Below are 55276 nucleotides of genomic sequence, written 5' to 3' on the forward strand. Positions count from 1 at the left end.
CGCGCCGAGTTCGACGAGGCGTTCCCGGACGAGATCCCCCCGTCCCAGCGCGGCGAGGGAGCCACCGCCGCCTGATGAGCGAGCCCCTGTACATAGATGTCCCTTGGCTCCTGGACGTCCAGGACGCCGCTCTGGACAACGAGGACGTGTCGGTCACGGACTACTCGGCCCTCGTCGCGGCGGTGGCCCGCCACAAGACCCGCATGCCGACCCTGGCGGCGTCCAACCCCGACAGCGCCTGGCGCGCGGCCGCCCTCCTGCACACCGTGGTACGGCTCGAACCGCTCCCGCACCGCAACAGCCTCTTCGCGGCCTTCGTCACCGGTCAGTACATGGACCAGTCCGGGGAGGGCATCGACCCGCCCTACGGGGCCCTGTCGGACCTGATCAGAAAGGTCCGCGAAACCCGGCTGAGCATCTACGACATCGCCGACGTGCTGCGCTCCTGGCGCATCTGACCGGCCGGGCCGTCACTCCGGGGCCGTCCCGGGGCCGTCACTTCGGGGCCGTCAGATCGCACGCCAGATGTTGTCGAACGCCGCTCCCTCGATGCTGCGGCGCTGCCGGGTGGCGGCCAGTTCCACCACGGCGTCGTGCACCGCGGCGACGACCGTCGCGACCGCGTCGTCCTCGGGATCCGCCACCTCGTCGGCCGACTCGTGCCTGATACCCACCGCGGCCGCCAGACCCACCAGCACCGGATCGCCGCCGGTCCAGCGGTCGCCGGCGCGCCGACGGGCCGACGGATCGGCCGGGGTGGGCCGGTCGGCACCGCGCCGGGCGTTCCACAGCGGGCGCCTGCGGCCACCGTCGTCGGCCCCCGCGTCGGCGAGGTACCGGCCCGCCAGACCGTCGCCCCGGCGCCACAGCCAGTCCGTCACGGGCTCGGCCGGCTCCCGGCCGACCAGCGACGCCGCCTCGTCGAGGAGCCGGTCACCGGACACGCCCGGCGACACCGGTCGCAGGAGGGGGCCGTCCAGCGCGACCGTCCCCGCTTCCAGCAGGTCGATCAGTTCCGCCCCGGCCAGGGCCAGCGACAGGTCGCCGCGCTCGACCGGGTAGTCGGAGGGAACATCGAGGGAGACGATGGTCAGGTCGTGCGCTGTGGTCATGGCGGAACTCCCCATCTGTCACATCTGCTGCGACACGACTGCCGCGACCCGGTTCAGCCTACCCACGGCCGCAGCTTCTCGGGGTTGCGGACCACCCAGATACGGCTGACGCGGCCCTCGGCGACGTCGAAGGCCGCCACGGTCACGACGACGCCGTCGCGCCGGGCCACCAGGCCCGGCGCCCCGTTGACCGAGCGCTCCAGGAGTTCCAGGCCGGGGGCCTTGTCGGCGATGGCGACCATGTACGGGGCGATGCGGCCGCCGCCCTCGATCGGGCGCAGGACGGTGCCGGCCCTGCCGCCGCCGTCGGCGGTCATGACGGCGGCCGGGTCGAGGAGGTCGACCAGGGCGGCGATGTCCTTCCGCTCCCACGCCGCCTTGACCTGTTGCACCACGTCGGCCTGTACGGCGGGGGTCGCCCGGGTCCGCGCGTCGCGCACCCGGCGCCGGCCCGAGGCGGCGAGCTGCTTGCAGGCCGCGGGAGTCCGCCGGAGGATGCCCGCGATCTCGGCGAAGGGGTAACGGAAGACGTCGTGGAGCACGAAGGCCACCCGCTCCGCCGGAGTCATCGACTCCAGGACCACGAGGAAGGCCATCGTCACCGACTCGTCCAGGACCATCTGGTCGGCCGGGTCCGCCGGGTCGGCGCCGTACCCGTCCCGCTCGGCGTGGGCGGGCAGCGGGTCCGGCAGCCACGCGCCGACGTAGCGTTCGCGCCGGGCCCGCGCCGAGCCGAGCACGTCCAGGCAGACGCGGCCGGTCACGGTCGTCAGCCAGGCGCCCGGGGACACCGTCTCCTCCTGTCTGCCGCGCGGCAGCGCGTACCAGCGCGCGTACGCCTCCTGCACGGCGTCCTCGGCCTCGGTCAGTGAACCGAGCAACCGGTAGGCGACATTGATCAGTTGACGCCGGTCACCGACCGTCGCCTCGTGCCCCGTCCCCGCCGTCCCCACGCCCGACCGCCCCCGCCCTGCCTTTCGGCCTTACCTTTCGCCGACCCGTTTCGTCGGGTGGGTGAGACCTTACCGATCTATCGCCCCCGGGGCGGAAAAGAGGACCGCGGCATGGCAACCCAGGTGACGGCGCGGCGCCGGATCTCGTTCCTGCGGATCGCGATCGCCCTGCAGACTCTGACCCTCTTCCTCCAGGCGGCCTCCGCAGGACTGCTGCTGACCGCCTCCTACGGGGAGACGCTGCACAGTGCCGGGGCCCGGGTGATGTACGGGGCGTCGATGCTGTACGTGCTCGCGGCGGTGCTGGCGTGGAAGCCGGGCGGCGGCCCGCGGGGGCCCGTCTTGCACTCCTGCGGCTTCCTGGTCCTCGCCTCGGTCCAGGTCGTGCTCGGCATCGCGCACGTCCCGTCGGTCCATGTTCCCCTGGGCGTCCTGATGTTCGGGCTGAGCGTGCTGGCGCTGGCGCGGCGCTGAGCGGCCCCGCGGTGCGGGATCACGCCCGTTGCCGGGCGTGGCGGAGACAGGAGGCGGCCACCACGAAGGGCCACAGCGACTGGAGCGAGGTCACGACGCGTTCCGCGACGCCGGCGTCGCCGTGCCGCCCCATCTCGATCAGGAACCACACCCCGCCGGCGGCCATCAGGGTCGTCACCGCGATCGAGGGCGCCAGACGCAGTGCCCAGGGAGCGGCCGGACCTCCGTTGACGGCGAGTACCGGCCACACCGCGAGGAGCGTGAACCCGACCACCACCACGGCGCCGTGGCGCAGCGAGCCCCCGCTGCTCGGCGCGGGGAGCGCCACCAGGACCAGTGCGGCCAGACCGCCTCCGCCCAGCGCGACGCGTCCGGGGGTGGCGGCGGTCCGCAGCCCCCAGGCGGTCAGCAGGTGGCAGACGCCCAGGGCCAGGAAGGCCGTCGTCATCACCCAGAACCCGGCGGCCCCGTAGGACCCCAGGACGCTGATCGTCTGCGTGACGGGATCGTAGGAGGACCCTTCGGCGTGCGCGGCGCCGGTCCAGCCTGCGATCAGCAGCACGGGTGCGCATCCCGACGACAGCAGCACCCACCGGGGAACAAATCGCATCAGGCAACCATAAAGCGCCCTCCTGCGGCACCGTGCCCATGGTCCTCACACGGGCGGGTTGAGGGTGCGGAAGTACGTCCAGCTCGTCTCGTTCGGCTCGCTCCACTTCTCCGGCGCCCGCGCGAACCGCGGCTGGTGGTCGGCGATGTAGGCGCGGGTGCGCTCGGGCACCTCGGCGTAGGAGCCGAGCTTGCGGCCCCGGCAGTGGAAGGTGAGGCCGCCGGGCCGCTGCCCTCGGGCCATCCACGGGAGCCACGGGGACATCCGGGTCCACGACATGGTCGCCGGGACGCTGGGGGCCGGGCCGGCCAGGTCCGCGCGGTGGGCGAAGAACTGGAAGAGCTCCAGCGCCCGGTACGTGTCGCCGGCCGAGTGGAGGGGGTACTGGGCCACCGGCAGGGGCGAGGGGTAGGCGAGCGGGATCTCCAGGCTGAAGCAGACCTGGGCGCCGAGGTCGGTCGTCGGGACCGGGAAGGGGCGCCACTTCTGGTTCGCCGGGTCGTTCCAGACGTGGACCACCGGCAGGTCCCGCCAGGTCTCCAGGATCTCGCGGGCGGCGGGGTCCAGGTAGAAGGCGGCCTCCCGGGTGAGCAGCCGGTAGGCGTCCGGGCCGTCCTCGGCGTCCTGGACCAGGCGGGCGACGTTGACCCCTTCGAAGCCGAAGACGTGCTCGTAGGGCTCGTCGGGAGACCACGCGTACACGTTTCCCGACCACCAGTACGTGACTTCTTCGCCGTCGAGTGAGGCCCGGGTGCGGGCGAGGGAGCGGAGCGACTGCACGGGTGTCGTCATGGCAGTACTCTGCGCGACCGCCACCCCTGACGGGCGGCAAACGACACGTCCCGCCCCGGAAACGGCCGGAAGCTTCCGTTCCGGGACGGGACGCGTCCCGGTCAGCCGAGGGCCGGTGACGGCGCCGGAGTGCGGTCTTCGAGCGGGACGACCGCCGGACCCGCGTCCTGGCCGAGGAAGAAGCGGCGCACCACGCGCTCGGCGGCGTGGCCGTCGTCGTACTGGCAAAAGCGCGCCCGGAAGGCCGCGCGCAGGGCGGTGGCCTCGGGGCCGCGCCAACGGCCGCTGCGGAAGGTGTCGACGAGTTCGTCCTCGGTGGTGGCGACCGCCCCCGGGGTGTCGCCGGGCCGGCCGGAGAGGAGATCGAAGGTGACGCCGCGGACCTGCGAGTAGATCTCCCAGTCGTCGGCGTATATGACGATGGGCCGGTCGAGGTTGGCGTAGTCGAAGGTGAGGGACGAGTAGTCGGCGACGAGCGCGTCCGCCGCCAGGCAGAGGTCCTCGACCGAGGGGTGGCGGGACACGTCGAGGACGGCGCCCTGTTCGGCGAGGTCGCTCAACTCGGGGCTCCGGGCGTCGAAGTAGTGGGTGCGGACCAGCAGGACGAAGTCGTCGCCCAGGGCCTTGGCCAGCCGGGCCAGGTCGAAGGACGGTGTCCAGCCCGTCCGGTAGTCGCGGTGGGTCGGCGCGTAGAGCAGGGCGGTCCGGCCCGGGGCGATGCCGAGCCGGGCGCGGACGGCGGCGACCTCCTCGGAACTGGCGCCGTAGTAGCGGTCGTTGCGCGGGTAGCCCGCGTCGAGGGACTCGTAGGAGCCCGGGTAGGCGCGCTCCCACTGCTTGGTGGAGTGCTGGTTGGAGGAGACGCTGAGGTCCCAGCGGTCCACGCGTTCCAGGAGGCGGTCGAAGTCCATGCCTCTGGCGGCCGCCGGGTAGGCCCGCTGGTCCAGGCCCATGCGCTTGAGCGGGGTCCCGTGGTGGGTCTGGAGGTGAAGCTGTCCGGGGCGCTTGACTATGTGGTCGGGGAAGTTGACGTTGTTCACGAAGTACCGTGCGCGCGCCATCACCTCCCAGTAGCGGCGCGAGTCGCGCACCACGTGGTCGATGCCGTCGGGGACCCGGCCGGCCAGTTCCTTGCGCACCACCCAGACGCCGTGCACGTCGGGGGCGAGTTCCCCGGCCTTCTCGAAGACGGCGAGCGGGTTGCAGGACGGCAGCCGGTCCCAGTACGACGTGTAGACGGCGAGGCCGGGGTCCGGGGAGCGTCTGCGCTGCAGGGTGTACAGCCCGGCGTAGGCCCGCTTGCCCGCCCTGGTCCTGGCCCTGACCACCTTGTTCGGTCCCGCCGTCTTGGCGCGCGCGGCGAGTTGGGCGGCCTGGTAGGCGCGGTAGAGCCGTTTGGCCACGGTCCGCATGTACACCCCGGTCGGCCCCTCGGGCATCGTGAAGCCGGCCGGGACGTGGTGCGCGTAGAAGTCCGCGGTGCGCTCGAAGAACTCCTTGCGGTCGGTGACCCGCACCCGCTCGGGGCGCTTGAGCGCGAACAGCATGTGGAACACGGCCCGCTCGAACAGCATGGGCGTGGCCCAGGCCAGCTCGGGCCGCTCCGCGAGGAACGCGAACAGCCCCTCGTACTGCTGGAAGATGTCGAAGTGCTTGCGCCCCGGCGTCTTCGTGATCGCGCCCTGGCGGCGCTGGCGGTACTCGACCCCGACCCGGTTCAGACAGCCGATGCGCTCGGCCGTGACCATCGCCATGTGGGTGACCGGCGCGTCCTCGTACAGGCCGGGGGCGTACTGGAAGCCCTGCCCGACGAAGAACTCGCGGCGGAACGCCTTGTTCCAGGCCACCAGGAACAACTGCACGTACTCGGGCCGGTCCTCGAGGCGGAAGACGTCGGTGCCCGCCCGTTCGATCAGGTCCGCGGCCTGGCTGCGGCCGCCCCTGCCCGACCAGTAGGTGCGCACGTGGTCGAAGACCAGGATGTCCAGGTCCCCGACGGCGTCCAGCCGGGTGGCCAGCGCCTCCAGCAGGCCGGGGGTGTAGGAGTCGTCGCTGTCGAGGAAGAGGACGTAGTCGCCCCGCGCGCGCTGGAGCCCCGCGTTGCGCGCCCTCCCCAGGCCGACGTTCTCCGGGAGGTGCACGGCCTTGACGCGGGTGTCCCGGGCGGCGTACTCGTCGATGATCGCGCCGCAGGAGTCCGGTGAGCAGTCGTCGACGGCGATGACCTCGATGTCCCGGTACGACTGCCCCAGCACCGAGTCCAGACATTCTCGAAGGTATCCCTGCACCTTGAACACGGGGACGACGATGCTGAACCGAGGCATGCGGACAACTCCAGGTGAAGCGTGGGTGAACCGTGATCAGACAGGGAGACACGCGAAGCTTGTGAAACGTTGTACATGTGCTGTGAAGTTCCGGGGAAGTGTGGATCCGGCATTCGCCCCGGCCCGAGCGATGAGTTCGGGCGACACATCGGGTCCACCCTGTATGACTCGGATCATCGCGGACATCTCGATCTCCCTCGACGGCTGTGTCACCGGGCCGGATCCCGGACCGGGCAACGGTCTGGGCACCGGCGGCGAGGCCCTGCACACCTGGGCGTTCTCGGACGACCCCGAGGAACGCCGGATCGTGCGGGAGACCACCGCCCGCTCGGGCGCCGTCGTCCTCGGCCGCCGGCTCTTCGACCTGGTCGACGGGCCGGACGGCTGGGACGACACCGTCGGCTACGGTGCCGCGGAGGTCGGCAGGCCCCCGTTCGTCGTCGTGACGGCTTCTCCCCCGGCCTCGGTCCGGCTCACCGGCCTCGACTGGACGTTCGTCACGACCGGGCTGCCCGACGCCGTCACCGCGGCGCGCGAGCGTGCCGAGGCGGCCGCGGCGGAGCGCGGCGGTGACCTCGACGTCGTCCTCATGGGCGGCGGCACGCTGATCGGCTCGGCGCTCGACGCCGGGCTGGTCGACGTGCTGTCCCTGCACCTGGCCCCCGTCGTGCTGGGCTCCGGAACACCGCTGTTCACCGGCGGGACACCGCGCACCCTGGTCCGGCGGAGCGTGCACCCCACCCCGAACGCCACGCATCTGCTCTACGACGTCCGCTGACGTACGTCCGGGTCCTCCGCCGCACCCCTGGTCGAACGCTCCCCCGAGCCGCGCGGGTTCAGGGACCATGAGGCATGCGACCGAACGGCTGGCACCTCACCGAGGACCTCGACGACTTCCTGACCCGGGCCTGGGACTTCCTGTGCTCGCGCCCCGCCGCACACACCACTCCGCTGACGGCGATCGAGAAGTTGCGCACGCGCGGCGGGGGCGGGGCCCCGACGCAAGCGGGATCCACCGTCTTCGGGTGGCTGGTGGAGGACGGCGCGGTCCGTGCCGTCCTGCTGCGCCCGCCAACCGGCCGCCTGACCCTCACCGCCCTCTCCCCCGGGCAGGCCGACTCCCTCGCCGCCCACCTGGCCGGCTCCGGCCCCCGCCCCTGCGGCGTCCTGTCCGACGACGAGACCGTCACCGCGTTCGCCGGGGCCTGGCGGCGGCACACCGGCGCCGCAGCCGTGCGCAGCTGGGGCGCCCGTCTCCACCGGCTCGGCACCCTCACCCCGCCGCGGAGCCTGCCGCCGGGCCGGGGCCGGGTCGTGGGCGACCGGGAGCACGGGCAACTCATGCGGTGGTGCCGTGAGTTCGCCGCGGACGTCGGCGAGGCGGTGACCATCGACGCCGAGTCCTGGGCCGGCACACGCTTCGCGGAGAAGCGCTACACCTTCTGGGAGACCCCGGACGGCACGCCCGTCTCCATGGCGGGCGCGAACCCGCTGGTCGGCGGGCAGGTCCGGATCGACCCCGTCTACACCCCGGCCGGGCAGCGCGGTCGCGGCTACGCGGCCGCCGTGACGACCGAGGTCACCCGTGCCGCGCTGGCCGCGGGCGCGGCGGAGGTGGTGCTCTTCACCGACCCCGCCAACCGCACCAGCAACGCCGTCTACCGGCGCCTCGGATACGTCCCGCTCGCCGACTTCTGCGCGTACGACTTCACCCACGCCGGCCGGCACCCGCAGGCGTCCGGCCGGCGTGGTGCCGAAGGCGCCCGGTACGGCCATTGACGGCGATGGGCCCTGCCCCTACGGTGCCCTCACCGCGTGACCCGAGATCGGTCCCGAGGGTCCCCGAGGGGATGGTGGCAGGGCGATGAAGGCAGTGGTCCAGGAGCGGTTCGGCCCGCCGGACAGTCTGCGGCTGCGGGACGTGGACCGGCCTCGTGCCGGGGCCGGTCAGGTGCTGGTGCGGGTGCGCGCCGCCGCGGTGAACCCCTACGACTGGCACATGCTGCGCGGAGACCCGTACGCGGCACGGCTGTTGGGCGGCATGGGGCTGACCCGGCCGAAGGCCCGGGTGGCCGGCATCGACGCGGCCGGGGTGGTGGAGAGCGTCGGCGCGGACGTGCGGGGGCTCTCCCCCGGCGACCCGGTGCTGGGGTTCTGCCCGGGTGCCTTCGCCGAGTACGCGTGCGCCTCGGCACCACTGCTGGCGCCGGTGCCCTCGGACCTGACGTTCGAGCAGGCCGCGGCGCTGCCGATGGGCGCGGTGACCGCGCTGCGCGGCATCCGGACCGTCGGCCGGGTGCGGTCCGGGCAGCGGGTGCTGGTCAACGGGGCGGGCGGCGGAGTGGGCACCTTCGCCGTGCAGATCGCGGCGCTCCTGGAGGCGGAGGTCACCGGGGTGTGCAGCGCCGGCAACGCCGACCTGGTGCGTTCCCTGGGCGCGGCCCACGTCCTGGACTACGCCCGGGACGACTTCACCGACGGACGCGAGCGCTACGACGTCGTCCTGGACAACGTGGGCAACCACCCGCTGGGCCGGCTGCGCCGGGCGCTCACCCCGGCGGGCGTCCTGGTGGCCAACGGCGGCGGCTCCCCCGGCCGGGTGTTCGGGGCGATCGGCGCCACGCTGAAGGTGGCGGCGGTCAACGCGGTCACGCGGCAGAGCCTGCGTCCGATCCTCCCCACGACGCCGGACGGGCCGGGCCACGAGGATCTGCTCGCCGTCGCCGCGCTCGTCGAGGCCGGGCAGCTCACGCCCGTGGTCGGCCGGACCTTCGCGCTGGCCGACGCCGCGGCGGCGGTGCGACACGTCGAGGAGGGCCACGCGCGCGGCAAGACGGTGATCACCGTGTCGTGAGCCTCCCGCCAGGGCGGCCGCGGTTCCCGTGTCGTCAGCAAAAGCCGGCGCGCGGGGCCGCGACCTCGACGGTGTCCCGCACCAGGGCCAGCGCCGCGCCCACCGGGCTCGACCGTCCGCCGCTCACGATCACGTCGCCCGCGTCCGGACAGCCGAAGACCACGGCCTTCTCGGGCCCGTTCAGCGCGTGCAGCGGGTCCCCCGGCTCCGTCTCCTCCAGCCGTACGCGCACGATGCCGGGCTCGGCCACCGACGCACCGGCGACCGCCCGCAGCCGCAGGGACCGGGACGCGGCCTCCAGGGCCCGGCCTGCGGTGCTCCCGTCGACCGGCTGCGCCCGCACCCGCACCTCGGCCGGGTCCCAGCCCCAGGCCAGCGCGGCCAGCAGTCGCACCTTGGTGGCGGCGTCCTCGCCCGACAGGTCCGCCGAGGGATCCGCCTCCGCGATGCCCCTCAGCCGCGCGGCACGGATCGCGTCGTCCAGCGTGTCGCCTTCGGCGAGGCGGTCGAGCACGAAGGTGGCGGTGCCGTTGGGGCAGGCCCGGATCGTCCGGCAGTCCAGGCCGCGCAGGGAGGTCCGCGCCAGGTCGCCCGCCGGGAGGGCCGCCCCGGTCGCTCCGGAGATCCTGATCATGCTGCCGCCCGTCCGGGCAGCCGCGTCGAGTTCTCTCCAGTGCGTGAGCAGGTGGCTCTTGGTCGCCGTCACCACGTGGACGCCGCGGCGCAGTGCGGTCACCGCCTCCTGCGCGGCGCGCTCCCGCAGTTCGGGCGAGGACGGGACGGCCTGGACGAACACCCGCGCGCCGGTGCGGTCGAAGGTCTCGTCCAGAGGACGCAGGGGGCCCCACTCCGAGCGTGGCGGCATCGTCCCGTCCGCACCCGGCCGGCCCTGGGCCGTACTGGCCCGGACGGCGGCCACCCGAGGCCGTACGCCGTGCCGGCGCGCGAGCGTGTCCCCGTCCCGGGCCAGCCGGTCGACGAAGGCCCGCCCGACCGGGCCGTACCCGGCGAGGACCACGCCGGTCCGTGGCGCGTCCGTCACGTCCGTCATGTCCGTCGCATGCGTCGCGTGCGTCGCGCCCGTCGCTCGTGTCGCTTCACCCATGGGTTCGGGATCTTCTCACACCACCGACCGTGCCGCCCCCGTGAAGCGCAGGTCCACCGCGGTGGCCGCGAAGACCAGCGGGCCGGGAAGGAGGGGGATCAGTACGGGGATCGACCAGGCGAGCAGCGCGGCCAGGACGACCGCGCCGGCCATCAGGAGGGTGCCGCGGAGGTCGGCGGCACAGCGCAGGACTCCCTCGCGCGGCGACAGTGTGTGCGGTGCCGGCAGCGCGGTGGTACGCAGGGCCAGTACCGCGCTGCCGAGGGCGAGCAGCGCCAGCGCGGGTGCCACGACGTCCGCGCCGGGCAGGGTCGTTCGGGTCAGCGCGGACTCCACCAGCAGGATGCCGACGAGGAGGGGCACGGCCAGACCGCCGACGAGCGAGCCGCGGGTCAGGCGGGCGCGCAGGTGCCCGGCGTACGTCCCGGCCCGGACGGGCACCGTGTCCTCGACCGCCCGGCGCAGGGTGGCCGAGGCGGCGGCGAACGCGGCGGGGACGGTGACGACGGGCAGGCAGGCCACGGCGGTGAGCAGGCCCACCAGCAGCATGTCGGCGAAGAGGGTGAAGCCGGCCGAGAAGACCTCACCGGGTTCCCCGCGGTCGCTCGGCGGAAGTGCGGGCACCTGGGTCATGGGTTCAGCCCTTCAGTCCTGAGGTGGCCATGCCCTGCACCAGATAGCGCTGGAACACGAAGAAGAACAGCACGATCGGCAGGACGGACAGCACCGACATGGCGAACATGGGGCCGTAGGCGGAGGTGCTGGACTGGTCGACGAAGCTGCGCAGGGCCAGGGTGATGGTGAACTTCTCCGGGGCGAACAGGTAGATCATCTGCGTGAAGAAGTCGTTCCAGGTCCAGATGAAGGTGAAGATCGCCGTGGTGATCAGCGACGGCCGGCTCAGCGGCAGGGTGACCGACCAGTACGTGCGGAAGGCTCCGCAGCCGTCGATGCGGGCGGACTCCTCCAGTTCGCGGGGCAGTCCGCGCATGAACTGGACGACGAGGAAGACGAAGAACGCCTCGGTGGCCAGGAACTTGGGCAGGATCAGCGGCCAGTAGGTGTCCACCATGCCGAGCCGGTTGAAGATGATGTACTGCGGGATCAGCACGACGTGGTGCGGCAGCATCAGCGTGGCGACCATGAAGGCGAACATCGCCTTGCGCATCCGGAAGCGCAGCCGGGCGAAGGCGTAGGCGGCCAGGGAGCAGGACAGCACGTTGCCGACGACGGCGCCGCCCGCGATCAGCAGGGAGTTCCACAGCAGCCGGCTCACCGGTACCCCGGAGACCCCGTCCAGGGCGGTCGTGTAGTTGGACCACTCCAGGTGGCTGGGCCACAGGTCCAGGCTGGTCACCACCTCGTCGGCCGGCTTGAGGGAGGTGGCGAGCAGCCAGGCCAGGGGGTACAGCAGGACGAGCAGTCCTGCGAGGGCGGCCGTGTGCGGCAGCCATCGCCTGGTGGTGGGGTTCATCGTCCCTCCTCGTCCGCGTAGAAGACCCAGGACCTGGAGGTCCGGAACAGGATCAGGGTGATGACGCCGATGGCGATCAGCAGGAGCCAGGCCATGGCCGCCGCGTAGCCCATGTGGGAGGCGGTGAAGCCGCGTTCGTAGAGATAGAGCGTGTAGAACAGGGTCGAGTCGGCGGGGCCGCCCTCGCCACCGCTGACCGCGAAGGCCGGGGTGAAGACCTGGAAGGACTGGATCATCTCCAGGACCAGGTTGAAGAAGACGACCGGGGACAGCATCGGCACGGTGACGGACACGAACTGCCGCCAGCGGCCCGCGCCGTCCAGCGCCGCCGCCTCGTACAGTTCGGGCGAGATCTGCTGGAGCCCGGCGAGGAAGATCACCATGGGTGCGCCGAACTGCCAGACCGTCAGCAGGACGACGACGTAGACCGCGAGGTCCGGGTCGCCCACCCAGCTGCCGGTGTGGATGCCGAGGGAGCCGAGGACCTCGGTGACGGTGCCGCCGTCGTTGAACAGCGCACGCCACACCAGGGCGATCGACATGCTCGCCCCGAGCAGCGAGGGCGCGTAGAAGGCGGAGCGGTAGAAGGCCCGGCCGCGGCCGAGGCTCTTGAGGAGCATGGCTGCGCCGAGAGCAAGGCCCAGTTTGAGGGGTACGGCGACGACGACGTACAGCAGGGTGGTGCCGACCGACCGCCAGTAGCGGGGGTCCTCGGTGAGCATCTCCTTGTAGTTGCGCAGGCCCACCCAGTGCGGTGGGTCGAAGAGGTTGTAGTCCGTGAAGGACAGCCACAGCGACACGGCCATGGGCACCAGCGTGAGCACGGCCGCGCCGATCATCCACGGGGTGAGGAACACGTAGGCGGGCCACTGCTGTTCGCGTCGGCGTCGGCGACCGGCCGATGGCCGTGGTTCCGTGGTGCGGTCGGCGCGCGCGGGCGCCGTGGTGGACACCGTGCTCATGACCGCAGCTCCCGGTTGGCCTCGTCGATGAATTCCCGTGCCGCCTCGCGCGGGGAGGTCAGGTCGTACATCACGCGGTGGTAGGCGCGTTTGAAGGCGGTCTGGAGGGCGACGTCGCCCCGGGGTGGAGCGGCGGGCGGGGCGTCCAGGCCGTACTTCTCCATCCTCTGGGCGTACTGGTAGATCTCGCGCTCCGCCCCTTCCAGGGTCTTGGCGACGCGGGCGGCGATCCTCCGGTTGGGGGGTGTGGAGCGGGTGAAGCCGAGGATGTCGCCGGCCCGCTCGTCGTTGAGGAGGAAGTCGACGAGTGCGGTCGCCTCCTCGGGGTGGTCGGTGTGCGCCCCGACGCCGAGGAGCATGGAGGGCTTGAAGTACGCGCCCTGGCGCCCGTCGGTGGTGGGGACCGGGGCGAAGTGGACCTGGTCGCCGAGCAGCGCGGGGTACCCGGGGAAGGGCGCGTCCCAGGTGAAGTCGGCGGCGGCCAGGCCGCGGCCCATGGGCGACATCTCGGTGGTGTTGGCCTGCGCGGTGTCCGGTGCCTCGGCGACGGCGCCTTCCTCGCGCAAGGAGTCGCAGAAGGTCCAGAACTCGGCGAGGTCGTCCTCGGTGAAGCCCAGCTTCGTCTGGCTCGCGTAGAGCTTCCCGCCGCGGCCGCGCAGCCAGTCCTCGAAAATGTCCTCGTTGACACCGTTGTCGTTGGCGCCCACCACGGTGCGTCCGTCGGGGGCCTTCAGTCCCAGGGCGGCTATCTTCCGGTTGGCGTCGGCCCATTCCTCCCAGGTCCAGTCGGGCCGGGGGGTGGGGATGCCGGCCTGTGCGTAGACCTTGGCGTCGTAGGCGTAGCCGGTGATGCCGCGGCCCATCGGTACGGCGTACTGCTCGCCCTCGTAGGTGCCGGTGTGCAGGAACTCCTCGTCCATCTCGGAGGTGCGGATCGTGCCGTGCTCGACGGCTTCGTCGAGCGGCAGGAGCGCGCCGCCGCCGGAGTACTGGGAGATCTGGCGGTAGTCGAGCTGCGCCACGTCCGGGATGCCTCCGCCGGCCGCCTGGGTGGCCAGCTTCTGCATGTAGGAGCCGAAGTCGGCGTTGGAGGTGCGGACGGTGACGCCGGGGTGTTCCTGCTCGAAGAGTGCCACGGCCTTCTTGGTGCGTGCGGCGCGGTCGTCGTTGCCCCACCAGGAGAAGGTGAGGGTGACTCCTTCGGACGACACGTCGCCGGAGGAGGAGCACGCGCTGAGCGATGCCGTCAGCGCGGTGCTCAGACCGACGGCGGCCGCGGCCAGGACGGCCCGGCGGCTGGGAAGTCGGCGCGGACCGCTTCGGGACTCGGGCATGGGGGCCTTCCCGGGGATGGGGGGATGTGTTGGGGAGGTGCGGGGCTCGGTCGGTGCCCGCTGTTCCAGCTGCGGCAGCGCGGGGGGGGCGAGCCGGTGGGGGGCGGGGCTCAGATGCCCGGGTAGACGGCCAGCCTGCCGCACATTCCGAAGCGTCCGCGTGCCGCGGGTCCGGTCGCGGACACCCGGGCGGCGGTCAGGTGGCCGCCGACCCCGCCGCGCAGTGCGTCGAGTTGGGCCCGGGTCGCCTCCGCGGCCGCGTGCGCACCGTCGCGCCAGCGCCGTTCCCAGTCGTCCAGCCGTGGCCGCACCAGCTCGGCGGCGGCCCGCTGGAACGCGGCGAGCGGCTCCGGGTCGCCGTTCTGGGTGGCCGCGCGGAGTTCGAGGAAGCGCCGGGTCGCCGCGTCACGGCGGGCCCGCGCGATCCGCGCCTGCTCGGCCTCGGGCAGGTCGGCGGGGATGCGGATCGCGTCGGCGTACGTGTCGGCGTCGGTGAGGCGGTCCTGGGGCAGGGTGAGGACGGCGTCGCCCGCCTCGGGCAGGCCGCTGTTCTGCATCACGACGGTGATCTCCAGCCCTCCGTCGTTGACGAGGCGGTGGATCGTTCCGGGCGTGAACCAGGCGACCGTGCCCGGTTCCAGGGGCGTCTCCTCGAAGCCCGAGGTGGTCAGGGTCTGCACCGCGCCCCGGCCCGCCGTGACGACGTAGCCCTCGCTGCACGTCAGATGCAGGTGCGGGGTGCCGCCGCCGGGCAGCCCCTCCACGGTCGGCCAGTCGTACACCGTCAGGCGGGACACCCCGACCGCCGCCGGGAAGCCGTCGTACGTCGGGCTCACCACGCCAGTCCCGCCAGGTGGGCGGCGACCCGCGGGCGGTCCCAGGCGCCGTCGGCGACGACCACGCGGTAGGCCCGGCAGAGGGCTTCGCCGGGCGGCAGGACCAGTTCCTCGTGGAAGGCCCAGGACGGTGCGACCGCGGCGAAGGGGTCGCTGCGCACGAACCAGTGCGCCGGGTGGGTGCCCTTCTCGCCCGAGTGGTCGTTGGAGGGGGCGTGTTCGAAGACGAGCGTGGCGTGGCCGTCCCGTCCGTCGTGCTCGCCGACGTAGGCGAGCCAGGGTGCCTGCGAGCCCATCGGGTCGGATTGGGACGACGCGTCCGTGTCGGCGGTGAAGACCCGGCCGCCGCGGAAGGCGCGGGGCCCGCGCCAGAACAGTCCGGTGTATCCGGCGGCGGGGCGTCCGTGGGTGGTGGGGCTGCCGAACCGCAGTGGTTCGGCGCGCCGGTTGGTGACGGAGGACGTCCAGGTGAGGGTCCAGCTGCCGGTGTCCGGGTCGACGTCGCGCACCTCGACGCGGCGCTCCTCCTCGGCCCACAGCTCGCCTCCGTGCGGGTGCCAGGTCAGCCGCTCGGCGATGACGGCGCGGTCCCCCTCGGCGGCGACCTCCTCGAAGGCCACGTGGGCCATCGAGCCGACCCGTTCCGGCAGCGCCAGGTAACCCTCGCCGTGCACATAGGTGTTGCCGCCCCACAGGTTCTGTCCGGACAGGTGGGAGGCGGTCAGCTGGAGCCCCTTGTGCCAGCGGTGGTCGTTGGGCCGGTAGTCCGTGACGAGTCCGCCGGACAGGGTCCTGATCGGGTGGAGGTACGGCTTGGGCGCCTCCCAGTCGGCCTCGGGGCGGTACACGTAGGAGAACAGCTCGGTTCCGGCCGCCCCGTGGGCCACGGTGATGCGGTCTCCGTGGACGTGGGTCAGTGAGAGCGTCATGCCTGGACCTCTTCCTCGCGGGTGACGGCCGGCGCCCAGCCCGGGGCTCCGCCGTGCAGTTCGGTGTAGTACGGGTCGCCGGGGCCGATGTCGCCCGCCCGTACGGTCGTGCCGGTGAACGCGGACTTGTACAGGGCCGTGATGAGCTCCAGGGTCCGCCGGCCGCCCGCACCGCTGGTCGAATGGCGGCGGCCGCTTTTGATGTCGTCGACCAGGACGCGCAGTTGGGCCTGGTGCGAGCTGGGTTCGTCGGCGCCGAAGTCCCGCCAGGCCGCGGCCGTCTCCTCGGGGACGCCGGGCGCGGGGGTGATGCGCCAGTCCGCGTTGCGGTAGCCGTACAGGTGGGTCAGCTCGACGGTGGCCAGTTCGCAGTCGATGCGGATCCGGCTCACCTCGTCGGGGCTCAGCACGCTGTTGACGAGGGTGGCGACGGCTCCGTCGGAGAAGCGGACCAGGGCCGTGGAGACGTCCTCGGTCTCCACGTCGTGGACGAGCCGGGCGGCCATGCCGCGCACCTCGGTCCACGGGCCCATCAGATCCAGCAGCAGGTCCGTCTGGTGGATGCCGTGTCCCATCGCCGGTCCGCCGCCCTCGGTGGCCCAGCGGCCGCGCCAGGGCACCGCGTAGTACGCCTGGTTCCGGTACCACGTGGTCTGGCAGTGGGCCACCAGTGGCCGGCCCAGCGCGCCGCCGCGCAGCAGCGCGCGCACGTGCCGGGCGCCTGATCCGAAGCGGTGCTGGAAGACGACGGAGGCGTACGGCCCCGCGCCGTCGCCCTGTTCGGCCGCCTCGACGGCGTCGTAGTCGGCGAGCGAGGGGCAGGGCGGCTTCTCGCACCACACCCAGGCCCCGGCGGCGAGCGCGGCCACCGCCTGTTCGCGGTGCACGGCGGGCGGTGTGCACAGCACGACGAGGTCCGGGCGCACCTCGGTCAGCATCGCGTCGAGGTCGGTGGACGCCTGCGGGATGCCGAACTCGTCGGCGAACGCACGCACCGCCGGCCCCTCCACGTCGACCGCGGCGACGACCTCCACCTCGCCCTCGGCGGCCAGTTTCCTCAGGGCGGGCAGGTGACTGGACCGGGCGATGGATCCCGTGCCGACCACTGCTGTGCGCAGCGGCGCGTTCGGAACGTGCGATGACATGCGGACCCTCTCGTGAGCCGAACGGGGGCTGGGCGCTGCGGGACACACGGTGGTGGGCGTGCCCGGGCAGGCGGAGGACGTCGGCGCCGCTTGGCAGCAACCGCTTGCTATCGTGGTGTTCCAACGTTGTAACCGGCGTGCGTCCGCAAGGTCAACCCTCTGTCCGCAAAAGAGTCGGCGCCCGGTTCACGTACTGACAGGCGCGACACGCAGGGGCATAATCTGCGGAAACTTCGGCAAGGGGGCGGGCTGTGGCCGCGGTGAGACTCAAGGACGTGGCGGAGCGCGCGGGGGTGTCGATCAAGACGGTGTCCAACGTTGTACGCGGCGCTCCGCGCGTGTCCGAGGCCACCCGCTCGCGGGTGATGCGGGCGGTGGACGAGCTGGGTTACCGGCCGAACCCCTCGGCGCGCAGGCTCCGTACGGGACGCAGTGGTCTCATCGCGCTCGTCGTCCCGGAACTGGCGACGCCCTACTTCGCCGAACTCGCCCACCACGTGCGCGGCGAGGCCACCCTGCTCGGCCTGACCGTGCTGATCGAGGAGTCACTGGGCGATGCCGCCGAGGAGTTGCGGCTGGCGGGCGGGGTCGGCGCCTCGCTGCTCGACGGAGTGATCCTCTCCCCGCTGCGCGCCACGCCCGACGAACTCGCCTCCGTCACCGACGAGTTCCCGCTGGTGCTGCTCGGTGAGCGCACCTACGGACGCAACCGTGTCGTCGCCGACCACGTACTGATCGACAACGTGGCGGCGGCCCGTGACCTCACCGCCCACCTCATCGGCCTCGGGCGCACCCGGATCGCCGCGGTCGGCGTGGACCGGCAGGGTTCCGCGACGAGCCGTCAGCGCCTCGAGGGGTACCAACAGGCATTGCACGCAGCCGGGTTGCCCTTCGACCCCCGGCTCGCGCCCCGGATCGAGGAGTTCGACCGGCGCAACGGACTGCTGGCGATGCGCCGGCTCGCCGCGCTGCCCGCCGGCGAACGCCCCGATGCCGTCTTCTGTTTCAGCGACCTGCTGGCCGTGGGCGCCCAACGCGCCCTGCACGAGGCGGGACTGGCCATTCCCGGCGACGTCGCCGTCGCGGGCATCGACGGCTCCGAGGAGGCGCTGTACAGCACGCCCTCCCTGACGACCATGGTCCCCGACAAGGCCGCCATCGCCTCGTTGGCCGTGAAGTGCCTGGCGGCCCGGATACGCTCCCGGGCGCCCCTGCCGTTCGAGGTGCACGTGGCACCGCACTGGCTGGAGGTGCGGGAGTCCACGTCGGGTGGGCGACGCGCGCTGGACGCCTGAGGTTCGACGGGCAACGGCGAGGGCAAACACGACTGCCCCCGCTGGGAGCGACCGCGCTCGGCCGGGCACTGAATTCCATGATCATCACTCCTAGGCTCGCCACCATGGACATCCCGAGACGCCTCATCGACCTCCAGCGAGCCGTCGAGGCGGCGGACAACCGCTATCGCAACAACGCCGGCGAGAACGCCACGGTCGCCCTCGCGGTCTGGTCGGACGCCACGGCCGCCCTGGTCCAGGGCATCACCGCCTACGCCGAGGAACAGGGCGTGCCGCGCCGCGAGGTGGAACAGGCCGTGGAACGAGCGATCCGGCCGCCCATCCCGACCGACTGAGCGGCTCCCCCTCCACTCCGTCCGCCCGCCATCCCTCGCCGTCGCACCTCGGCCCGTCGTCTCTTCGGTCGACCTTTGGTCTGTGCAAAACTTCAAAGGTCCAGCATCCGGCGGACCCCGACTCCCCGGCGCCGGAGCCGATGCCACTCCACCACCGGAGGTGCCCATGCAGAGCGAGGACGCGGACACCGGGCGGCCTCCCCTTCCGCAAGGGTGGCGACGGAAGGCCGCCCGTGCGCCCGTCCTCCTGTTCCGCGTCGGTCTCGGCCCGCTGCTGGGCCGGCGCTTGCTGCTGCTGCACCACACGGGTCGGGTCTCGGGGCTGGACCGCCATGTCGTCCTCGAGGTGGTGGCCCACGAACCGGACTCCCCGGCCTGGACGGTGGCGTCCGGCTTCGGCCCGCGGGCCGACTGGTACCGCAACCTGCGCGCGCGCCCGAAGACGGTCCTGCAGTTCGGGAACCGGCACCACGCGGTCACCGCCCGCTTCCTCGGCCCGGAGGACGGTGCCGCGATCATGGAGGAGTACGGGGCGCGCCACCCCCGCACCGCACGCCGGCTGTGCGCGTTCATGCACCTGCCCGCCGACGGCAGCGCGACGTCACTGCGCCGGGCCGGGCGAGCGATCCCCTTCGTACGCCTCGAATCCGAGGCACCTCCGAAGGCCGAGTCACCTCCGAAGGCCGAGCCGCGGACCCATTGACAGGTGCGGCTAATGAGAATAGCTTTTAGCTAACTTCATTAGCCGCACCTGGGGGTTGCCATGACCGAGTACCTTGCCGTCGACGGCGGGACGATCGCCTACGAGGTGACGGGTTCGGGCCCGCTGATCGTGCTCGCGCACGGCGTGGGCGACAGCCGTGCCGCCTACCGCGCCGTGGTGCCCCACCTGGTGACGGCCGGATACCGGGTGGCCGCGGTCGACCTGCGCGGCTGCGGCGAGTCCAGCGTCGACTGGCCGGCCTGGAGCCGCAGCGACATCGCCGGCGACCTCCTCGCCCTGATCCGCCACCTCGGCGGCCCGGCCGTCCTCGTGGGCCACTCGGTCTCGGGCGGCGCGGCCACCATCGCGGCGGCGCGGGAGCCCTCACTCGTCACCTCGGTGGTCGAACTGGCGCCGTTCACCCGCAAGCAGTCGGTCCGGCTCGGCGACCTGCGGGTGCGGCGGTTCCGGCGCGGCATGGTGCGGCTGCTCGGCGCGGGACTCTTCGGCAGTCTGCGGCTCTGGCGCTCGTACCTCGACGTGGCCTACCCGGGGGTGAGGCCGGCCGACTGGGCCGAGCGGCTGGGCCGCATCGAGACCCTGCTGCGGGAGCCGGGCCGGATGAAGGCCATGCAGGCCATGGGCCGCAGCGCTCCGACCGACGCCGGCGCCCGGCTCGGTGACGTACGGTGCCCGGTCCTGGTGGTGATGGGGACGCTGGACCCCGACTGGGCCGACCCGCGCGCCGAGGGCGCGGCCGTCGTCGACGCCCTGCCGGCCGGCCTCGGCCGTCTGGAGATGATCGAGGGCGCGGGCCACTATCCGCACGACCAGTACCCCGACCGGGTGGTCGCGCTCGTGCTCGCCTTCCTGCGCTCGGACGCCGCCCGTGCCTAGGGCGGGACTGGACCGGGCGGCCGTGGTCGGCGCCGGTGCGGCGCTCGCCGACGAAGTGGGCCTCGCCGGGCTGACGATGGGGCTGCTGGCCGACCGGGTCGGCGTGCGCACCCCGTCCCTGTACAAGCACGTGGCGGGTCAGGACGACCTGATCCGGCGGATCGCGGCGCTGGCCCTCGAGGAGGCCGCCGACGCCGTGGGCGGCGCGGTACAGGGCCGGGCGGGCAGCGACGCCCTGGCGGCCGCGGCGCGCACCTTCCGCGCCTTCGTCGTGGAGCACCCCGGGCGGTACGCCGCGACGATCGGCCAGGAGCCGTCCGGCCCGGACGATCCCCTGGCCGCGGCGGGAGTGCGGCTGCTCGACGCGTTCACCGCCGTCCTGCGCGGCTACGAGATCGAGGACCGCGACGCGGACCACGCCCTGCGCATGCTGCGCAGCCTCTGCCACGGCTTCGCCACCTTGGAGGCGGCACACGGCTTCCAGTGGAGCACGGACATCGACGCGAGTTTCGACTGGCTCGTGGCCTTCGCCGACCGGGGCCTGCGCGCCATGTGAGGTCGCCCCCGTCGCCCCCGTCGCCCCCGGAGGGGCCGGCACCCCCCTCAGCCGAGCCGCACGTGGTCCGCGGAGCGGCTGGGCACGGCATCCAGCGCGGCGACCTCGGCTCCGTCCAGGGCGAGCCCTCCGACGGCGATGTTCGCCTCCAGGTGACCGGGGTCCGCCGTGCCGGGGATCAGCAGCACGTTGGCGGCGTGGTGCAGCAACCAGGCGAGCCCCACCTGGGCCGGCGTGGCACCGAGCGCCGCCGCCGCGGACCGGACGGCGGACTCGTCGGCCACCTTGGGCATCCCCGGGAAGGCGCCGCCGAGCGGGAAGTAGGGCACCCAGGCGATGCCTTCGGCGACACACAGCCGGAGCATGTCCTCGTCCGTGCGGCTGACCAGGCTGTAGGAGTTCTGTACGCAGGCGATGCCCACCGGCAGCGCGCGGCGCAGCCCGTCCAGGGTGACGGCGCTGAGCCCGATGGCGCCGATCTTGCCCTCGTCCCGCAGTGCCGTCAGCACGGCGAGCTGGTCGTCGATGTCGACCAGCTGATCGCCTTCGGCACGGAGCCCGGGACCGGTGTCGGCGCGGCGCAGGTTGACGACCGCGAGGCGGTCGGTGCCCAGGCTCCGGAGATTGTCCTCGACGTCGGTCCGCAGCTCCTCGGGCCGCTGGGCGAGCCGCAGGGGAAGCGGACCGCCGGGGTCCGGGGTCGCGCCGACCTTGGTCACGACCACGGCGTCGTCCGCGGTGCCCAGCGCCTCGCGCAGGACCTCGTTGACGAAGCCGTCGCCGTAGAACTGGGCGGTGTCGAAGTGGTCGACGCCGAGCTCCACCGCGCGGCGTACCAGTGCGACGGCGGCGCCGCGGTCGGCGTGCAGCCGCTCGAGCTGCATCGCGCCGTACCCGATCCGGGAGACGGTGCGGCCGGCGAGCACACCCGCGCCGCCGGGGCGGGGAGTGCCCTCGGCCGTGGCGGAGGGAGAGGTGCCGTGTGACGTCATGGGAAGTCCGTCCTCATGAGAAGATGGCAAAACGGAGGAGCCTCCGTCAAGCCGACTGTAGCACTACCGGAGGATCCTCCGCTTTGAGTCCGGACCAGGAACCGACGCCCGCCGCCGACCGCCCCCGCCCCCCTGCGAGCACGGGCCGCCCGCTGCGCGCACACGCGCGCCGCAACCGTGAGAACCTCGTCGCCGCCGCGCGCGCCGCCTTCACCGCCGCGGACGACACCGTCCCGCTCGAGGGCATCGCCCGCGACGCGGGGGTCGGCATCGGCACGCTCTACCGCCACTTCCCCACCCGCGAGGCACTGGTCGAGGCCGTCTACGCCGCCGAACTGGACGACGTCACCGACAGCGCCCCGGCCCTGCTGAAGGAACTGCCGCCCGAACAGGCCCTGCGCGCCTGGATGGAGCGCTACGCCGCGTTCGTCGCGACGAAGCGCGCCATGCTCAACACCCTCCACAGCGGCTGGGCCTCGGGACGCCTCGCCACTCCCGCCACCCGGGAGCGCATCACGGCCGCGATCGGCGCGCTCCTCGCCGAGGGAGTGCGGGCGGGCTCCCTGCGCGGTGACGTCGAGCCCGACGACGTCACCGCGATGCTCCTCGGTGTGTTCCTCTCCACGGCGGCCGACGACGAGCCGGAGCGGACGGGCCGTCTGCTCGATCTCGTCGTCGACGCCCTACGGCCGTCGGGGGGTTGACGACCCCGGTGCCCCGGTGGTCACCGGATCACCGGCGGGCCGACGACGCCAGCATCGGGAGCGAGACGATGTCGGCGAGGGCCCGCTGGCCCGCGATGTTCGCGTGGACGCCGTCGCCGGTGTCGTAGGGCGGGTTGATGCTGTTCGGCCGCACGGGGTCCGCGAGCACCCGGTCGAAGGGGAGGATCCCGTCGCAGGTGCCGCCGCAGCTGTTCCACTTCGAGACGAAGGTGCCGACGGCGTGCCGGTCGCGGTTGTGCTGGTCGGTGTAGCCGGGGCGCGGGGTGATGGGCGTGACGTACACCTTGATGCCCGCGTCCCGCAGTCGCCGGAACACCTCGCGGTAACTCGCCTGGATCTGCCCGGCGTCGCAGCCGGCCGGGAGGTCGTTGGTCCCGTAGTAGTAGAGAACGCCCGTGACCCCGTGCAGGGCCAGCACGTCGCGCTCCAGCCGGGCGGCGGCGTCCAGGCCGCGCACGGACTCACCGATGCCCGGGCAGGTCGCGGCGCTCGTGGTGCCGCCGATGCCCGCGTTGGCGAGGGCGAACTGCCGGGTGGCGGGCAGCTCCGAGGTGATGCGCCGCGCGAGGTCGTCGGTCCACCTCAGGTTGGCGCCCGGGCGGTCGCAACCCGGTCCGCAGTTCGTCGACCCGGTTCCGTCGACGACCGAACTGCCGTAGGCGACGAGGCTTCCCCGCAGGCGCGGGTTGCGCACGTCGACCGCGCTGACCAGGAGGGTGGAGCCGGTCGTCTCGGTGAACGCGGTGCCGGCCGGGTCGGCGGTGTGGTCCCCCGAGCCGGGCGGGGTCAGGTAGTTGGTGCGGAAGGCGCTGTCGTGTCGCCCCGGCGCCACCGTGCCGGAGACGGAGAGCGACACCGCGATGTCGTCCTGGGCGGCCGTGCGCAGCCCCGTCGTGTCACTCCAGACCTCGCCGCCGGGTGGGATCACGACCTCGCGTCGGCCGTCGAACGTGACGGGGAGCGGACGCCCTCGCGTCGCGGCGTCCCTGCCGTCGCTGTGGGCCACGGTCGCCGCGTCGACGGTGAGCGGTGCCGTGCCGAAGGTGTTCTGGACGCGTATACGGACCGCGTCACCTCCCTGGCTCAGGTGGGTGATCATGCGCATCGACTGGTCTCGCAGCGGGTCGGGCGCGAGGCGCTGTTGCGAGGAGGCCCAGGACGTGAACCAGGCGTTGCCCCCGGGCCGGTGGTCCGGGCCGTTGCCCTCGGGAGCGGCGGCGGTGCTCGTGGACGCGGCCAGGACGGAGGACGCCAGGGTGAGGGCCAGTGCGGCCGCGACGCCTCTGGCCAGGGGCGCGCGAGCGGGTTCGAGTACTCGGGCGAGGAAACGGCGCATCGGTGCCTGCCTTCCGACGGGACGGGACGGAACATGACGGGACGGGACGGGGGCTGGACTGGACGGCGCGGGACTGGACGAGGCGGGGCGGGACGGGACGGGACGACGTGATGTGACGTGATGTGTCGGGCGGGTCCCGCTGGATCCTCCCCGGGCGCCCCCCGGCTCACGCCTCATGCGGCTCTCCGGTGCCTCGCGCCGGCCCGCGCATCGTCGGCCACGCCAACCCCACACCCCCGCAACCGGGTTGCCCCCTCGTACACCCTCCCGACGGGCCACTGTCGCCCTTGCGACATGTCCCACCTGTGCCACTCGAATCGCATGACACCCCGTGTGCGGTGCGCTCATTCTGACCAACGCACGAACTTGCATCGAACGCATGGGAAGGCAGCGCACTGATGAGACGGATCCGCCTGTTGGCTGCGATATCGGCCGGTCTGGCGCTGGCCGCCGGCGCCGTGGCCCCCGTACCCGCGCTGGCGGGCACACCGCGTCAAGACACCGTCGCGACCCCGTCGGACGGCGGCGCGGCGACGGTCGAGCTGATCACCGGTGACCGGGTGACCGTCACCCGGGCCGGGGACGGCCGCCAGGCGGCGTCCGTCACGCCGGGGCCGGGGAGAAAGGGCATCCTCTTCAGGACCTTCGAGCAGGACGGCCATGTGACGGTCCTTCCGTCCGACGCCGACGCCCTGGTGGCCGCCGGCCGCCTGGACCGGGACCTGTTCGACGTGACGGCGCTCCTCGCGCAGCGGTACGACACCGCGCACACCGACGCGCTGCCGCTCATCGTGGAGCGGACCGAGGGCGTGGCGGCCTCCTCCGTGAACTCCCTGACCGATCTGGCGCGGGACGCGTCGGTCCGCGAACTCGAGAGCATCGACGCGCGTGCCGTGCGGGTCGGCGACGCGGACCTCGGACGGTTCTGGAAGCAACTCGTCCCGGCCGGCGGGCAGCGCGCTAAGGCCGCCGCGACCACTCCGCGCGTGTGGCTGGACGGCCGGGTGGGCGCCTCCCTGGACCGCAGTACGGCCCAGATCGGTGCCCCTGAGGTGTGGTCGGCCGGCTACCGGGGCGATGGCGTCAAGGTCGCCGTGCTGGACACCGGCGCCGACCAGAGCCATCCCGACCTCGCCGGCCGGGTCGCGGCGGCCGAGGACTTCTCCGGCAGCTCCGGTACCAACGACGTCTTCGGGCACGGCACCCACGTCGCCTCCATCGTCGGCGGCAGCGGTGCCGCCTCCGGCGGGAGCAGGCAGGGTGTCGCGCCCGCCGCGCAGTTGCTCATCGGCAAGGTCCTCGGCGACGACGGCTTCGGCAGCGAGTCGCAGGTGATCGCGGGCATGGAGTGGGCGGCGGACCAGGGTGCCGACGTCGTCAACATGAGCCTCGGCTCCTCCGGGGCCACCGACGGCACCGACCCCATGAGCCAGGCGCTCAACGACCTCAGCCGGCGCACCGGCACGCTGTTCGTCGTCGCGGCCGGCAACGAGGGCGAGCAGGGGCCCCGCACCGTCGGCTCGCCCGGCGCCGCGGACGCCGCCCTCACCGTCGGGGCGGTGGACCGGGACGACTCGCTCGCCCCGTTCTCCAGCCGCGGCCCGCGACTCGGCGACGACGCGGTGAAGCCGGACGTCACGGCTCCCGGGGTCGGCATCGTGGCGGCACGCGCAGCCGGGTCGGCCATGGGCGACCCGGTCGACGAGCACTACACCGCCGCCTCGGGCACCTCGATGGCGACCCCGCACGTGGCGGGCGCCGCCGCGCTGCTCGCCCAGCGTCATCCCGACTGGTCCGGCGCCCGGTTGAAGGACGCGCTGATCAGCACCGCGGTCACGGTGGACGGCCCGAAGGTCACCGAACAGGGCGGCGGGCGGATCGACCTGCGCGCCGCGGGACTGGGCGCGGTGACCGCGACCGGCACGCTCGTCATGGGCCCGTTCACCTCGTCGGACACCGAGCCCGTGACCTCGAGGGTCAGGTACACCAACTCCTCGGACCAGGACGTCACGCTCTCGCTCGCGGTCGAGCTGGCCACGGAAGGGGGCAAGGCGCCGGCCGAGGGATCGGCGCGACTCGGCTCCGACTCCGTGCGCGTGCCCGCGGGCGCGTCGGCCGAGGTGCCGCTGACCGTGGATCCCGCCCGTGCCGGGCAGGGCAAGTTCTACGGATACGTCACCGCGACGACCGCCGACGGCTCGGTGGCCGCCCACACCACGCTGAGCCTCGTGGTGCACGGGCCGACGCACCGGATCACCGTGAAGACGATCGACAAGGACGGTAAGCAGGTCCAGGACCTGCCCACCATCTGGGGCACGGAGGGCTTCGTCGGCTACACCGACCCCGGCGCCGCCGTCGCCGAGGTCGAGGAGGGCGTCTACCAGCTCAACACCAGCTGGACCACGTCGGCCGAGGACGGCCAGGAGCTGCGCCACGTGGTGCTGCCGGAGGTGAAGGTCACCAAGGACATGACCGTCACCCTGGACGCCCGCGAGACGGTTCCGGTCGAGATCCGCACACCCCGCCCCGCGGAGCAGCGCGGGATCCTCAGCTACCAGACCTACCGTGAGATCGGGGGGCGCAGCCTGACGCAGGGCACGATGTACTTCGACATCGCCAAACGGCTCTACATCAGTCCGACGGCGAAGGTCACCGAGGGCACCTTCGAGTTCGCCTCCCGCTGGCAGCTCGTCGCCCCGCTCATCGAGGCGAAGGTGTCCCGCTCGCGGTTCGACCTGGGCGCCTACTACATGCCCGCGTCGCCGCTCTTCCCGGAGCGCGGCGCGACCCTGACCGCGGTGGACGCGGGTGACGCGGCGGACGCCGACTTCAGCCACGCCCGCGGCAAGGTCGCGGTGGTGGACAACCCGACGGGGGCCGGTGAGCGGGCCCTGGTCGAACGGGCGGCCGCGGCCGGGGTCCGCGCGGTGATCCTTGTCCACTTCAACGACACCGGCTGGACCCGCTGGCGGCCGACGGGCGACCGCAACGCCCTGCCCACCCTGCGGATCGGCAAGGGCACGGGCGCCGAGTTGCTCGCGCGCATCGCCCGGGGCTCGACCTCGGTGCGCTTCACCGGAACGGCACACAGCCCGTACCTGTACGACGTGATGCAGGTGTCCGAGCAGCAGGTGCCCCGCAAGGTCGTGCACACGGTGTCCGCGCGCAACAGCGCGGTCGTCCGCAGCACGTACGCCGACAACGGTGTCACGGGGTGGGCGAGCGAGCAGCGCTTCGGCTGGCGGCCGTACCAGGACACGGCCTGGCTGCAGTACACCCGGTTCGCGCCGCTCGGTTTCGAGCGCACCGAGTACGTGAGCGCGGGCGACACCACCTGGCAGCACCGGGTCCACCACACCACGACCTTCGACGTGGACCAGCCGCTGATCGCCGGCATGCGGGACGATCCGCGCACCTACCGGGCCGACGCACAGCCCCCGGAGACCTGGCAGGGTGCGGTGGTCCGGCCGTCGATCCCGGCCGGCACCGCGACACCGACCGTGCGGGACGGCAACGTACTGCGGCTGAGGGTCCCGGAGTTCACCGACTCGCAGGCCGGACACTGGTCGCCCACCTCCGGCGGTGACACCGCGAGCGCCGTGCTGTACCGGGACGGCGAGCGGGTCGACGGGGTCGGCAGCGCCTGGCAGAACGTGGCCGTGCCGGCCGAACGGGCACGCTACCGGCTGGACATGGAGACCGCACGCGACTCCGAGGCGTGGACGAGGGGCGTCGCCACCTCTACGTCCTGGTCCTTCGAGTCGGGCCGCACGGACGCCGCCACACCGCTGCCGCTGCTCCAACTGGACTACGACGTACCGGTCGACGTGCGCAATTCCGTACGCGGCACCCGGTCCCATCGCGTCGACGTACGGGTCCGCGCCCAGGACGGGCTGCCCGTGCCGCGTGGGGTGAGCGTCCGGGTCGAGGCGTCCTACGACGACGGACGCACCTGGTCGACGGCGCGCACCCGTGCGCACGGACACCAGTCCTTCCGGGCCTCGCTCACCCCGCCCGCCCACCGGGAGTCGTGGGTCACGCTCCGCGTGACGGCACGCGACTCGGCGGGGAACTCGGTACGGCAGACGGTGCAACGCGCCTACGCGGTACGCCGGTAGCGGTACCCGGGCAGCCGTCCGTCCGGCGCGGGTGTGCGGCCGGGGACGCCGTACACCCGCGCCGCGCCCTCCCCACCTGTGCAGTACGGTGTTCAACCGTCACGGCCCAGGATCCGGGGAGGGCGTTCGTGGTGCTGGAGATCGCGGGGCTGTCGCCCGACGAGGAGTCGGTGTACGCACTACTCGTGGCCTTCGGCCGGGCCGGCGCCGCCGACCTGGCGGAGCGCGCCGGCATGCCGGTCGAGCGGATGCACCACGTCCTGGAGTCGCTCACCGCGAAGGGACTCGCCAGCCCCACCGACGGCACGCCCCGGCTGCACCAGGCCGCTCCGCCCGATGTCGCCCTGCTGCCCCGGCTCAAACGCAGCGCCGAGGCGCTCGACCTGGCCCAGCACGAGGCGGCCCGGCTGATCGAGTCCTACCGGGACACCATGCGCAGGCGGGACGCGGGCCAGCTCCTGGAGGTGATTACCGGCGCCGAGGCGCTGCGCCAGCACCTGCGGCAGATCCAGACCAGTGTGCGGGAGGAGATGCTCTGGTTCTGCAAGGCCCAGTACGTGGCCATGCCCTCGGGCAGCAACACCGAGGAGTTCGAGGCGCTGGCCCGCGGCGTGCGCTACCGGGTGCTGTACGAGAAGGCGTTCTTCGACGACGAGGGCGCGGTCGACAACGTCGTGGCGGGAGTGCGGGCCGGTGAGGTCGCCCGTGCGGTACCGCAGTTGCCGCTGCGGCTGGCGATCGCGGACCGCGCGGTGGCCGTCTTCCCCCTCGTCGCCGGCGGACCGCACGGCAGTCCGGAGGAACCGACGACGGCACTGGTCAGGGACAGCAATCTGCTGGCGGCCCTGGTGGCGCTCTTCGAGCGGTACTGGGAGGACGCCGTCCCGCTGGACGTCGACGACACCGGTGAACTGTCCGGAACCGACGGGCCCGCGGCGCCCGACGCGCTGGCCCCCACCGACCGCAGGCTGCTCTCCCTGCTGGTGGCGGGAGTCGCCGACAAGGCGATCGCCTCCCAGATGCAGCTGAGCCGCCGGACGGTCCAGCGGCGTATCCAGGGCATGATGGAGCGCGCCAACGCGGCGACGCGTATGCAGCTCGCCTGGCAGGCGGCGCGGCGGGGATGGTTGTGACGGGCGGAGGCATCGGGCCGAGGCACGGGCGACGGGACACCGTGGACAGTCACCGACCCGCTGTGATGTGATCCCTGCGGCGGCGTCTTCCCCCCAGCCGCTCGTACCGCCCGCGGCCCGCCCCGCCTCGTCACGACGAGCAGACGGGTCCGTCCCCCAGGCCCGAAAGTTCCGTACACATGCAGAAGACCAAGGCCGCACTCTGGGAATTCCTCCAGGGGCTCGGCAAGACGTTCATGCTCCCGGTGGCCCTGCTCGCGTTCTGCGGCATCATGCTGGGCATCGGGTCCTCGCTGTCCAGCGAGGCGGTCACTGACAACGTTGCCTTCCTGAAGGGCGAGGGCTTCCACGTCGTCTTCACCTGGATGGCCAACACCGGTCTGGTCGCCTTCACGTTCCTGCCCGTCCTCTTCGCGATGGCCATTCCGCTCGGTCTGGCCCGGGAGGACAAGGGCGTGGCCGCGTTCTCCGGCTTCGTCGGCTACGTCGCCATGAACCTCGCGGTGAACTTCTACCTCACCGCCAAGGGCGTCGACTTCGAGGACGAGAAGGCGATCGAGCACTACGGCATAGCCGACGTGCTGGGTGTGCAGTCGATCGACACGGGACTGCTCGGCGCCGTGGCCGTTGGCATCGTTGTCAGCCTGCTCCACCGGCGCTTCCGCACCCAGCGGATGCCCGACGCGCTCGCCTTCTTCGGCGGGCTGCGCTTCGTCCCGATCGTCTCCGCCCTGGTCCTGAGCGTGCTCGGCCTGCTCATCCCGCTGGTGTGGCCCACCTTCAACGGCTGGATCAACGCGGTGGGCCGGGGCATCGGGCACACGGGCGTCTTCGGACCGTTCTTCTTCGGCATGGGCGAGGTGTTGCTGCGCCCGATCGGCCTGCACCACATCCTCGTCGCCATGTTCCGCTTCACGGACGTCGGCGGCTCGGGCACCGTGTGCGGCGACCACGTCTCCGGTGCGCTGAACCTGTTCTACGCCCAGCTGGACTGCTCGGCGGCACCCAACTCGGCCGTCACCGACGCCACGCACTTCCTCTCCCAGGGCAAGATGGCGGCCTACCTGGGCGGTCTGCCGGGCGCCGCACTCGCGATGTACCACTGCGCCAGGCGCCGGATGCGTCCGGAGATCAAGGCGCTGCTCGTGTCCGGCGTGGTGGCCTGCGTGGTCGGCGGCATCACGGAGCCGCTGGAGTTCCTGTTCCTCTTCGTCGCCCCGTGGCTGTACCTCATCCACGCGGTCCTGGTGGGACTGGGCTTCCTCACGGCGGCCGTGCTCGGCGTCTTCATCGGCAACACCGACGGCAACGTCATCGACTGGCTGGTCTTCGGTGTGCTCCAGGGCTCGACGACCAAGTGGTATCTGGTGCCGGTGATCGCGGCGGTGTGGTTCGCCGCGTACTACTTCCTGTTCCGCTGGGCCATCACGCGCTTCGACCTCAAGACGCCCGGCCGGGAGGACCCGCCGGCCGACGACGGGCACGACGCGGCGCACAGCGAGGGGCACGACGAGGCGCACGACGGGGAACGGGACGAGGTCGAGGGCGGGCAGGCGCCGGAGCAGGTGCGCGAGCTGGTCGCGGGGAAGTACGACGCCGTCGCCATGCTCGACGCGATCGGCGGCGCGGGCAACATCCAGTCCCTGGACAACTGCATCACGCGTCTGCGCATGACGGTGGCGGACGCCGAACGGGTCGACGAGGCACGGCTGAAGAAGCTGGGGGCCGTGGGCGTCATCAAGCTCGACGGGCACAACGTGCAGGTCATCATCGGCCCGCAGGTCCAGTCCGTGAAGGACGCCATCGCGACGATGCTCCCGGTGGGCCGACCGTGACCCCGCACTCGTCCCCGGCTGCCCCGATTCCCGGGCCCGCGTCCGCGCCGTACGACTTCGACACACCGGTGGACCGGCGCGGCACCTGGTGCACGCAGTGGGACTACGTCCAGGACCGTTTCGGCGTGCCGGACCTGCTGCCGTTCACCATCTCCGACATGGACTTCGAGACCGCTCCCGAGGTGCTGGCGGCGCTGCGCGGGCGTCTGGACCACGGGGTGCTCGGCTACTCGCGCTGGCGCCAGGACGACTTCCTGTCCGCGATCGTCCACTGGTACGCGTCGCGGCACGACACGGACGTGGATCCGGGGTCGATCGTCTACGCGCCGTCCGTCGTCTACCAGGTCTCCCGGTTGCTGCACCTGTGGTCGCGGCCGGGCGACGGGGTGGTCGCCCACACCCCGATGTACGACGCGTTCCCCAAGACCGTGTCGGCGGGCGGCCGACGGCTCCTGGAATGCCCCCTGGACGACTGGGCGGAACTGGAGCGGCTGTTGGCGCTGCCCGACACGGCCGTGCTGCTGCTGTGCTCGCCGCACAACCCGACGGGCAGGGTGTGGTCGGCCGGTGAACTGGACCGGATGGCCCGGCTGTGCGCACGGCACGGCGTCGCGGTCGTCAGCGACGAGATCCACTCCGACCTGGCGTACGCCCCGAACGTCCACCGCCCGTGGGTCAGGCACGGCCGCGACGGCCGCTGGGCCGTGGTCACTTCGGCGTCCAAGTCCTTCAACATCCCCGCGCTCACAGGCAGTTACGGCATCATTGGCGACCCCGCATCGCGCGACGCCTACCTGCGCCATCTCAAGGACGCGGACGGGCTCTCCTCCCCCGCGGTGCTGTCGCTGGTCGGTCACATCGCCGCCTACCGCGAGGGGGCGCCCTGGCTGGACGCGCTGCGCGGGTATCTGGCGGGCAACCTCGCGATGGTCGCCGATCGTCTCCACGAGGCGTTCCCGCGGCTCGGCTGGCAGCCCCCGCAGGCGGGTTACCTGGCCTGGATCGACCTGCGGCCGCTGGGCGTCGACGACCAGGAGCTGCAACGGGAGCTGGTGGAGACCGAGAAGGTGGCCGTCATGCCGGGCGCCGCCTACGGTTCCCCGGGACGGGTCCGGCTCAACGTCGGCTGTCCCCGCTCCAAGGCGCGGTCGGGTGTCGAGGCGCTGGTCCGGTCGCTGCGACGGCTCGGCGGCACGGAGGGGTCATGAGTACCGCGGGCTGACGCCCCTCCCCCGTGTTGCAGGCGCGCCGGGCCCGGCGGAGACTGGCCGTGAGCGACCGCGGCCGGAGAGGGCCTGGACGATGGGCGAGTACGCGGACCTTCGCGGGGTCAGGACCTGGTACGAGACCGAGGGGACCGGCGAGCCGCTGGTCCTGCTGCACGGCGGTCTGTGCACCAACGACACCTGGGGAGCGCAGCGCCCCGATCTCGCCGCCGGGTACCGCGTCTTCCTGCCCGAGCGGCGCGCGCACGGCCACACCCCGGACGTGGCGGGTCCGCTCACCTACCGGGACATGGCCGAGGACACCGTGGCGTTCGTCGAGACCGTCGTGGGCGGCCCCGCACACCTGGTCGGCTGGAGCGACGGCGGGGTCGTCGCGCTGCTCGTCGCCGTCGCCCGGCCCGACCTGGTACGCGGGATCGTGGTGATCGGGGCCAACTTCCGGCCCGCGACCGAGTGCTTCGTCGATCCCGGCATGCTCGACGCGATGACGCCCGAGGGACCGGACCTGGCGTTCTTCCGCGAGCTGTACGAGGCCGTCTCGCCGGACGGCGCGGACCACTGGCCGGTGGCGGCGGCGAAGGTGCTCGACATGTGGCGCACCCAGCCGACGCTCAGCACGAACGAGCTGGCCCGCGTCCAGGCGCCCACCCTCGTGATGTCCGGCGACGACGACCTGATGACGCTGGAGCACACGACCGCCCTGTACCGCGCCGTCCCCGGTGCCCAACTCGCCGTCGTGCCCGGCGCCTCCCATCTGGTGCCGCTGGAGAAGGCGGCCCTGGTCAACGGGCTGATCCGGGACCACCTCACCCAGGGCGAGGTCGAGACGATGCTGCCGGTCAGGCGGGCGCACCCGCGCAGCGGGTGACGCGGCGTCGGGGGCGCGGGGCCAACGGATCCAGCGTCAGCGGCGCGCGGCCACCGGAGCCAACGGATCCAGCGCCAGGGCCGCGAAGGTCGCCAGCCAGTGGTCGGTGGTGAAGTCGCCGCGCTCGACCGCCGGCAGACCCGCCGTGAGGTGCGCCCCGGCCGCCTCTCCCAGGCGGGTGCGGACCGGGCCCTCGGGCAGGGCGTCGGCGAGCGAGCGCAGCGCGGCTGCCCTGCTGAGCGTCAGGCCGAGCAGGTGGCCGATCTGCGGGTCGGCGTGGTCGGAGACGACCGGCACCTCCAGCAGGGCGCAGGGGGCACCGGCCGCGAGGCCGGGCAGGAAGCGGTCGAGCCACCGCGCCAGCCGCTCCGGTGCGAGGACCCTGCGCATCGCGTCGGCCTCGGTGAGCGCCGGGGACAGGAAGTCCTGCCCGGACGGCTCCCAGTGGGCGGGTGCGTCGTGGTCGTCGGCGAACCAGCTCAGCAGGCGTTCCCGCACGGCTCGCTCGGTCCCGGCCGACAGTTCCCCCGAGTCGAGTGCGAGGCCCAGCGCGAAGGCGCTGTTGGGGTGGTTGCCGTGGCGCACGGGATAGGTGGCCTTGGGCAGCCAGTCGGCCAGCAGCCCGTCGACGGCGTCCACCGCCGGCCGCAGTGCCCCGGCCCAGCGCTCGCCCTCCGGGCCACCGTGCGCCCGGCACTCGGCGGCGAGTGCGAGCAGCCACGCCCAGCCGTAGGGGCGCTCGAAGGACGGGCGGTCGCGCAGGTAGGCGGCCTCGGTGGCGAGGTTGTCGGGGGTGAGGTGCCCGTCGAGCACGGCGACGGCGGCCGCGGCGTCCGGCAGGGCGGGGGTGCCGCCGTGGCGGCGCAGCAGGCGGACGAGCAGCCAGTGCATGTGCACCGAGGAGTGCCAGTCGTAGGCGCCGTAGAAGGCGGGGTGCAGGGAGCGCGGTGCGAGGTGCTCGTCGGCGGAAGTGATCAGGTGGGCGGGGAAGTTGGGGTACTCGCGGGTGATGTTCGCCAGGGCGAGCTGGGCGAAGGGGGCCGCGTGGGCGCTGAGCGGCATCAGTGGGTGGCTCCTTCGGTGACCTTGAGGTCCTGCTCGGCGGGGGTGCGGGCGGCGGTGGCCAGCAGGGCGCGCAGGCCGTGGGCGACGGTGGCGGGCGGGAGGGCGGGCGCGGTGCCGTCGGGCACCTGCTCCGGCGCCCAGGGCACGTGCGCGAAGCCGCCGCGTATGTGCGGGAACTCGGTGGCGATGAGGTGGCCGAGGCCGTAGGCCACGTGGTTGCAGACGAAGGTGCCGGCCGTGTTGGAGACGGCGGCCGGGACCCCGGCCTCGCGCATCGCGGCGACGCACGCCTTGACGGGGAGGGTGGAGAAGTAGGCGGCGGGGCCGTCCGGGACCACCGGTTCGTCGATGGGTTGTCGGCCTGCGTTGTCGGGGATGCGCGCGTCGTCGACGTTGATGCCGACCCGCTCCACGGTGACGCCCGGGCGTCCGCCCGCCTGCCCCAGGCAGAGCACCAGGTCGGGGTTCTCGGCCCGGACGGCGTCGCGCAGGGCGTCGAGGGCCTTGCCGAAGACGCAGGGCAGTTCGGCCGCGGTGACCGTGAGCCCGGCGGGCGGCTCGGCGGCCACCAGGGAGGCCGCCTGCCAGGACGGGTTCACGCGCTCTCCGCCGAAGGGGGCGAAGCCGGTGATGAGGACACGGGTCATGGGCGTTCCTTGCCGTGCGGGTCGGGCGGGGATCAGGGGGCGGGTACCGGGCAGCGTGCGTCAGAAGGCGAAGAGCGCCATGATCACGGTGCAGCAGCCGAGCAGGGCGATGCCCGTCGGCAGCTGAGCCTTGATCGGCCCGTACTGGTCCTTCAGTTCGAGCAGGGTGGCCGGGACGATGTTGAAGTTCGCGGCCATCGGTGTGCACAGGGTGCCGGCGAAACCGGCCAGCATGCCGATCGCGAGGACGGCGGGCTCGTTGCCGTGCATCTGCTGGATGAGTACGGGCCAGCCGATCGCCGCGGTCATCACCGGGAAGGCCGCGAAGGCGTTGCCCATGATGACGGTGAACAGGAACATGCCGACGCAGTAGGCGAGCACGGCCAGGTACTTGGAGTCGTCGGGGAGGACCTTGTTCATGATGTCGCCGACCTGGTCGCCCACCCCGGCGGCGGCGAAGATCGAGCCGAGCACGGCGAGGAGCTGGGGCAGCAGCAGGGCGGAGCCCATCGCCTCCAGCATGGAGCGGCCGGAGTGGATCGGGACGGAGACCTTCTTCTCGCCGGTGACGAGCATGCCGACGACGAGTGCGGCGATGCAGCCGAGGCCGAGCCCGAGGAGGGTGGCCTTGCCCGACTCGAAGAGTCCGGACTCGTCGAGCACGGAGGCGCAGACGATGGCGACCAGCGGGATGGTCAGCGCGGGAATGAAGATCTTGTTGCCGAGCCGGGCGGCCGCGGCCTCGCGCTGTTCGCCTGTGGTGGTGACCGGGACGCCCTTGCCGAGGAAGTTGAAGCCGGCCAGCACGATCAGGGCGAGGACGGCGACGCCGAGCGGTTCGGCGGGCAGGGTCCAGCCGCCGTTGCCGGCGGTGGCGTTGGCCACGCCGGTGCCGTAGGGGAAGGTGAGTCCGAGCAGGCCCCAGAAGGCGGCGGACGTCCACCGCTTGGGGTTGCTGCGGTCGGTGGCCATCTGCACGGCCATCACGACGAAGACGAGGCCTATCAGCCAGTACAGCCATTCGACCTTGATCACTTGTCGGCCCCCTCGGGAAGCGGCAGGTCGTGCTCGGCGGCGGCCTGCGCCATCTCGCGTTCGAGCTGCTTGTCCATGAGCAGCAGCCGGGCACCGTGGATGAGGAAGGCGCAGACGGCGAGCGGGATCGCCCACAGGGCGAGCTGGGTCGGCTCGATGTCCTGGTGGTAGGTCGAGTTCACGAAGCCGGTGATCAGCAGGATCGAGCCGATCGCGATGAAGCAGTCCTCGCCGAAGAAGACGCCCACGGTGTCGGCCGAGGCCGAGTACGAGCGCACCTTCTCGCGCAGCCTGTCGGGCAGCTTGGCCCCGGTGGAGCGTTCGGCGGCGGCCTCGGCCATCGGGGCCACCAGGGGCCGCACCGTCTGTGCCGGGCCGCCGATGCTGTTCAGGCCGAAGGCCGCGGTGACCTGCCGGACCAGCAGGTAGACGGTGAGGAACCGGCCGGCGCTGAGCTTGCCCAGGCGGCCGATGAGATTGCGGGCCTGCTCGCGCAGGCCGTAGCGCTCGAGCAGCCCGATCACGGGGAGCACGATGGCGTAGACGGTGACCGAGCGGCTGTCGGCGAAGGACCGGCCGAAGGCCGCGAGGACCTCCAGCGGGTTCATCTTGCCGAGCAGTCCGGTGACGATACCGGCGACGCCCACCACGAGGACGGGGTTGCGGCGCGTGACGAATCCGAGGATCACCACGACCACACCGAGGAGAACGATCATTCGGTGGCCTTCTTCAGGCATGAGGGGGCAGGGCACGGATCCGGAGCTTCGGAACGTGACTCATCGGTCCCGGGGACCATAGCTCCAGATGCGTGGCAGATGCACGGACACTAGCGATCGTTGAACGATCTAACAAGGGGTGAATTCTCTCGCCCCCGGAAGCGGACACGCGGACGTCCCTTGTCGGATCGTTCAACGATCGTCTACTTTCAAGGTGTGATCGACCTCAACGCAGATCTCGGTGAAGGCTTCGGCCGCTGGACCCTCACCGACGACGACGCCCTGCTCTCCGTCGTCACCAGCGCCAACGTCGCCTGCGGCTTCCACGCGGGCGACCCGTCGGTGATGCGCCGCGTCTGCGACCTCGCCGCCGAGCGCGGGGTGCGGATCGGGGCGCAGGTGTCCTACCGCGACCTGGCGGGCTTCGGCCGGCGTGCCATGGACGTGCCCGCCGAGGAACTGGCGGCGGAGGTGGCGTACCAGATCGGCGCGCTCCGGGTCTTCGCCGAGGCCGCCGGGGCGCGAGTGGCCTATGTGAAGCCGCACGGCGCGCTCTACAACCGCACCGTCCACGACGCCGAGCAGGCCCGTGCCGTCGTCGCCGGGGTACGGCTGGCGGGCGGTGCGCTGCCCGTGCTCGGGCTCCCCGGCTCGCTGCTGCTGGCCGCCGCCGCGGACGCGGGGCTCACCGGCGTCCCGGAGGCCTTCGCGGACCGGGCCTACACCGCGCGGGGCACCCTGGTCCCCCGCCGCGAGGCGGGCTCGGTGGTGACGGACGAGGACGCGGTGGTACGCCGTGCGGTCGCGTTCGCCGTGGAGGGCTCCGTCGAGGCCGTGGACGGCACGACGGTCGCGGTGGCCGCCCGCTCCCTGTGCGTGCACGGCGACACCCCGAACGCCGCCCGGATCGCAGCCCGGGTGCGCGAGGCGCTGGAGGGGTCCGGGGTCGGGATCGGGGCGTTCGCATGACGGCCCACGGCACGGCGCACACCGGCGGGCGCACCGGGGCGCTCACGGCTCGCCCCGCCGGTCGCCACGCCCTGCTCGTCGAGTTGCCCGACGCCGAGCGCACCGCCGCCTTCCACGCCGAGGTGCTGCGCCGGCGCGCTGCCGGGGCCCTCCCTCCGGTCGAGGAGATCGTGCCGGGGGCCCGGACCGTGCTGCTGGACGGGGTGCCGGACCCGGAGGCGCTGGCCCGCCGGATCGCCGGCTGGGAGGTGCCGCCGGTCACGGACGACACCGGGGACGTGGTGGAGATCCCGGTGCGCTACGACGGCCCGGACCTGGCGGACGTGGCGGCCCTGTGGGGGGTCGGGCCCGGGGAGGTCGGCGCCCTGCACGGGTCGCACACCTACCGGGTGGCGTTCTGCGGGTTCGCGCCCGGGTTCGGCTACCTCACCGGACTCCCCCCTCACCTGCACGTCCCCCGCCGGTCCACGCCCAGGACCCGGGTCCCGGCCGGTGCGGTGGCCCTCGCCGGCCCCTACAGCGCGGTCTACCCCCGCGCCACCCCGGGCGGCTGGCAGCTGATCGGCACGATGCCCGACCCGCGACCGCTGTGGGACCCGGCGCGGGAGCGGGCGGCGCTCCTCACACCGGGGACCCGGGTGCGGTTTGTCACAGCGGGCGACGCGACGGCAGCGGGGACGACGACAGGCGGCGCGGCGGCCGTGGCGGACACGACGACCGGGGCCAACACGACGACCGGCGGCACCGCGGCCGCCGGGGCCGGGCCGGAGGCCGGGGCATGACTACCAAGCTCACGGCCGTGCGCTCCGGGGCACTCACCACCGTGCAGGACGCGGGCCGGCCCGGCCACGCCCACCTGGGCGTGCCCCGCTCCGGCGCGCTGGACGCACCCGCGATGCGACTGGCCAACCGCCTCCTCGGCAACGCTTCGGACGCCGCCGTCCTGGAGACGACGCTCACCGGCTGCGCCCTGCGGCCGGACCAGGACGTCACCGTCGTGGTCGGCGGTGCGCCCTGCCCGGTGACGGTCGACGGCAGACCGGCCGCCTGGGGCGCCCCGGTGCGGGTGCCGGCGGGCTCGGTCCTGGACGTGGGGGCGGCCACCGCGGGCGTCCGCTCGTACGTGGCCGTCGCGGGCGGCGTCGCCGCCGAACCCGTCCTGGGCAGCCGCTCGACGGACCTGCTGTCGGGCCTGGGCCCGGCGCCCCTGCGCGACGGGGACGTCGTCGCGGTCGGCACCCCCGCGGGGCCGGTGCCGGCGCCGGTCGCCGCACCCTGGGCCGGACCGCCCGCCGAACTGGTCCTGCCGGTACGGCCGGGCCCCCGCGCCGACTGGTTCACCGCGGCCGCGCTGCGCACGTTCACCTCGGCCGCCTACCGTGTGTCCCCGCACAGCAACCGCATCGGCCTGCGCACCGAGGGACCGCCGCTGGAACGCGCGGCGGCGGGCGAACTGCCGAGCGAGGGCATGGTCCTGGGCGCCGTGCAGGTACCGCCGGACGGACGTCCGGTGCTCTTCCTGCACGACCACCCGACGACGGGCGGCTACCCGGTCGTCGCGGTCGTCCCGGAACCGGCCCTGGCGGCGGCGGCCCAGGCCGCCGCCGGAACGCCGGTGCGCTTCACGCCCGCCTGACGACCGCCCAGCCGACGGCCGCACCGACCGCGTACCAGAACAGGTCCGGTGCGTTGAAGGTGGTCCCCAGGACCAGACGCGCCGCCGTGCTCCGCCGGGCGAGGTGCGCCGGTACGTCGGTGAGCTGGAGCAACTCCACGCCCCAGCTCACCGCCAGGGCCACCGCGGCGGCCTTCGCCGGTGCCGTCCGCGGCGCGGCCACGAGGACGAGGGCGAACAGCAGCAGGGTGTACAGCGCGTCTCCGCCGTACTTGGCCACCTCCCCCACCGCCACGGACCTGAGCGCGAGTCCGGCACCGACGATCACCACCGCGGCCACCGCGGCCGCGAGGCGCCGGCGCGCCGGGATTCGCCGGGTCGCCGGACCGGCGACCTCGGTGGAGGAGGAAGTCATGCGTCCATTGTGCGGTCGGCCCCGGCGCCGACGCGCCGGTGGAGCGGGCCCGCCGACGCACGTAGGGCCGACCCCGCGCCGCCCGAGGTCAGCAGGTGGGGACGCCCGGGAGCCAGGCGTCGGCCACGTCGATGAAGATGTTGGAGACGTAACCGCCGTAGTCGGGCAGGTAGGACCAGGCGTCGTTGCTGTAGCCGTCGTAGGTCACGAGCTGGCCGTGGACCTGGCAGCGCACCCGTACGGTCGTGGGCCCGGGCAGGCTCGCCACGCGCGTGGACGCGGTCGTCGCCTGTTGCCGCACGCTCACGTCGGTGCCCCAGGTCGGGAAGGACGTGGTGTCGCCGCCGCCCTCGGTCCACAGGTAGGTGACGGTCACCCAGCCGTTGTCGTTCAGGCCGACGTTGTAGAAGGTGCCGTCGGCGAGGTCGATGCCGGCCGGGTTGGCGACCTGCCGGCCGAACTCGTCGCGTCCGCCGTTGTAGCCGTCCTCGTAGGCGGCCTGCGCCTCGGGAAGACCTTGCGGAAGGTCCTTCCACTGTTCGCGCACCGACGAGGGGTTCCAGTGGTCGTCGTGCGTGTTCCACGGGCCGACGTCCCACACCGGCGCCGTCTCGCAGCGGGCGGGCCCGCACACCTGCACCGAGTACTGGCCGCTGCCGTTCGGCGACAGGGCACGGCGGGAGGGCAGCGCCACGAAGTGGTCGTTGGCCTGGATGACGTGACCGTTGGCGGTGGTGTGCCCGACGAGGCCCTCGCGGGTGGCGTAGACGCGGGCGGAGAAGGCGGCGGCCCTGGTCGTCGGTGCGGGGTCGGCGGGGGCGGTGCCCGTGTCGTCTGCCGTCAGGGTCACCGCCCGTACGGCCGCGGTGGGTTCGCCCTTGGCGTTCCACAAAGTGAGCCGGGCCTGGACGTCGACGACGTCCCGGGGCAGCTGGGCCGGGGCTCCGGCCGCCGCCCGCCGCCACTCGGTCCAGGTGCCGTCGGCCGCGCGGCCGCGCACCTCGACCTCGACGCTCGCCTCGTCGGGCACCGTCGCGTCGACGTCCACGGCGACCCGGTTCACGGGCCGGTCCACGTGGTGCGGGTCCAGGACGGCGGAGGCGTAGCCGCGGTCCCGGCCGAGGGAGGCGGGACTGACGGAGCCGTCCCGTACCCGCAGGGCGCCCGCGTCGTACCGGACGTTGACGTCGTCGGCACCGGTCCGGGACAGGTCCGCGCGCCAGGACACCGGAGCGGGCGGGACGGCGGCGTCGGCGGCCGGGGCGGGCGCGGCGCCGAGGGCCGTACCGGCGAGGGCGAGCAGGCACACCGTGCCGGTCAGGGCGCGGGTGGTACGCGGTCTGCGGCGCGGGGCCGAGCCGCGGTGCCGGGGGAAAGAGGTCAGCATGTGGGCACTCCTGGGAGCCGGGCGTCGTCGACGTCGATGAAGATGCGGGAGGCATGGCCACCGTGGTCGGGCGGGTACGACCAGGCACCGTTGCTGTAGCCGTCGTACTCGACGAGACCGCCGTGGACCCGCCGGGCCACGCGGACGGGGGCCGGTCCGGGCGGGCTCGCCACCCGAGCGGAGTCGGTCGTCGACTGCTGACGGGCACTCACATCAGTACTCCGGGTTCAGTGCTCCGGCTGGGGAACGGTGAGCCAGTGGTCCTCCGTCGCCCTCAGGGGAAACGGCCAAAGTGGAGGATGGCCGGGGCAACCCCGCTTCCGCGTGGGTCCCGGCGGGACACTGCCGCCGTACTCAACTCACCGGGCTGATGCCCCGGACGGTGAGTTCGAGCAGGCGTCGGCCCTCGGCGGCGGGGTCGGCGTGGCGTTCCGTGGCCAGGGCGATGCCGGTGACCAGCGCGAGGAGGTCGGCCGCGGTGACGTCCGGCGCCACCGCCCCGCTCTCGGCGGCCCGCCGCAACAGCGGTTCGACCGCTTCCTCGAGCTTCACCGCGCAGGCACTCACCCGCTCCGGTTCGACCAGCCGGTCGTGGGCCAGCGCCTCGGCCATGCCCCGCGCTGACGCGGCGTACTCGGTGAGCCCGTCGAGCCAGTCCAGGAGGGCGGCGCGGGCGTCCACCGCGTCCACCGACGCGTCCGCGCGGGCGCACAGCGACTCGATCCGCTCGTGGAACACCGCCTCCAGCAGGGCGGCGCGTCCGGGGAAGTGCCGGCGGACCGTCGCCGAGCCGACACCCGCGACCCGGGCGATCCGCTCCAGGGAGGCGTCGGCGCCGTGCGCGGCGACCTCCCGCTCGGCGACGGCCAGGATCCGGGCGTAGTTGCGCCGTGCGTCCGCGCGCTGGTGGTGGGGCATGACGTCCTCTCGGCATTGCTAAACGGCGGGGGCCTCCGTATCGTACCCGGCAGCTAAGTGGCGGGCCTCGCCACTTAATCGCCCTCAACCGGGAGACCCACCCATGCCCACTTCCTCCGCACCCGTCCTCGTCACCGGAGCGACCGGCCGACAGGGCGGCGCGACCGCCCGCGCCCTGCTCGCGTCCGGCGTTCCGGTCCGGGCCCTGGTCCGCGACCCCTCGACCGAGCGGGCCGCGGCGGTCGCGGGACTCGGTGCCGAACTGGCCACCGGGGACCTGGACGACCGCGACTCGGTGGTCCGCGCCGCCACAGGGGCCCGCGCCGTCTTCTCGGTCCAGATGCCCGACTTCGACCGGCGCGGCTTCGAGGGGGAGGTCGACCAGGCCGTCCACCTGATCGAGGGCGCCCGGGAGGCCGGGGTGCCCCAGTTCGTCCACACCTCCGTCTCTGGCGCCGGACAGCACACGAGCTGGGTGAAGGACCGCTGGGGATGGATGGAGCCCTACTACTCCGCGAAGGCCGGGATCCAGGACCGGGTGCGCGAGGCCGGGTTCGAGCGCTGGACGATCGTCAAGCCGGGCTACTTCATGGAGAACCTGCTCCCGTCGGAAGCCATCGTCTTCCCGCGGGGCGTCCGGGGAGGACTGGTGAGCCTCCTGAAGCCCTCGACCCGGCTGTCCCTGGTCGCCGTGGACGACATCGGCGCGACCGCCGCGGCCGCGGTGGCGGAGCCGGAGCGGTTCGACCGCGTCGAACTGGAGCTGGCGAGCGACCTGCTGACGATGAGGGAGATCGCCGAGATCCTCTCCGGGCACCTGGGCACGACCCTGACCCCGCCCGACATGACCGAGGACGAGGCGGTCGCCGCCGGGATGCCGGACATGGGATTCGGACAGGCGTCCCTCAACGAGCACCCCCAGCCCGCTCTCCCCCGGTTCGCCCGCGACCTGGGCATCCCCCTCACCCCCTTCAGGATCTGGGCGAGGACCCACCTGCCGGCATCGGCCTGACGGGACGAGCCCCCGGGCGACACCCGGCGACACCGGGAACACATGTACAGCCGAAGCTGTACAGCTCATCCTGTGGACATTACCCTCAGGGCATGAGCGAGAACGAGAGCCCTTCAGCCTCGGCGGTCCAGGCCTCGCGAGAGGTGCGCGCGGTCATCAGCCGGCTACGCCGACGCATCCTCAAGGCATCCGAGGTCGAGGACCTCACCCTCGGCCAGTCCTCCGTGCTGGCCCGGCTGTCCGACCAGGGGAGCGTCACGGCCAGCGAACTCGCCGCGATCGAAGGGGTCAGACACCAGTCGATGACGGCGACGGTCACCGCACTCGCCTCCATGGGGCTGGTCGAGCGGCGCCCCGACCCGGACGACGGACGGCGCCTGCTGCTCACGCTGACCCCCGAGGGCGTCCGCCGCGTGGAGGAAGGGCGGCAGGTGCGCACGGAATGGCTCGCCGAGCGGTTGCAGGACAGGTGCACCGAGGAGGAACGGCGCACCGTGATCGCGGCCATGGCCGTACTGGAGCGACTGAACAGTGACTGACGCGAAGGCGGGCCCCGAGGTCGGCACGGACAAGCCCGGCTTCGACCGCAGACTGCTGCCGCCGATGCTGCTCGGTTCGGTGCTCAACCCGATCAACTCGACGATCATCGCGGTCGCCCTCGTCCCGATCGGCAGGGCGCTCGGCGCACCGGTCTCGCAGACCGCCTGGCTCGTCTCCGCGCTCTATCTGGCCACGTCGCTCGGTCAGCCGGTCGTCGGCAGACTCATCGACGTCTTCGGGCCGCGCCGGCTCTTCCTCCTCAGTACCGGCCTCGTCGGCGTCGCCGGCGTGGTGGGCGCGCTGGCTCCCGATCTGGGGGTGCTGATCGGCGCGCGGGTCCTGCTCGGGTTCGGCACCTGCGCCGGCTATCCCGCCGCGATGGCCCTGGTGCGCAGTGAGGCGGAGCGCACCGGACGGGACAGCCCCGGTGGGGTGCTGACCGCGCTGGCGGTGGCCAACCAGACCATCGCCGTCGTCGGCCCGCTGCTGGGCGGCCTGCTGATCGCGGTGGGCGGCTGGCGCACCACCTTCGCGCTGAACGTGCCACTGGCCGTCGCGGCCGTGCTGCTGGGACTGCTGCGGCTGCCCAAGGCCGCCCCCGAGGCGGAGCCCGGAGCGGAGCCCACGACGCGGCCCACGGGCGGGACCACGCGGCGCGGGAGCCTGGCCGCCCGCCTCGACCTGCCCGGCATGGTGCTGTTCGCCGCGATGCTCGTCTCGCTGCTGCTGTTCCTGATGAACCTGCACCTGCGCGACTGGTACCTGCTCGCGCTGGCCGCCGCCGCGGGGGCGGCGTTCGCGGTACGGGAACTGCGGGCCGCCACCCCCTTCATCGACCTGCGGGTGCTCGGCGGCAACACCCCCCTGCTGGCCACCTACGGGCGGGCGCTCGTCGCCTACGTCGTCGCGTACTCCTTCCTGTACGGCTTCACCCAGTGGACCGAGGAGGGCTTCGGGCTGACGCCCTTCCACGCCGGCCTGGCGCAGATCCCCATGTTCCTGCTGGCGATAGGGGTCTCCATCGTCTCGGGGCGCAGCACGAGCGTCCGGGGAAAACTGCTGCTCGGTGCGGTCGGACAGATCGTCGCGTGCCTGGTGATCCTGATGCTGGGCGGGGACAGCCCGCTGTGGATGCTGCTGCTGGTCGCCCTGATCTTCGGCGTCCCACAGGGACTGAACAACCTCGCCCTGCAGAACTCCGTCTACTTCCAGGCCGACCCGGAGCGCACCGCCTCCTCCGCCGGGCTGCTGCGCACCTTCGCCTACATCGGCTCGATGGTCGCCTCCTCCGCAACCGCGGCCTCCTTCGGGCAGCACGCCGACACCGGCGGCCTGCACCGGCTGGCCTGGGTCATGCTCGGTGCCGGCGTGCTCTACCTGCTGCTCACCCTCTTCGACCGCACACTCGGCCGAGCGGCGGGGGCGGGCACGCGGGCCTCGGCCTGAGCAACTCCCGCAGGGGCAGACCCGAGGGGCCGCGGGCCCAAGAACCGCTTCCCGCAAGGGCATTGACCACATCGGCCTTTCTGCCTAACGTCCCGGTCAAGCTCTGTTGAATCCTTTCAGCGCCCTTGCCCCCCACGCTCGGGCGGCCCCACGCGAAAGAAGCACATGCACAGAACCCCCGCACGCCGTGCCTCCGTCCTCGTCGCCGCCGTGTCCTCGCTCAGTCTCCTGACCGCCGCGTGCGGTGACGGCGACGGTTCGGCGGACGGCGACACGGCGACGAACGCCAAGAACGCCGAGGCGTCCCCCAACGCCCCCACCAAGACCGGCCTGACCGTCGGCTTCCTTCCCAAGCAGGTCAACACGCCGTACTTCTCGGTCGCCGACCGGGGCGGGGAGCGCGCGGTCGAGTCGCTGGGCTCGACCTTCAAGGAGGTGGGCACGGACCAGGGCTCCGACGCCTCCGAGCAGGTGTCCCACATCAACGACCTCGTCGAGCAGAAGGCCGACGCGATCGCCGTCTCGGCACTGGACCCCGACGCGCTGTGCGACTCCCTCAAGCAGGCCATGGCCAAGGGCGTCAAGGTCGTCACGTACGACTCCGACACGAAGCCGGAGTGCCGCTACGCCTTCGTCTCCCCCGCGAGCGCCGAGGACATCGCCGTACGGCAGCTGGAGCTGCTCGGCGGGCAGATCGGCTACCGGGGCGACATCGCGATCCTGTCCGCCGCGCAGACGGCGACCAACCAGAACGCCTGGATCAGCAGCATCAAGAAGGAGCTGGAGGATCCGCGGTACAAGGAGATGCGCCTGGTGGACGTCGTCTACGGCGACGACGAGGCCGAGAAGTCGTACCGGAAGGCCGAGGAACTGCTCCAGGAGCACGGGAAGCTGAAGGGGATCATCTCCCCCACCACCAACGGGATCAAGGCGGCCGCGAAGTACCTGTCGCAGTCGCCGTACAAGGGCGAGGTGAAGCTCACCGGGCTCGGTGCCCCCAACGACATGCGGCCCTACATCAAGGACGGCACGGTGGAGGCGTTCCTGCTGTGGGACCCGGCCGAGCTCGGCGAGCTGGCCGGTCACGCCGCGGTGGCCCTCGCCTCCGGGCAGATCACCGGCCGGGAGGGGCAGATGTTCCTGGCCGGAGACATGGGCTGGTTCCAGCTCAGCAGGAACGGGGTCATCACGCTCGGCGACCCGACGGTCTTCGACGCCGACAACATCGACGACTACGACTTCTGACGTCCGCGCGCGGCCCCGGACAGGTGACGTACGGGGCCGCGCCGGCCGACGGACGACGGTCGATGGCAGACAGACGACGGCAGACAGACGACGGCAGACGGACGACAGACGACGGGCGACGGCGTACGTCGCCCGTCCGGCCCCGCGTTCACCGGCCGTCCCCTCCGGGCTGCCCCTGGGTGCCGGAGCCGCCGGCGTTCAGGTGCTGCAGCGCCTCGACCAGCTCGTGGCAGGCGCGTTCCACCGACCGTCTGGTGTTGAGCTGCTCACTGATCACTGCGGAGAGCAGCAGCGCGGTCAGTCCGAGGGTCCCGTTGAACGCCTGGAGTTTCATCATCGTCTCGATGTCGGTCAGCTTCCCGAAGGAACCGGCCTCGTGCCGGGCCACCACGGTGGCCGTCACCGACACGAACAGGGCGCACGGGATGCCGCCCGCGAGCTGGAAGCGCAGCACCGACCAGATCAGGATCGGATAGGCCAGGAACAGCACGCTGACCGAGCTGTACATGATCAGCGGCACCAGGACGCAGACGACGACGGTGAGCCCGACGGCCTCGGTCCAGCGCGCGGACGGGGGCGGCAGGCGAGCCCGGTACAGCAGGAGCAGCAGCGGGGTGACGAGGACGACGCCCATGGCGTCGCCGACCCACCAGGCCAGCCAGATGAGCTCGAGATGGTCGGTGGGGAGTTTGCCCGAGAGCACGAGCATGCCGACGCCCGTTCCCGAGCTGATCAGCATGGCGGCCAGCGCTCCCAGGAAGACCAGCGCCAGTCCGTCGCGCAGCCGGCTCAGGCTCACGCGGAACCCCACCGCGCGCAGCATCAGCCAGGCGCAGACGGGAGCGGCCGTGTTGCCGGCCATGATTCCCACGGCCTCCGCTCCGGGCGCTCCCAGGGAGAGGATGGCCAGCAGCGCGCCGAGGGCGATGCCGGGTACGCACCACGGCCCGAACAGGAGCAGGCAGGCCACCGCGAGGCCGGTGGGCGGCCAGATGGGTGTCACGACGGACCCGTCGGCGGTCAGCTGCTGCGACAGCCCCAGCCGCCCCGCCGCGTAGTAGCAGCCGGCGACCAGCAGCGTCGCACAGGCGAGGACGACCGGTCGCGGCCATGCACGGATACCCACCACAGCAGCCATCAGACACCGGTGCCGCCTGGTCGGCGAGGTGAGAGGTGGTCCGTGGCGCCCTACGGCGTAACGCCCCGCCCGTCGTGGCCGACGACGAGCACGGCCGCGTCGTCCTCGTGTCCGATCAGCTCGGCGTTCTTCAGTACGGCGGCCGCCAGCGCGTGCGCCTCCATGCCGACGACGGCGGCGAGGCCCGCCAGCCGCACCACCCGTTGCAGGCCCTCGTCGACGCTCAGGGAGGGGCCCTCCACCACGCCGTCCGTGACCAGGACGAACACTCCGCCGGTGCCGAGCCGGTACCGGGTCACCGGGTACTCGGTGCCCTCCATGACTCCCAGCGGAGGTCCGCCCTCGTCCCGGCAGACCTCCGCCCGGCCGTCCGCCGTGGCCCGGACGCAGGGGATGTGGCCGGCCCGGGCGCTCTCCAGCAGGCCGGTCGCCGGGTCGTAGCGCATGAAGGTGCAGGTGGCGAACAGGTCCTTGTTGAGGGAGAGGACCAGTTCGTTGGTGCAGGCGAGGAGGTCGCCGGGTTCGCTGGTCACCGAGGCGAGCGCCCGCAGGCCGACCCTGACCTGGCCCATGAAGGCCGCCGCGTCGATGGCGTGGCCCTGGACGTCCCCGACGGAGAGGCCGATACGGCCGTCGGGGAGGGTGAAGGCGTCGTACCAGTCGCCGCCCACGTTGAGTCCGGCGTACGCGGGCGAGTAGCACGCGGCCAGGTGGATGCCGGGTACGGCGGGCAGGTCCGCGGGGAGCATGTCGCGCTGCAGGGCGATCGCCAGCTCCACCTGCGAACGCCGCAGCTCGGCCAGCTCCCTCGCCTGTGTGGTCAGCGAGGCCAGCCGGGCCAGCAGCTCTTCCCCGTCAGGTGCGGGATGTTTGCGGAACATCGACCACTCCCCGCCAGGCCGCCTCCCGGCAGGAGCCTCTCGGCCCCCCTGGACAGTGCAAGTCTGTCACCCAACGATGCGCCCCGCCACGCCGGGAAGCGCGGCGCGTTCCGTACCCTTGCCGCATGCGCATGCGGCCCACTTTGAGCTGGACCCCGGGGGCGGACCTGCCGCCGGGCACCACGGACCTGGCGCCCGTCGCCGACGCGCTGCGCGCCGGGGGCGTGCTGGTGCTCAGCGGGGCGGGTATCTCCACGGAGTCGGGCATCCCCGACTACCGGGGCGAGGGCGGGAGCCTGAGCCGGCACACCCCGATGACCTACCAGGACTTCACTTCCCACCCCGAGGCCCGCCGCCGGTACTGGGCACGCAGTCACCTCGGCTGGCGCACCTTCGGCCGCGCCCGTCCCAACACGGGGCACCGGTCGGTGGCGGCGTTCGGGCGGCACGGTCTGCTCACCGGCGTGATCACCCAGAACGTCGACGGTCTGCACCAGGCCGCCGGCAGCGAGGGTGTCGTGGAGCTCCATGGGAGCCTGGACCGCGTCGTCTGCCTGACCTGCGGTGCCTACAGCCCGCGCCGCGAACTCGCCCGGCGCCTGGAGGAGGCCAACGCGGGCTTCGCGCCGGTGGCCGCCGGCATCAACCCGGACGGCGACGCGGATCTGACCGACGAGCAGGTCGGGGACTTCCGGGTGCTGCCCTGCACGGTCTGCGGCGGCATCCTCAAACCGGACGTGGTGTTCTTCGGCGAGAACGTGCCGCCGCAGCGCGTCGAGCACTGCCGCGAGCTGGTGCGCGCGGCGTCCTCGCTGCTGGTCCTCGGTTCCTCGCTGACGGTGATGTCCGGGCTCCGCTTCGTCCGCCAGGCGGCCGAGGCGGGCAAGCCGGTCCTGATCGTCAACCGCGACGCCACCCGCGGCGACCGGCTGGCCGTCGCCCGGGTCGCGCTCGGCCTGGGGCCGGCCCTCACGACCGTCGCCGACCGGCTCGGCCTCTCCGTCGGGGCCGCGGCGAAGGCCTGACCAGGCAAGCCGGCACCCCCGCCGCGGATACGGAATCTCCCCACGCCACCCCCTTGACCGTGGTCCCTCCACTCCATACAGTCCTCGCACCTCACGAGGTACATCGATTAACCAATCGTTAACCGCTTGGTTGGAGACCACCCCTGTGCGCTCATCGCTGACGCGGCGCGAACTGCTCGCCGCCGGTTCCGGTCTGGCCGCGGCCGCTGCCCTGCCCGCTCTGTCCGGCTGCTCGTCGTTGGCGTCGGCGGACTCCGACCCGGACACCCTCGTCGTCCACACCCAGCTCGGCACCACCGCGCCGGGCTCCCCCACGTATCTCGCGGCCGTGGACCGCTTCCGCGAGGAGAACCCGGGGGTGAAGGTCAAGAACCTGGTCAACGGCGACGACCTCGCCCAGGTCTACGAGACCTCACGGCTGGCCCGCAAGGAGGCCGACGTCGTGATGGTCAACCTCTACGACAAGACGCTGGCCTGGACGGACGTGGGCGCGACCGTCGACGTCAAGCCCTACCTCGACGACTGGGGGCTGCGCGGACGGGTCCTGCCCGCCGCGCTGGCCGACTGGACCGACGACGAGGGCAGGGTCAGGGCCTTCCCCTACTTCGCGACGAACTGGCCCGTGGCCTACAACCGCGCCCTGCTCGACCGGGCCGGCGTCGCCGCGATCCCCACCACCGGCGACCAGCTGATCGCAGCGGCCCGCAAGCTGCGCGCCAAGGGGATCGCCCCGGTGACCGTGGGCGGCAACGACTGGACCGGCCAGAAGCTGCTGGCGCAGATCATCCAGACGTTCCTGTCCCAGGAGGAGGCCCGGCACGTCTACTCCACGGGTGACTTCTCCGGTCGCGGTGCGCGCCGGGGCATCGAGTACTTCACGCACCTGCGGGACGCCGGGGTGTTCGCGGACAAGGCCCAGGGCCTCACCTCCGACTCCATGACCACCCAGTTCAACACCAAGGAGGCGGCCGTCCAGTCGGCGATGTCCTCCGCCCTGGCCAAGGTGCCCGAGAATGTGGCCCGGCACACGGAGGTCGGCGGCTGGCCGCTGGCCGACGGGGCGGTGCACGACGGTCCGACCGTCATCCGCGCCTACACGCTCATCGGATTCTGGATCAGCCCCAACGGCGTCCGCAAGATCGAGCAGGTCGAGAAGTTCCTGCGGTTCATGTACCGCCCGGACGTCGTGGCGCGGTTCGTGACGGAGAGCGGCCGGGACATGGCCCTGCGCACGGACGCCGTCTCCACCGGCTTCCCGTTGGTCGGGGCGGCCCAGCGGCTGGGCTCCGAGGTGAGCCAGGTCCTGCTGCCCGACGTGTACGTGCCGCCCGCGGCCGCGCAGCCGCTGATCACGGCGACCAGCACGTCCTTCACCCGGGGCACGAGCCCGGCCCGGGTGCGCGCCGCCCTCGAGTCCGCGTACCGGTCCGTATGAGCCGCCCCGACGCCCCCGGCCCCGCGGCCCGGGTTTCCCTGGTCCCCCTCCCCCGTTCCACCCGTTCTCCGGGAGTCACCGCATGACGACGCTCACGACGACGCCGGACGGGAGCGCGGCCCCGAGGTCCGCCCCGCCCGCCTCCCCCGCCCCGGCCTCGCGCCGGCCCCGGCAGGGCGGCACCGTCCTCGCGGTGCCCGCGCTGGTGTGGTACCTGGTCTTCATGGTCGGGCCGCTGCTCGCGATCTTCGTGATCGCGGCCCTGCACTGGCCCGGCATGCTCCAGCCGGTCTCGTTCGCCGGCCTGGACAACGTGCGCGTGGTGCTGGACGACCCGGTGTTCTGGGACGCGGTCCGCAACACCGCCGTGCAACTGGCCGTCGCCGTCCCGGTGATGATCGTCTGCGCGTTCATGCTGGGGTACTACGTGGCCCAGCGCCCGCCCGGTCACCGGGTCATCCGGTACCTGCTCTTCATCCCGGGGCTGATCTCGACGCCCGCGAAGGCGATGGTGTTCTACGCGGCCCTCTCCCCGGACGGTCTGCTCAACGGCGGGCTGGAGAGCGTGGGCCTCGGCTCCCTCGCCGACGCCTGGCTGGCCTCGCCGTCGACGGCCCTGGCGTGTCTGATCGCCCTGGACATCTGGGCGGGCATCGGCTTCACCGCCGTACTGTTCGCCGCCCGGCTGGGCAGCGTGCCGGACGAGTTGGGCGAGGCCGCGCAGCTCGACGGGGCAGGGCACTGGCGGACCATGTGGTCGGTCCACTTCCCCGTCATCCGTGACTACGTCGGCGTGGTGACGATGCTGCAGTTCCTGTGGACGCTGTTCGGCTCCGCGCAGCACGTGCTGCTGCTCACGCAGGGCGGTCCGGGCACGTCGTCCACCACGCTGTCGTTCCTCGTCTACCAGAAGGCGTTCATCGCCGCCGACCTCGGCTACAGCCAGACCGTCGGCGTCATCCTCTTCCTCGTCGGACTCGTCGGGCTGCTCACGATCCGCCGCGTCTTCCGCCAGAACTACTGATCGGAGCAGCACTGATGAAGCTCGGCAAGCGCTGGCTCCCGGCCCACATCCTGGTGTGGACGTACGCGGTGCTGCTCGTCGTCCCGCTGTACTACTTCCTGGCCTCGGCGTTCAAGTCGAACGACGAGATCTTCGCGCACCCCTTCGCGCCGCCGTCCTCCCTGGGGCTCGGCAACTTCCGGACCGCGTTCGAGAGCGCCGACCTCGGGCTCGCGGTCGTCAACTCGGCGCTGGTGACGGTGTTCTCGCTGGCGCTGACCCTGCTGCTGGCGATCCCGGCCTCGTTCGCGCTGGCGCGTTCGACCGGGCGGCTGGCGGGTGTGGTCGAGAAGGTCTTCTCGCTCGGCTTCCTGATCCCGACGTTCGCGGCGCTCTTCCCCACCTTCCTCCTGGCGGCGGCCACCGGGCTGTTCCACACCCGGATCTTCATGGTGCTGTTCCTGCCCGCGACGGCGCTGCCGCTGTCGGTGGTGATCCTGGTGCAGTTCATGCGCACCATCCCGCCGGAGATGGAGGAGGCCGCCCGGCTGGACGGGGCGTCGACCTTCGCGGTGCTGCGGCACGTGTACACGCCGATGTGCCTGCCGGGCATCGCCACGGTGCTGCTGCTGAACTTCCTGACCTTCTGGAACGAGTACCTGTACTCGCTGGTCATCATCGGCCCGGACCCGGCGCAGCGCACGGTCCAGGTGGCCCTGCCCACGCTGAAGTCGATCACCGGCACGGACTACGGCGTGCTGACGGCGGGCACGGTGCTGACCCTGGTGCCGGTGTGGCTCGTTTACACCCTGCTCCAGAAGCGCATGCAGCAGGCCCTGGTCAGCGGGGCGGTGAAGATGTGAGCGTCTCCACCGAGCGGGCCGGACGCCGGCCCACGATCAAGGCGGTCGCGGCGGCGGCCGGGGTGTCGACGGCCGCCGTCTCCCAGGCATTCAACAACAAGGGCCGGCTCTCCGAGGCGACGCGCCGCCGGATCCTCGACGCCGCGCTGGAGCTGGGCTGGTCGCCGAGCGCCTCCGCGGCGGCCCTGCGCAACGCACGCACCCGCAGCCTCGCCCTGGTGGTGCGGCGCCCCACGGACGTGCTGGGCTCCGACCCGCACTTCAGTGAGCTGATCACCGGCATAGAGGGCGAGTTGGCGCCGCGCGGCTACGGTCTGCTGCTGCACCTGGTCAGCGGTCACCGGGAGGAGAACGCGCTGTACGAGCGGCTCGCGGCCGAGGGCCGGGTGGACGGCGCCGTGCTCACCGACGCCCGCGACGACGACGCCCGGCCCGCGCTGCTCGCCCGCCTGGGGCTGCCCGCGGTACTGCTCGGATCGCCCGACGACACGGCCGTCGTGCCGCGCGTCGGACTGCGCGAGCAGGGTGCGGGGATCACCGAGGCCGTCACGCACCTGCTGGGCCTCGGCCACCGGCGGATCGCCTACGTCAGCGGGCCGCCCGAGCTCCAGCACACCCGTGTGCGCCGGGCGGCCTTCGAGGGCGCCCTGCGCGAGGCGGGCCTGCGCCCGTTCGCGGTGCTGCCCACCGACTTCAGCGAGCGGCGCGCCGTGGGCGCCACCGAGGCGCTCCTCGACTCGGCCGACCGGCCCACCGCGATCGTGTACGCCAACGACTCGATGGCGGTCTGCGGCATCGGCACCGCGCAGCGCGCCGGACTGACCGTGCCCCGGGACGTGTCCGTCGTCGGCTACGACAACCTGCCGCTCGGTTCCTGGCTCCACCCCCGGCTGACCACCGTCGACCAGCAGGTGCAGCGGGTGGGCGCGGCGGCCGCGCGCATGCTGCTCGCCCTGTGCGGCGAGGAGGTCGAGGAGACCGCCCTCGCCGAACGGCCGCGCCTGGTCGTCCGCGAGTCCACGGGGCCCGCCCCCACCTGACCACCACCGGGTCGCGGCACGTCGCCGCGGCCACGCACCATCCGCACCCCACCACCCGAGAAGGACCATGCGACGCCACAGCGCCCAGCTCACCCACCAGACCGACGTCCTGCCCTGGCTCGGCGCCAACTTCTGGTCCCGCACCGGCGGCCCGCTGATGTGGCGGAACTACGACCCGAAGACCGTACGCGAGGAACTGCGCGTGCTCGCCGACCACGGCCTCAACACGACCAGGTCCTTCTTCTACTGGCCGGACTTCCACCCGGAGCCCGACCGGATCGACGACGAACTGTGCGCACGCTTCGAGGACTTTCTGGACGCGCACACGGAGACGGGGATGGGGACCATACCCACCTTCATCGTCGGCCACATGTCCGGCGAGAACTGGGACCCGGTCTGGCGCGGCAACCGCGACCTGTACGAGGACGTGTGGATGGTGGGCCGGCAGGCGTGGTTCGTCTCCCGCATGGCGCGCCGCTTCAAGGACCATCCGGCGGTCACCGGCTGGCTGATCACCAACGAGATGCCGGGGTACGGGCGGATCTACCAGGTCGATCCCCCGTCCTCTGACGTGGTGACCGCGTGGGCGCAGGCCATGTGCAACGCGGTCCGGGCGGCCGGCGCGACGCAGCCGGTGTCGCTGGGCGACGGGGCGTGGGGCATCGAGGTCACCGGCCGCGACAACGGCTTCTCGCTGCGGGAGACCGCCGAGTACGTCGACTTCGTGGGCCCGCACGTGTACCGCTCGGACACCGACCGGCCGCGGCAGCACTACCGGGCCGCCTTCGAGTGCGAGCTGGCGGCGGTGACCGGGCAGCCCGTCGTACTGGAGGAGTTCGGACTGTCCACCGACACGGTCTCGGCCGCCAACGCGGGCATCTTCTACCGGCAGACGCTGCACAACTCCCTGCTGGGCGGCGCGACCGGCTGGCTCGCCTGGAACAACACCGACTACGACGGCCTGTGGGACCAGTCCCCCTACGACCACCACCCCTTCGAGATGCACTTCGGCATCACCGACTCCACCGGTGCCCCCAAGGAGCCGCTGCGGGAACTGGCCGCCTTCGCCGAGGTGCTGAAGGCCGTGGACTTCCGGCGCTGCTCCCGCACGGACGCGGACGCCGCCCTCGTCGTCCCCGCCTTCCTCGAACGGGGCTATCCCTACAGCCGTCCCGCCGACCGGCCGCTCATCTTCACGTCCCTGCACCAGGGTTACGTCACCGCGCACGCCGCCGACCTGCCGGTGGCCCTCACCCGCGAGGCCGACGGACTGCCGGGCGAGGCGTCGCTCTACCTGCTTCCCGCCACCCGGCAGCTCACCACCCGCACCCGCCGGGAGCTGGCCCGCCGGGCCGCCGAGGGCGCAACCGTGTACCTGTCCTTCTGCTCCGGCGAACACCCGGCCACCCGCGGTCCCTGGTTCGACGACCTCGACGGGTTCTTCGGCGTCGAGTTGCAGTTGTCGTACGGCGTCGCCGAGCCGATCGAGGACGACGTGCTGGAGATGACGTTCACCGAGGACTTCGGCGACCTGCGGGCCGGCGAGGTGCTGCGCCTCCCGGTCGCGGGGAACGAGGACAGCCGCGCCTACCTGCCCGTCGTACCGCGGGCCGGCCGGGTCGTCGCGGTGGACGCCCACGGGCGGCCGGCCCTGATCGTGCACGAGACCGGGGTGGGCCGGACGGTTCTGGCCACCTATCCCCTGGAGCACATGGCGGCCCGCACGGCGCGCGTCAACCCCGATGTCACGCACCGTCTGTACGCCGCGCTCGCGCAGGTGGCGGGCGTGCGCCGCCCCGTCACGGTCGCCGATCCGCACGTCTCGGCGGACGTCCTCGCCCACGCCGACGGGCGCCGTTTCGTGTGGCTGGTCAGCCAGAGCCCCGACCCGCTCGTGGTCCGCCCGGCCGCCGAGGGGAAGCTGCACGACCTGGCCGACGGACACCCGGTCGAGGACG

The 55276-nt window shown here is 72.8% G+C and carries 55 protein-coding genes (2 of these 55 cut by a window edge); 30 read left to right on the forward strand and 25 right to left on the reverse strand.

The window, feature by feature from the left end; all coding sequences use genetic code 11:
• Both IE258_RS13080 and IE258_RS13085 read left to right on the forward strand, forming a co-directional pair.
• A protein-coding gene (locus IE258_RS13080; protein WP_189743006.1) for a hypothetical protein crosses the window boundary here: on the forward strand, positions 1 to 75 show its 3' end. Its footprint begins 165 nt before the window's first position; only the last 75 of its 240 coding nucleotides appear in the window; its start codon lies beyond the left edge, outside the window; it ends in the stop codon at positions 73 to 75.
• Complete coding sequence (locus tag IE258_RS13085) at positions 75 to 458, forward strand: hypothetical protein (protein ID WP_003978453.1); 384 nt, start codon at positions 75 to 77, stop codon at positions 456 to 458. The genes IE258_RS13080 and IE258_RS13085 overlap by 1 nt, the downstream gene beginning before the upstream one ends.
• A 51-nt stretch (positions 459 to 509) precedes the next feature.
• Here IE258_RS13085 and IE258_RS13090 read toward each other — a convergent pair whose 3' ends face one another.
• Together IE258_RS13090 and sigJ are read right to left on the reverse strand one after the other, a co-directional pair.
• Positions 510 to 1112, reverse strand: coding sequence for a GOLPH3/VPS74 family protein (locus IE258_RS13090; RefSeq protein ID WP_189743008.1), 603 nt, complete (start codon positions 1110 to 1112; stop codon positions 510 to 512).
• Between the two features lie 53 nt (positions 1113 to 1165).
• The gene (gene sigJ, locus IE258_RS13095) at positions 1166 to 2065 is read right to left on the reverse strand and encodes an RNA polymerase sigma factor SigJ (protein WP_189743010.1); all 900 of its coding nucleotides are present in this window, start codon (positions 2063 to 2065) and stop codon (positions 1166 to 1168) included.
• A 111-nt stretch (positions 2066 to 2176) separates the two neighbouring features.
• On the opposite strand from sigJ, the gene IE258_RS13100 reads away from it, so the two are divergent.
• Positions 2177 to 2539, forward strand: coding sequence for a hypothetical protein (locus IE258_RS13100; RefSeq protein WP_189743012.1), 363 nt, complete (start codon positions 2177 to 2179; stop codon positions 2537 to 2539).
• A 19-nt stretch (positions 2540 to 2558) separates the two neighbouring features.
• Here IE258_RS13100 and IE258_RS13105 read toward each other — a convergent pair whose 3' ends face one another.
• The 3 genes from IE258_RS13105 to IE258_RS13115 all read right to left on the reverse strand — a co-directional run bounded on the left by IE258_RS13105 (position 2559) and on the right by IE258_RS13115 (position 6265).
• The gene (locus IE258_RS13105; protein ID WP_159323614.1) at positions 2559 to 3149 is read right to left on the reverse strand and encodes a DUF998 domain-containing protein; all 591 of its coding nucleotides are present in this window, start codon (positions 3147 to 3149) and stop codon (positions 2559 to 2561) included.
• Positions 3150 to 3194: 45 nt separating this feature from the next.
• A complete protein-coding gene (locus IE258_RS13110) occupies positions 3195 to 3941 on the reverse strand; it encodes a DUF1838 family protein (protein ID WP_189743013.1) in 747 nt (248 codons plus the stop codon).
• A 101-nt stretch (positions 3942 to 4042) separates the two neighbouring features.
• A complete protein-coding gene (locus IE258_RS13115; RefSeq protein ID WP_189743016.1) occupies positions 4043 to 6265 on the reverse strand; it encodes a bifunctional glycosyltransferase/CDP-glycerol:glycerophosphate glycerophosphotransferase in 2223 nt (740 codons plus the stop codon).
• A gap of 163 nt (positions 6266 to 6428) precedes the next feature.
• Here IE258_RS13115 and IE258_RS13120 point away from each other — a divergent pair, with 163 nt between their 5' ends.
• The 3 genes from IE258_RS13120 to IE258_RS13130 all read left to right on the forward strand — a co-directional run bounded on the left by IE258_RS13120 (position 6429) and on the right by IE258_RS13130 (position 9119).
• Entirely contained in the window at positions 6429 to 7043 is a 615-nt protein-coding gene (locus tag IE258_RS13120) for a dihydrofolate reductase family protein (protein ID WP_189743018.1), read from the forward strand.
• A gap of 74 nt (positions 7044 to 7117) precedes the next feature.
• Positions 7118 to 8044, forward strand: coding sequence for a GNAT family N-acetyltransferase (locus IE258_RS13125; RefSeq protein ID WP_189743020.1), 927 nt, complete (start codon positions 7118 to 7120; stop codon positions 8042 to 8044).
• A gap of 85 nt (positions 8045 to 8129) precedes the next feature.
• Complete coding sequence (locus IE258_RS13130) at positions 8130 to 9119, forward strand: NAD(P)-dependent alcohol dehydrogenase (RefSeq protein WP_189743022.1); 990 nt, start codon at positions 8130 to 8132, stop codon at positions 9117 to 9119.
• A gap of 34 nt (positions 9120 to 9153) precedes the next feature.
• Here IE258_RS13130 and IE258_RS13135 read toward each other — a convergent pair whose 3' ends face one another.
• The 8 genes from IE258_RS13135 to IE258_RS13170 form a co-directional block, all read right to left on the reverse strand.
• Positions 9154 to 10170: a homoserine dehydrogenase gene (locus IE258_RS13135; protein WP_189743024.1), complete on the reverse strand. Its 1017-nt coding sequence runs from the start codon at positions 10168 to 10170 to the stop codon at positions 9154 to 9156.
• Between the two features lie 69 nt (positions 10171 to 10239).
• Entirely contained in the window at positions 10240 to 10857 is a 618-nt protein-coding gene (locus IE258_RS13140; protein ID WP_189743026.1) for a hypothetical protein, read from the reverse strand.
• 4 nt (positions 10858 to 10861) lie between these two features.
• On the reverse strand, positions 10862 to 11698 hold the full coding sequence (locus IE258_RS13145; protein ID WP_189743028.1) for a carbohydrate ABC transporter permease: 837 nt from the start codon (positions 11696 to 11698) through the stop codon (positions 10862 to 10864).
• Positions 11695 to 12660, reverse strand: a complete 966-nt coding sequence (locus IE258_RS13150) for a carbohydrate ABC transporter permease (protein WP_189743030.1) — start codon at positions 12658 to 12660, stop codon at positions 11695 to 11697. The genes IE258_RS13145 and IE258_RS13150 overlap by 4 nt, the downstream gene beginning before the upstream one ends.
• Positions 12657 to 13994, reverse strand: coding sequence for an ABC transporter substrate-binding protein (locus tag IE258_RS13155; RefSeq protein WP_189743032.1), 1338 nt, complete (start codon positions 13992 to 13994; stop codon positions 12657 to 12659). The genes IE258_RS13150 and IE258_RS13155 overlap by 4 nt, the downstream gene beginning before the upstream one ends.
• A gap of 110 nt (positions 13995 to 14104) precedes the next feature.
• On the reverse strand, positions 14105 to 14833 hold the full coding sequence (locus IE258_RS13160; RefSeq protein WP_189743034.1) for a cupin domain-containing protein: 729 nt from the start codon (positions 14831 to 14833) through the stop codon (positions 14105 to 14107).
• Positions 14827 to 15759 (reverse strand): DUF6807 domain-containing protein, encoded by a 933-nt coding sequence (locus IE258_RS13165; RefSeq protein ID WP_189743036.1) that lies wholly within the window; start codon positions 15757 to 15759, stop codon positions 14827 to 14829. Before IE258_RS13165 ends, IE258_RS13160 begins: the two co-directional genes overlap by 7 nt.
• Positions 15756 to 16904, reverse strand: a complete 1149-nt coding sequence (locus IE258_RS13170; RefSeq protein ID WP_189743038.1) for a Gfo/Idh/MocA family protein — start codon at positions 16902 to 16904, stop codon at positions 15756 to 15758. Before IE258_RS13170 ends, IE258_RS13165 begins: the two co-directional genes overlap by 4 nt.
• Positions 16905 to 17155: 251 nt before the next feature.
• On the opposite strand from IE258_RS13170, the gene IE258_RS13175 reads away from it, so the two are divergent.
• From IE258_RS13175 to IE258_RS13195, 5 genes are all read left to right on the forward strand, one after another.
• Positions 17156 to 18199: a LacI family DNA-binding transcriptional regulator gene (locus IE258_RS13175; protein ID WP_189743040.1), complete on the forward strand. Its 1044-nt coding sequence runs from the start codon at positions 17156 to 17158 to the stop codon at positions 18197 to 18199.
• 104 nt (positions 18200 to 18303) lie between these two features.
• The gene (locus IE258_RS13180; protein ID WP_189743042.1) at positions 18304 to 18534 is read left to right on the forward strand and encodes a hypothetical protein; all 231 of its coding nucleotides are present in this window, start codon (positions 18304 to 18306) and stop codon (positions 18532 to 18534) included.
• A gap of 166 nt (positions 18535 to 18700) precedes the next feature.
• Positions 18701 to 19237 (forward strand): nitroreductase family deazaflavin-dependent oxidoreductase, encoded by a 537-nt coding sequence (locus tag IE258_RS13185; RefSeq protein WP_189743044.1) that lies wholly within the window; start codon positions 18701 to 18703, stop codon positions 19235 to 19237.
• A gap of 60 nt (positions 19238 to 19297) precedes the next feature.
• Positions 19298 to 20134: an alpha/beta fold hydrolase gene (locus IE258_RS13190; RefSeq protein WP_189743046.1), complete on the forward strand. Its 837-nt coding sequence runs from the start codon at positions 19298 to 19300 to the stop codon at positions 20132 to 20134.
• Positions 20135 to 20156: 22 nt separating this feature from the next.
• On the forward strand, positions 20157 to 20690 hold the full coding sequence (locus IE258_RS13195) for a TetR/AcrR family transcriptional regulator (protein WP_189743595.1): 534 nt from the start codon (positions 20157 to 20159) through the stop codon (positions 20688 to 20690).
• Between the two features lie 47 nt (positions 20691 to 20737).
• On the opposite strand, the gene IE258_RS13200 is transcribed toward IE258_RS13195, so the two are convergent.
• Positions 20738 to 21682 carry an aldo/keto reductase gene (locus tag IE258_RS13200; protein WP_189743048.1) on the reverse strand — a complete coding sequence of 315 codons (945 nt, stop codon included), beginning with the start codon at positions 21680 to 21682 and terminating at the stop codon, positions 20738 to 20740.
• 83 nt (positions 21683 to 21765) lie between these two features.
• Here IE258_RS13200 and IE258_RS13205 point away from each other — a divergent pair, with 83 nt between their 5' ends.
• Complete coding sequence (locus tag IE258_RS13205) at positions 21766 to 22386, forward strand: TetR/AcrR family transcriptional regulator (protein WP_229892090.1); 621 nt, start codon at positions 21766 to 21768, stop codon at positions 22384 to 22386.
• 28 nt (positions 22387 to 22414) lie between these two features.
• Here IE258_RS13205 and IE258_RS13210 read toward each other — a convergent pair whose 3' ends face one another.
• Positions 22415 to 23743 carry an SGNH/GDSL hydrolase family protein gene (locus tag IE258_RS13210; RefSeq protein WP_189743050.1) on the reverse strand — a complete coding sequence of 443 codons (1329 nt, stop codon included), beginning with the start codon at positions 23741 to 23743 and terminating at the stop codon, positions 22415 to 22417.
• A gap of 398 nt (positions 23744 to 24141) precedes the next feature.
• Between IE258_RS13210 and IE258_RS13215 the strand changes: the two genes are divergently transcribed.
• From IE258_RS13215 to IE258_RS13235, 5 genes are all read left to right on the forward strand, one after another.
• Complete coding sequence (locus tag IE258_RS13215; protein ID WP_189743052.1) at positions 24142 to 27861, forward strand: S8 family serine peptidase; 3720 nt, start codon at positions 24142 to 24144, stop codon at positions 27859 to 27861.
• Positions 27862 to 27989: 128 nt separating this feature from the next.
• Positions 27990 to 28994, forward strand: a complete 1005-nt coding sequence (locus IE258_RS13220; RefSeq protein ID WP_189743053.1) for a helix-turn-helix domain-containing protein — start codon at positions 27990 to 27992, stop codon at positions 28992 to 28994.
• A 179-nt stretch (positions 28995 to 29173) separates the two neighbouring features.
• Positions 29174 to 30829: a maltose/glucose-specific PTS transporter subunit IIBC gene (gene malX / locus IE258_RS13225; RefSeq protein WP_189743056.1), complete on the forward strand. Its 1656-nt coding sequence runs from the start codon at positions 29174 to 29176 to the stop codon at positions 30827 to 30829.
• A complete protein-coding gene (locus IE258_RS13230) occupies positions 30826 to 32037 on the forward strand; it encodes a MalY/PatB family protein (RefSeq protein ID WP_189743057.1) in 1212 nt (403 codons plus the stop codon). The genes malX and IE258_RS13230 overlap by 4 nt, the downstream gene beginning before the upstream one ends.
• 94 nt (positions 32038 to 32131) lie before the next feature.
• Positions 32132 to 32923, forward strand: a complete 792-nt coding sequence (locus IE258_RS13235) for an alpha/beta fold hydrolase (protein ID WP_189743059.1) — start codon at positions 32132 to 32134, stop codon at positions 32921 to 32923.
• A gap of 36 nt (positions 32924 to 32959) precedes the next feature.
• On the opposite strand, the gene IE258_RS13240 is transcribed toward IE258_RS13235, so the two are convergent.
• Genes IE258_RS13240 through IE258_RS13255 form a run of 4 tightly spaced genes read right to left on the reverse strand, consistent with a single transcriptional unit; the run spans position 32960 to position 36386 of the window.
• Entirely contained in the window at positions 32960 to 33985 is a 1026-nt protein-coding gene (locus tag IE258_RS13240) for a DUF2891 domain-containing protein (RefSeq protein ID WP_189743061.1), read from the reverse strand.
• Positions 33985 to 34635, reverse strand: coding sequence for a pyroglutamyl-peptidase I (pcp, locus tag IE258_RS13245; RefSeq protein ID WP_189743063.1), 651 nt, complete (start codon positions 34633 to 34635; stop codon positions 33985 to 33987). The genes IE258_RS13240 and pcp overlap by 1 nt, the downstream gene beginning before the upstream one ends.
• A 60-nt stretch (positions 34636 to 34695) precedes the next feature.
• Positions 34696 to 35670, reverse strand: a complete 975-nt coding sequence (locus IE258_RS13250; protein WP_127892077.1) for a DUF979 domain-containing protein — start codon at positions 35668 to 35670, stop codon at positions 34696 to 34698.
• Positions 35667 to 36386, reverse strand: coding sequence for a DUF969 domain-containing protein (locus IE258_RS13255; RefSeq protein WP_159323643.1), 720 nt, complete (start codon positions 36384 to 36386; stop codon positions 35667 to 35669). Before IE258_RS13255 ends, IE258_RS13250 begins: the two co-directional genes overlap by 4 nt.
• Before the next feature lie 216 nt (positions 36387 to 36602).
• Between IE258_RS13255 and IE258_RS13260 the strand changes: the two genes are divergently transcribed.
• From IE258_RS13260 to IE258_RS13270, 3 genes are read left to right on the forward strand one after another with little or no spacing between them, the layout of a single operon-like run.
• Positions 36603 to 37355 carry a LamB/YcsF family protein gene (locus IE258_RS13260; protein ID WP_159323644.1) on the forward strand — a complete coding sequence of 251 codons (753 nt, stop codon included), beginning with the start codon at positions 36603 to 36605 and terminating at the stop codon, positions 37353 to 37355.
• Complete coding sequence (locus IE258_RS13265) at positions 37352 to 38137, forward strand: 5-oxoprolinase subunit B family protein (RefSeq protein ID WP_229892091.1); 786 nt, start codon at positions 37352 to 37354, stop codon at positions 38135 to 38137. Before IE258_RS13260 ends, IE258_RS13265 begins: the two co-directional genes overlap by 4 nt.
• Positions 38134 to 38991 carry a 5-oxoprolinase subunit C family protein gene (locus tag IE258_RS13270; protein WP_189743066.1) on the forward strand — a complete coding sequence of 286 codons (858 nt, stop codon included), beginning with the start codon at positions 38134 to 38136 and terminating at the stop codon, positions 38989 to 38991. Before IE258_RS13265 ends, IE258_RS13270 begins: the two co-directional genes overlap by 4 nt.
• On the opposite strand, the gene IE258_RS13275 is transcribed toward IE258_RS13270, so the two are convergent.
• From IE258_RS13275 to IE258_RS13290, 4 genes are all read right to left on the reverse strand, one after another.
• Positions 38978 to 39385 (reverse strand): ribosomal maturation YjgA family protein, encoded by a 408-nt coding sequence (locus IE258_RS13275; protein ID WP_189743068.1) that lies wholly within the window; start codon positions 39383 to 39385, stop codon positions 38978 to 38980. The genes IE258_RS13270 and IE258_RS13275 overlap by 14 nt on opposite strands.
• An 88-nt stretch (positions 39386 to 39473) precedes the next feature.
• Complete coding sequence (locus IE258_RS13280; protein WP_189743070.1) at positions 39474 to 40772, reverse strand: DUF8814 domain-containing protein; 1299 nt, start codon at positions 40770 to 40772, stop codon at positions 39474 to 39476.
• On the reverse strand, positions 40766 to 40984 hold the full coding sequence (locus IE258_RS13285; protein WP_229892094.1) for a hypothetical protein: 219 nt from the start codon (positions 40982 to 40984) through the stop codon (positions 40766 to 40768). Before IE258_RS13285 ends, IE258_RS13280 begins: the two co-directional genes overlap by 7 nt.
• Before the next feature lie 142 nt (positions 40985 to 41126).
• The gene (locus tag IE258_RS13290) at positions 41127 to 41690 is read right to left on the reverse strand and encodes a TetR/AcrR family transcriptional regulator (RefSeq protein WP_189743073.1); all 564 of its coding nucleotides are present in this window, start codon (positions 41688 to 41690) and stop codon (positions 41127 to 41129) included.
• A gap of 103 nt (positions 41691 to 41793) precedes the next feature.
• Between IE258_RS13290 and IE258_RS13295 the strand changes: the two genes are divergently transcribed.
• The 4 genes from IE258_RS13295 to rhaS all read left to right on the forward strand — a co-directional run bounded on the left by IE258_RS13295 (position 41794) and on the right by rhaS (position 45933).
• Complete coding sequence (locus IE258_RS13295; RefSeq protein ID WP_189743075.1) at positions 41794 to 42702, forward strand: NmrA/HSCARG family protein; 909 nt, start codon at positions 41794 to 41796, stop codon at positions 42700 to 42702.
• 92 nt (positions 42703 to 42794) lie between these two features.
• Positions 42795 to 43241, forward strand: a complete 447-nt coding sequence (locus IE258_RS13300) for a MarR family winged helix-turn-helix transcriptional regulator (RefSeq protein ID WP_189743077.1) — start codon at positions 42795 to 42797, stop codon at positions 43239 to 43241.
• Positions 43234 to 44688 carry an MFS transporter gene (locus IE258_RS13305; RefSeq protein WP_189743079.1) on the forward strand — a complete coding sequence of 485 codons (1455 nt, stop codon included), beginning with the start codon at positions 43234 to 43236 and terminating at the stop codon, positions 44686 to 44688. The genes IE258_RS13300 and IE258_RS13305 overlap by 8 nt, the downstream gene beginning before the upstream one ends.
• Before the next feature lie 165 nt (positions 44689 to 44853).
• Positions 44854 to 45933 carry a rhamnose ABC transporter substrate-binding protein gene (gene rhaS / locus IE258_RS13310; RefSeq protein ID WP_189743081.1) on the forward strand — a complete coding sequence of 360 codons (1080 nt, stop codon included), beginning with the start codon at positions 44854 to 44856 and terminating at the stop codon, positions 45931 to 45933.
• 148 nt (positions 45934 to 46081) lie between these two features.
• On the opposite strand, the gene IE258_RS13315 is transcribed toward rhaS, so the two are convergent.
• Both IE258_RS13315 and IE258_RS13320 read right to left on the reverse strand, forming a co-directional pair.
• Positions 46082 to 47071, reverse strand: a complete 990-nt coding sequence (locus IE258_RS13315; RefSeq protein WP_189743083.1) for an MASE1 domain-containing protein — start codon at positions 47069 to 47071, stop codon at positions 46082 to 46084.
• Between the two features lie 50 nt (positions 47072 to 47121).
• A complete protein-coding gene (locus IE258_RS13320) occupies positions 47122 to 47952 on the reverse strand; it encodes a PP2C family protein-serine/threonine phosphatase (RefSeq protein WP_127892021.1) in 831 nt (276 codons plus the stop codon).
• A gap of 125 nt (positions 47953 to 48077) precedes the next feature.
• Between IE258_RS13320 and IE258_RS13325 the strand changes: the two genes are divergently transcribed.
• From IE258_RS13325 to IE258_RS13350, 6 genes are all read left to right on the forward strand, one after another.
• Positions 48078 to 48977: an NAD-dependent protein deacetylase gene (locus IE258_RS13325; protein WP_189743084.1), complete on the forward strand. Its 900-nt coding sequence runs from the start codon at positions 48078 to 48080 to the stop codon at positions 48975 to 48977.
• A 145-nt stretch (positions 48978 to 49122) separates the two neighbouring features.
• Positions 49123 to 50412 carry an ABC transporter substrate-binding protein gene (locus tag IE258_RS13330; protein ID WP_189743086.1) on the forward strand — a complete coding sequence of 430 codons (1290 nt, stop codon included), beginning with the start codon at positions 49123 to 49125 and terminating at the stop codon, positions 50410 to 50412.
• An 82-nt stretch (positions 50413 to 50494) separates the two neighbouring features.
• On the forward strand, positions 50495 to 51436 hold the full coding sequence (locus IE258_RS13335) for a carbohydrate ABC transporter permease (protein WP_189743088.1): 942 nt from the start codon (positions 50495 to 50497) through the stop codon (positions 51434 to 51436).
• Between the two features lie 14 nt (positions 51437 to 51450).
• Positions 51451 to 52278: a carbohydrate ABC transporter permease gene (locus IE258_RS13340; protein WP_003978411.1), complete on the forward strand. Its 828-nt coding sequence runs from the start codon at positions 51451 to 51453 to the stop codon at positions 52276 to 52278.
• Positions 52275 to 53318 carry a LacI family DNA-binding transcriptional regulator gene (locus tag IE258_RS13345; protein WP_189743090.1) on the forward strand — a complete coding sequence of 348 codons (1044 nt, stop codon included), beginning with the start codon at positions 52275 to 52277 and terminating at the stop codon, positions 53316 to 53318. Before IE258_RS13340 ends, IE258_RS13345 begins: the two co-directional genes overlap by 4 nt.
• 67 nt (positions 53319 to 53385) lie before the next feature.
• Positions 53386 to 55276: the 5' portion of a glycoside hydrolase 5 family protein gene (locus tag IE258_RS13350; RefSeq protein WP_189743092.1), read on the forward strand. Its footprint extends 44 nt past the window's final position; the window shows 1891 of its 1935 coding nt (coding positions 1-1891); its start codon is at positions 53386 to 53388; the stop codon falls past the right edge of the window.

The organism is Streptomyces tendae, assembly GCF_014650435.1.
Lineage (GTDB): Bacteria > Actinomycetota > Actinomycetes > Streptomycetales > Streptomycetaceae > Streptomyces > Streptomyces tendae.

Bases quoted from the DNA above. Each gene is read 5' to 3' on its own strand.
- IE258_RS13190 (WP_189743046.1), top strand. From the start codon at position 19,298: ATGACCGAGTACCTTGCCGTCGACGGCGGGACGATCGCCTACGAGGTG.
- IE258_RS13215 (WP_189743052.1), top strand. From the start codon at position 24,142: ATGAGACGGATCCGCCTGTTGGCTGCGATATCGGCCGGTCTGGCGCTG.
- IE258_RS13155 (WP_189743032.1), bottom strand. From the start codon at position 13,994: ATGCCCGAGTCCCGAAGCGGTCCGCGCCGACTTCCCAGCCGCCGGGCC.
- IE258_RS13085 (WP_003978453.1), top strand. From the start codon at position 75: ATGAGCGAGCCCCTGTACATAGATGTCCCTTGGCTCCTGGACGTCCAG.
- IE258_RS13180 (WP_189743042.1), top strand. From the start codon at position 18,304: ATGGACATCCCGAGACGCCTCATCGACCTCCAGCGAGCCGTCGAGGCG.
- IE258_RS13135 (WP_189743024.1), bottom strand. From the start codon at position 10,170: ATGACGGACGTGACGGACGCGCCACGGACCGGCGTGGTCCTCGCCGGG.
- IE258_RS13300 (WP_189743077.1), top strand. From the start codon at position 42,795: ATGAGCGAGAACGAGAGCCCTTCAGCCTCGGCGGTCCAGGCCTCGCGA.
- IE258_RS13235 (WP_189743059.1), top strand. From the start codon at position 32,132: ATGGGCGAGTACGCGGACCTTCGCGGGGTCAGGACCTGGTACGAGACC.
- IE258_RS13185 (WP_189743044.1), top strand. From the start codon at position 18,701: ATGCAGAGCGAGGACGCGGACACCGGGCGGCCTCCCCTTCCGCAAGGG.
- rhaS (WP_189743081.1), top strand. From the start codon at position 44,854: ATGCACAGAACCCCCGCACGCCGTGCCTCCGTCCTCGTCGCCGCCGTG.
- IE258_RS13120 (WP_189743018.1), top strand. From the start codon at position 6,429: ATGACTCGGATCATCGCGGACATCTCGATCTCCCTCGACGGCTGTGTC.
- IE258_RS13325 (WP_189743084.1), top strand. From the start codon at position 48,078: ATGCGCATGCGGCCCACTTTGAGCTGGACCCCGGGGGCGGACCTGCCG.
- IE258_RS13240 (WP_189743061.1), bottom strand. From the start codon at position 33,985: ATGCCGCTCAGCGCCCACGCGGCCCCCTTCGCCCAGCTCGCCCTGGCG.
- IE258_RS13280 (WP_189743070.1), bottom strand. From the start codon at position 40,772: ATGCTGACCTCTTTCCCCCGGCACCGCGGCTCGGCCCCGCGCCGCAGA.
- IE258_RS13340 (WP_003978411.1), top strand. From the start codon at position 51,451: ATGAAGCTCGGCAAGCGCTGGCTCCCGGCCCACATCCTGGTGTGGACG.
- malX (WP_189743056.1), top strand. From the start codon at position 29,174: ATGCAGAAGACCAAGGCCGCACTCTGGGAATTCCTCCAGGGGCTCGGC.
- IE258_RS13275 (WP_189743068.1), bottom strand. From the start codon at position 39,385: ATGACTTCCTCCTCCACCGAGGTCGCCGGTCCGGCGACCCGGCGAATC.
- IE258_RS13150 (WP_189743030.1), bottom strand. From the start codon at position 12,660: ATGAGCACGGTGTCCACCACGGCGCCCGCGCGCGCCGACCGCACCACG.
- IE258_RS13165 (WP_189743036.1), bottom strand. From the start codon at position 15,759: ATGACGCTCTCACTGACCCACGTCCACGGAGACCGCATCACCGTGGCC.
- pcp (WP_189743063.1), bottom strand. From the start codon at position 34,635: ATGACCCGTGTCCTCATCACCGGCTTCGCCCCCTTCGGCGGAGAGCGC.
- IE258_RS13130 (WP_189743022.1), top strand. From the start codon at position 8,130: ATGAAGGCAGTGGTCCAGGAGCGGTTCGGCCCGCCGGACAGTCTGCGG.
- IE258_RS13170 (WP_189743038.1), bottom strand. From the start codon at position 16,904: ATGTCATCGCACGTTCCGAACGCGCCGCTGCGCACAGCAGTGGTCGGC.
- IE258_RS13115 (WP_189743016.1), bottom strand. From the start codon at position 6,265: ATGCCTCGGTTCAGCATCGTCGTCCCCGTGTTCAAGGTGCAGGGATAC.
- IE258_RS13110 (WP_189743013.1), bottom strand. From the start codon at position 3,941: ATGACGACACCCGTGCAGTCGCTCCGCTCCCTCGCCCGCACCCGGGCC.
- IE258_RS13100 (WP_189743012.1), top strand. From the start codon at position 2,177: ATGGCAACCCAGGTGACGGCGCGGCGCCGGATCTCGTTCCTGCGGATC.
- IE258_RS13125 (WP_189743020.1), top strand. From the start codon at position 7,118: ATGCGACCGAACGGCTGGCACCTCACCGAGGACCTCGACGACTTCCTG.
- IE258_RS13290 (WP_189743073.1), bottom strand. From the start codon at position 41,690: ATGCCCCACCACCAGCGCGCGGACGCACGGCGCAACTACGCCCGGATC.
- IE258_RS13320 (WP_127892021.1), bottom strand. From the start codon at position 47,952: ATGTTCCGCAAACATCCCGCACCTGACGGGGAAGAGCTGCTGGCCCGG.
- IE258_RS13335 (WP_189743088.1), top strand. From the start codon at position 50,495: ATGACGACGCTCACGACGACGCCGGACGGGAGCGCGGCCCCGAGGTCC.
- IE258_RS13140 (WP_189743026.1), bottom strand. From the start codon at position 10,857: ATGACCCAGGTGCCCGCACTTCCGCCGAGCGACCGCGGGGAACCCGGT.
- IE258_RS13270 (WP_189743066.1), top strand. From the start codon at position 38,134: ATGACTACCAAGCTCACGGCCGTGCGCTCCGGGGCACTCACCACCGTG.
- IE258_RS13200 (WP_189743048.1), bottom strand. From the start codon at position 21,682: ATGACGTCACACGGCACCTCTCCCTCCGCCACGGCCGAGGGCACTCCC.
- IE258_RS13295 (WP_189743075.1), top strand. From the start codon at position 41,794: ATGCCCACTTCCTCCGCACCCGTCCTCGTCACCGGAGCGACCGGCCGA.
- IE258_RS13145 (WP_189743028.1), bottom strand. From the start codon at position 11,698: ATGAACCCCACCACCAGGCGATGGCTGCCGCACACGGCCGCCCTCGCA.
- IE258_RS13210 (WP_189743050.1), bottom strand. From the start codon at position 23,743: ATGCGCCGTTTCCTCGCCCGAGTACTCGAACCCGCTCGCGCGCCCCTG.
- IE258_RS13090 (WP_189743008.1), bottom strand. From the start codon at position 1,112: ATGACCACAGCGCACGACCTGACCATCGTCTCCCTCGATGTTCCCTCC.
- IE258_RS13265 (WP_229892091.1), top strand. From the start codon at position 37,352: ATGACGGCCCACGGCACGGCGCACACCGGCGGGCGCACCGGGGCGCTC.
- IE258_RS13105 (WP_159323614.1), bottom strand. From the start codon at position 3,149: ATGCGATTTGTTCCCCGGTGGGTGCTGCTGTCGTCGGGATGCGCACCC.
- IE258_RS13315 (WP_189743083.1), bottom strand. From the start codon at position 47,071: ATGGCTGCTGTGGTGGGTATCCGTGCATGGCCGCGACCGGTCGTCCTC.
- IE258_RS13255 (WP_159323643.1), bottom strand. From the start codon at position 36,386: ATGATCGTTCTCCTCGGTGTGGTCGTGGTGATCCTCGGATTCGTCACG.